The organism is Devosia sp. (assembly GCF_035944845.1).
GTDB lineage: Bacteria > Pseudomonadota > Alphaproteobacteria > Rhizobiales > Devosiaceae > Devosia_A.
Genome location: NZ_DASZAW010000100.1, coordinates 55,665 through 111,684 on the forward strand (window position 1 = coordinate 55,665; position 56,020 = coordinate 111,684).

Annotated in this window: 55 protein-coding genes and 1 pseudogene (2 of these 56 only partly in view); 29 read left to right on the forward strand and 27 right to left on the reverse strand. The window is 65.3% G+C overall.

All coding sequences use genetic code 11. The features are described 5' to 3' along the window. Positions 1-352: the 5' portion of a GNAT family N-acetyltransferase gene (locus tag VGV07_RS19570; RefSeq protein WP_326870408.1), read on the reverse strand. The gene continues 149 nt to the left of window position 1, outside the view; 352 of the gene's 501 nt are visible here — the first part of the coding sequence; it begins with the start codon at positions 350-352; its stop codon lies beyond the left edge, outside the window. 12 nt (positions 353-364) lie between these two features. Beyond that, positions 365-1,252, reverse strand: coding sequence for a LysR substrate-binding domain-containing protein (locus tag VGV07_RS19575; RefSeq protein ID WP_326870409.1), 888 nt, complete (start codon positions 1,250-1,252; stop codon positions 365-367). 97 nt (positions 1,253-1,349) lie between these two features. Here VGV07_RS19575 and VGV07_RS19580 point away from each other — a divergent pair, with 97 nt between their 5' ends. Then, positions 1,350-2,357 (forward strand): YeiH family protein, encoded by a 1,008-nt coding sequence (locus VGV07_RS19580; protein WP_326870472.1) that lies wholly within the window; start codon positions 1,350-1,352, stop codon positions 2,355-2,357. Here VGV07_RS19580 and VGV07_RS19585 read toward each other — a convergent pair. Next, entirely contained in the window at positions 2,329-3,141 is an 813-nt protein-coding gene (locus tag VGV07_RS19585) for a hypothetical protein (protein WP_326870410.1), read from the reverse strand. The genes VGV07_RS19580 and VGV07_RS19585 overlap by 29 nt on opposite strands. A 99-nt stretch (positions 3,142-3,240) precedes the next feature. On the opposite strand from VGV07_RS19585, the gene VGV07_RS19590 reads away from it, so the two are divergent. Together VGV07_RS19590 and VGV07_RS19595 are read left to right on the forward strand one after the other, a co-directional pair. Then, positions 3,241-3,969 carry a hypothetical protein gene (locus VGV07_RS19590; protein WP_326870411.1) on the forward strand — a complete coding sequence of 243 codons (729 nt, stop codon included), beginning with the start codon at positions 3,241-3,243 and terminating at the stop codon, positions 3,967-3,969. A 226-nt stretch (positions 3,970-4,195) separates the two neighbouring features. Further along, a complete protein-coding gene (locus VGV07_RS19595; protein ID WP_326870412.1) occupies positions 4,196-4,579 on the forward strand; it encodes a DUF2147 domain-containing protein in 384 nt (127 codons plus the stop codon). A gap of 82 nt (positions 4,580-4,661) precedes the next feature. On the opposite strand, the gene VGV07_RS19600 is transcribed toward VGV07_RS19595, so the two are convergent. After that, positions 4,662-5,042 (reverse strand): RidA family protein, encoded by a 381-nt coding sequence (locus VGV07_RS19600; RefSeq protein WP_326870413.1) that lies wholly within the window; start codon positions 5,040-5,042, stop codon positions 4,662-4,664. A 121-nt stretch (positions 5,043-5,163) separates the two neighbouring features. On the opposite strand from VGV07_RS19600, the gene VGV07_RS19605 reads away from it, so the two are divergent. After that, the gene (locus tag VGV07_RS19605; protein WP_326870414.1) at positions 5,164-5,979 is read left to right on the forward strand and encodes an SOS response-associated peptidase family protein; all 816 of its coding nucleotides are present in this window, start codon (positions 5,164-5,166) and stop codon (positions 5,977-5,979) included. 124 nt (positions 5,980-6,103) lie between these two features. Here the strand turns inward: VGV07_RS19605 and VGV07_RS19610 are convergent, their stop codons facing one another. From VGV07_RS19610 to VGV07_RS19630, 5 genes are all read right to left on the reverse strand, one after another. Further along, the gene (locus VGV07_RS19610; RefSeq protein ID WP_326870415.1) at positions 6,104-6,964 is read right to left on the reverse strand and encodes an SDR family oxidoreductase; all 861 of its coding nucleotides are present in this window, start codon (positions 6,962-6,964) and stop codon (positions 6,104-6,106) included. Between the two features lie 536 nt (positions 6,965-7,500). Next, positions 7,501-7,794 (reverse strand): hypothetical protein, encoded by a 294-nt coding sequence (locus VGV07_RS19615; protein WP_326870416.1) that lies wholly within the window; start codon positions 7,792-7,794, stop codon positions 7,501-7,503. An 11-nt stretch (positions 7,795-7,805) separates the two neighbouring features. Next, entirely contained in the window at positions 7,806-7,991 is a 186-nt protein-coding gene (locus VGV07_RS19620) for a hypothetical protein (RefSeq protein WP_326870417.1), read from the reverse strand. Positions 7,992-8,053: 62 nt separating this feature from the next. Next, the gene (locus VGV07_RS19625) at positions 8,054-8,527 is read right to left on the reverse strand and encodes an Hsp20 family protein (RefSeq protein WP_326870418.1); all 474 of its coding nucleotides are present in this window, start codon (positions 8,525-8,527) and stop codon (positions 8,054-8,056) included. Between the two features lie 359 nt (positions 8,528-8,886). Then, the gene (locus VGV07_RS19630) at positions 8,887-11,787 is read right to left on the reverse strand and encodes an autotransporter outer membrane beta-barrel domain-containing protein (protein WP_326870419.1); all 2,901 of its coding nucleotides are present in this window, start codon (positions 11,785-11,787) and stop codon (positions 8,887-8,889) included. Between the two features lie 197 nt (positions 11,788-11,984). Between VGV07_RS19630 and VGV07_RS27445 the strand changes: the two are divergent. Further along, positions 11,985-12,281, forward strand: a pseudogene (locus tag VGV07_RS27445) (GNAT family N-acetyltransferase); the annotation flags it as partial. A gap of 294 nt (positions 12,282-12,575) precedes the next feature. On the opposite strand, the gene VGV07_RS19640 reads toward VGV07_RS27445, so the two are convergent. The 4 genes from VGV07_RS19640 to VGV07_RS19655 form a co-directional block, all read right to left on the reverse strand. Beyond that, positions 12,576-12,872 (reverse strand): PRC-barrel domain-containing protein, encoded by a 297-nt coding sequence (locus tag VGV07_RS19640; protein WP_055997231.1) that lies wholly within the window; start codon positions 12,870-12,872, stop codon positions 12,576-12,578. A 59-nt stretch (positions 12,873-12,931) separates the two neighbouring features. Further along, the gene (locus VGV07_RS19645; protein WP_326870421.1) at positions 12,932-13,507 is read right to left on the reverse strand and encodes a TetR/AcrR family transcriptional regulator; all 576 of its coding nucleotides are present in this window, start codon (positions 13,505-13,507) and stop codon (positions 12,932-12,934) included. A gap of 68 nt (positions 13,508-13,575) precedes the next feature. Further along, positions 13,576-13,962, reverse strand: coding sequence for a hypothetical protein (locus tag VGV07_RS19650; RefSeq protein ID WP_326870422.1), 387 nt, complete (start codon positions 13,960-13,962; stop codon positions 13,576-13,578). A gap of 128 nt (positions 13,963-14,090) precedes the next feature. Then, positions 14,091-15,497 carry an MFS transporter gene (locus tag VGV07_RS19655; RefSeq protein WP_326870423.1) on the reverse strand — a complete coding sequence of 469 codons (1,407 nt, stop codon included), beginning with the start codon at positions 15,495-15,497 and terminating at the stop codon, positions 14,091-14,093. A gap of 126 nt (positions 15,498-15,623) precedes the next feature. Between VGV07_RS19655 and VGV07_RS19660 the strand changes: the two genes are divergently transcribed. The 3 genes from VGV07_RS19660 (at position 15,624) to VGV07_RS19670 (ending at position 17,591) form a co-directional block, all read left to right on the forward strand. Then, positions 15,624-16,583 carry a LysR family transcriptional regulator gene (locus tag VGV07_RS19660; RefSeq protein WP_326870424.1) on the forward strand — a complete coding sequence of 320 codons (960 nt, stop codon included), beginning with the start codon at positions 15,624-15,626 and terminating at the stop codon, positions 16,581-16,583. A gap of 201 nt (positions 16,584-16,784) precedes the next feature. After that, positions 16,785-17,177 carry a VOC family protein gene (locus VGV07_RS19665; protein ID WP_326870425.1) on the forward strand — a complete coding sequence of 131 codons (393 nt, stop codon included), beginning with the start codon at positions 16,785-16,787 and terminating at the stop codon, positions 17,175-17,177. A gap of 3 nt (positions 17,178-17,180) precedes the next feature. Then, positions 17,181-17,591 (forward strand): GNAT family N-acetyltransferase, encoded by a 411-nt coding sequence (locus VGV07_RS19670; protein WP_326870426.1) that lies wholly within the window; start codon positions 17,181-17,183, stop codon positions 17,589-17,591. A gap of 49 nt (positions 17,592-17,640) precedes the next feature. Here VGV07_RS19670 and VGV07_RS19675 read toward each other — a convergent pair whose 3' ends face one another. Continuing rightward, on the reverse strand, positions 17,641-17,883 hold the full coding sequence (locus tag VGV07_RS19675; protein WP_326870427.1) for a KTSC domain-containing protein: 243 nt from the start codon (positions 17,881-17,883) through the stop codon (positions 17,641-17,643). A 61-nt stretch (positions 17,884-17,944) separates the two neighbouring features. Beyond that, entirely contained in the window at positions 17,945-18,175 is a 231-nt protein-coding gene (locus VGV07_RS19680) for a DUF2442 domain-containing protein (protein ID WP_326870428.1), read from the reverse strand. Positions 18,176-18,403: 228 nt separating this feature from the next. Between VGV07_RS19680 and VGV07_RS19685 the strand changes: the two genes are divergently transcribed. The 5 genes from VGV07_RS19685 to VGV07_RS19705 all read left to right on the forward strand — a co-directional run bounded on the left by VGV07_RS19685 (position 18,404) and on the right by VGV07_RS19705 (position 22,937). After that, positions 18,404-18,694 (forward strand): hypothetical protein, encoded by a 291-nt coding sequence (locus VGV07_RS19685; RefSeq protein WP_055997243.1) that lies wholly within the window; start codon positions 18,404-18,406, stop codon positions 18,692-18,694. 95 nt (positions 18,695-18,789) lie between these two features. Continuing rightward, positions 18,790-19,449 carry a response regulator transcription factor gene (locus VGV07_RS19690; RefSeq protein WP_055885382.1) on the forward strand — a complete coding sequence of 220 codons (660 nt, stop codon included), beginning with the start codon at positions 18,790-18,792 and terminating at the stop codon, positions 19,447-19,449. 216 nt (positions 19,450-19,665) lie between these two features. Beyond that, positions 19,666-21,093: a HAMP domain-containing sensor histidine kinase gene (locus tag VGV07_RS19695; RefSeq protein ID WP_326870429.1), complete on the forward strand. Its 1,428-nt coding sequence runs from the start codon at positions 19,666-19,668 to the stop codon at positions 21,091-21,093. Between the two features lie 26 nt (positions 21,094-21,119). Further along, positions 21,120-21,608 (forward strand): hypothetical protein, encoded by a 489-nt coding sequence (locus VGV07_RS19700; RefSeq protein WP_326870430.1) that lies wholly within the window; start codon positions 21,120-21,122, stop codon positions 21,606-21,608. A gap of 222 nt (positions 21,609-21,830) precedes the next feature. Further along, complete coding sequence (locus VGV07_RS19705; protein WP_326870431.1) at positions 21,831-22,937, forward strand: hypothetical protein; 1,107 nt, start codon at positions 21,831-21,833, stop codon at positions 22,935-22,937. 151 nt (positions 22,938-23,088) lie between these two features. Here VGV07_RS19705 and VGV07_RS19710 read toward each other — a convergent pair whose 3' ends face one another. Next, positions 23,089-25,098 carry an FAD-dependent oxidoreductase gene (locus VGV07_RS19710; RefSeq protein WP_326870432.1) on the reverse strand — a complete coding sequence of 670 codons (2,010 nt, stop codon included), beginning with the start codon at positions 25,096-25,098 and terminating at the stop codon, positions 23,089-23,091. Continuing rightward, positions 25,095-26,159, reverse strand: coding sequence for a hypothetical protein (locus VGV07_RS19715; RefSeq protein ID WP_326870433.1), 1,065 nt, complete (start codon positions 26,157-26,159; stop codon positions 25,095-25,097). Before VGV07_RS19715 ends, VGV07_RS19710 begins: the two co-directional genes overlap by 4 nt. 134 nt (positions 26,160-26,293) lie before the next feature. On the opposite strand from VGV07_RS19715, the gene ccmI reads away from it, so the two are divergent. The 4 genes from ccmI to VGV07_RS19735 all read left to right on the forward strand — a co-directional run bounded on the left by ccmI (position 26,294) and on the right by VGV07_RS19735 (position 30,407). After that, complete coding sequence (gene ccmI / locus VGV07_RS19720; RefSeq protein ID WP_326870434.1) at positions 26,294-27,361, forward strand: c-type cytochrome biogenesis protein CcmI; 1,068 nt, start codon at positions 26,294-26,296, stop codon at positions 27,359-27,361. Further along, positions 27,358-27,822, forward strand: a complete 465-nt coding sequence (ccmE, locus tag VGV07_RS19725) for a cytochrome c maturation protein CcmE (protein WP_326870435.1) — start codon at positions 27,358-27,360, stop codon at positions 27,820-27,822. Before ccmI ends, ccmE begins: the two co-directional genes overlap by 4 nt. A 174-nt stretch (positions 27,823-27,996) precedes the next feature. Further along, positions 27,997-29,964, forward strand: coding sequence for a heme lyase CcmF/NrfE family subunit (locus tag VGV07_RS19730; RefSeq protein WP_326870436.1), 1,968 nt, complete (start codon positions 27,997-27,999; stop codon positions 29,962-29,964). Continuing rightward, the gene (locus VGV07_RS19735; RefSeq protein ID WP_326870437.1) at positions 29,961-30,407 is read left to right on the forward strand and encodes a cytochrome c-type biogenesis protein; all 447 of its coding nucleotides are present in this window, start codon (positions 29,961-29,963) and stop codon (positions 30,405-30,407) included. Before VGV07_RS19730 ends, VGV07_RS19735 begins: the two co-directional genes overlap by 4 nt. Positions 30,408-30,410: 3 nt before the next feature. Here the strand turns inward: VGV07_RS19735 and VGV07_RS19740 are convergent, their stop codons facing one another. After that, complete coding sequence (locus tag VGV07_RS19740; RefSeq protein WP_326870438.1) at positions 30,411-31,016, reverse strand: LysE family translocator; 606 nt, start codon at positions 31,014-31,016, stop codon at positions 30,411-30,413. Between the two features lie 74 nt (positions 31,017-31,090). Between VGV07_RS19740 and VGV07_RS19745 the strand changes: the two genes are divergently transcribed. From VGV07_RS19745 to VGV07_RS19770, 6 genes are all read left to right on the forward strand, one after another. Beyond that, complete coding sequence (locus VGV07_RS19745) at positions 31,091-31,543, forward strand: Lrp/AsnC family transcriptional regulator (RefSeq protein WP_326870439.1); 453 nt, start codon at positions 31,091-31,093, stop codon at positions 31,541-31,543. Positions 31,544-31,783: 240 nt separating this feature from the next. Further along, a complete protein-coding gene (locus VGV07_RS19750) occupies positions 31,784-32,569 on the forward strand; it encodes a sulfite exporter TauE/SafE family protein (protein WP_326870440.1) in 786 nt (261 codons plus the stop codon). Between the two features lie 115 nt (positions 32,570-32,684). After that, a complete protein-coding gene (locus VGV07_RS19755) occupies positions 32,685-34,250 on the forward strand; it encodes a Do family serine endopeptidase (RefSeq protein ID WP_326870441.1) in 1,566 nt (521 codons plus the stop codon). A 149-nt stretch (positions 34,251-34,399) separates the two neighbouring features. After that, the gene (locus tag VGV07_RS19760; RefSeq protein ID WP_326870442.1) at positions 34,400-35,071 is read left to right on the forward strand and encodes a response regulator transcription factor; all 672 of its coding nucleotides are present in this window, start codon (positions 34,400-34,402) and stop codon (positions 35,069-35,071) included. A 2-nt stretch (positions 35,072-35,073) separates the two neighbouring features. Continuing rightward, positions 35,074-36,486, forward strand: a complete 1,413-nt coding sequence (locus VGV07_RS19765) for a HAMP domain-containing sensor histidine kinase (RefSeq protein WP_326870443.1) — start codon at positions 35,074-35,076, stop codon at positions 36,484-36,486. A gap of 73 nt (positions 36,487-36,559) precedes the next feature. Then, a complete protein-coding gene (locus VGV07_RS19770; protein ID WP_326870444.1) occupies positions 36,560-36,769 on the forward strand; it encodes a hypothetical protein in 210 nt (69 codons plus the stop codon). Between the two features lie 166 nt (positions 36,770-36,935). Here the strand turns inward: VGV07_RS19770 and VGV07_RS19775 are convergent, their stop codons facing one another. After that, positions 36,936-37,556, reverse strand: coding sequence for a hypothetical protein (locus VGV07_RS19775; RefSeq protein ID WP_326870445.1), 621 nt, complete (start codon positions 37,554-37,556; stop codon positions 36,936-36,938). 92 nt (positions 37,557-37,648) lie between these two features. Between VGV07_RS19775 and VGV07_RS19780 the strand changes: the two genes are divergently transcribed. Beyond that, on the forward strand, positions 37,649-40,420 hold the full coding sequence (locus VGV07_RS19780; RefSeq protein WP_326870446.1) for a bifunctional [glutamine synthetase] adenylyltransferase/[glutamine synthetase]-adenylyl-L-tyrosine phosphorylase: 2,772 nt from the start codon (positions 37,649-37,651) through the stop codon (positions 40,418-40,420). A gap of 339 nt (positions 40,421-40,759) precedes the next feature. Here VGV07_RS19780 and VGV07_RS19785 read toward each other — a convergent pair whose 3' ends face one another. Both VGV07_RS19785 and VGV07_RS19790 read right to left on the reverse strand, forming a co-directional pair. Further along, positions 40,760-40,924: a hypothetical protein gene (locus tag VGV07_RS19785; protein ID WP_326870447.1), complete on the reverse strand. Its 165-nt coding sequence runs from the start codon at positions 40,922-40,924 to the stop codon at positions 40,760-40,762. A 103-nt stretch (positions 40,925-41,027) separates the two neighbouring features. After that, complete coding sequence (locus VGV07_RS19790) at positions 41,028-41,453, reverse strand: VOC family protein (RefSeq protein WP_326870448.1); 426 nt, start codon at positions 41,451-41,453, stop codon at positions 41,028-41,030. A 75-nt stretch (positions 41,454-41,528) separates the two neighbouring features. Between VGV07_RS19790 and VGV07_RS19795 the strand changes: the two genes are divergently transcribed. Next, positions 41,529-42,272, forward strand: coding sequence for a YafY family protein (locus VGV07_RS19795; protein ID WP_326870449.1), 744 nt, complete (start codon positions 41,529-41,531; stop codon positions 42,270-42,272). A gap of 104 nt (positions 42,273-42,376) precedes the next feature. Then, positions 42,377-43,000: an outer membrane protein gene (locus VGV07_RS19800; RefSeq protein ID WP_326870450.1), complete on the forward strand. Its 624-nt coding sequence runs from the start codon at positions 42,377-42,379 to the stop codon at positions 42,998-43,000. Positions 43,001-43,056: 56 nt separating this feature from the next. Here VGV07_RS19800 and VGV07_RS19805 read toward each other — a convergent pair whose 3' ends face one another. Both VGV07_RS19805 and pepN read right to left on the reverse strand, forming a co-directional pair. Beyond that, complete coding sequence (locus tag VGV07_RS19805; RefSeq protein ID WP_326870451.1) at positions 43,057-44,313, reverse strand: sensor histidine kinase; 1,257 nt, start codon at positions 44,311-44,313, stop codon at positions 43,057-43,059. Positions 44,314-44,493: 180 nt separating this feature from the next. After that, complete coding sequence (gene pepN / locus VGV07_RS19810; protein WP_326870452.1) at positions 44,494-47,133, reverse strand: aminopeptidase N; 2,640 nt, start codon at positions 47,131-47,133, stop codon at positions 44,494-44,496. A 318-nt stretch (positions 47,134-47,451) separates the two neighbouring features. Here pepN and VGV07_RS19815 point away from each other — a divergent pair, with 318 nt between their 5' ends. The 3 genes from VGV07_RS19815 (at position 47,452) to VGV07_RS19825 (ending at position 53,628) form a co-directional block, all read left to right on the forward strand. Beyond that, entirely contained in the window at positions 47,452-49,302 is a 1,851-nt protein-coding gene (locus VGV07_RS19815) for an ABC transporter ATP-binding protein (RefSeq protein ID WP_326870473.1), read from the forward strand. A 342-nt stretch (positions 49,303-49,644) separates the two neighbouring features. Beyond that, positions 49,645-51,507: an ABC transporter ATP-binding protein gene (locus VGV07_RS19820; RefSeq protein WP_326870453.1), complete on the forward strand. Its 1,863-nt coding sequence runs from the start codon at positions 49,645-49,647 to the stop codon at positions 51,505-51,507. Between the two features lie 252 nt (positions 51,508-51,759). Then, entirely contained in the window at positions 51,760-53,628 is a 1,869-nt protein-coding gene (locus VGV07_RS19825) for an ABC transporter ATP-binding protein (RefSeq protein ID WP_326870454.1), read from the forward strand. Between the two features lie 184 nt (positions 53,629-53,812). Here the strand turns inward: VGV07_RS19825 and VGV07_RS19830 are convergent, their stop codons facing one another. The 4 genes from VGV07_RS19830 to VGV07_RS19845 all read right to left on the reverse strand — a co-directional run. Then, positions 53,813-54,418: a dihydrofolate reductase family protein gene (locus tag VGV07_RS19830; RefSeq protein WP_326870455.1), complete on the reverse strand. Its 606-nt coding sequence runs from the start codon at positions 54,416-54,418 to the stop codon at positions 53,813-53,815. Positions 54,419-54,495: 77 nt separating this feature from the next. Next, positions 54,496-55,053 (reverse strand): TetR/AcrR family transcriptional regulator, encoded by a 558-nt coding sequence (locus tag VGV07_RS19835; protein ID WP_326870456.1) that lies wholly within the window; start codon positions 55,051-55,053, stop codon positions 54,496-54,498. Beyond that, the gene (locus tag VGV07_RS19840) at positions 55,037-55,453 is read right to left on the reverse strand and encodes a DUF4260 domain-containing protein (protein ID WP_326870457.1); all 417 of its coding nucleotides are present in this window, start codon (positions 55,451-55,453) and stop codon (positions 55,037-55,039) included. Before VGV07_RS19840 ends, VGV07_RS19835 begins: the two co-directional genes overlap by 17 nt. Before the next feature lie 313 nt (positions 55,454-55,766). Then, positions 55,767-56,020: the 3' portion of a YciI family protein gene (locus VGV07_RS19845; protein ID WP_326870458.1), read on the reverse strand. Its footprint extends 55 nt past the window's final position; 254 of the gene's 309 nt are visible here — the last part of the coding sequence; the start codon falls outside the window, past its right edge — the gene reads right to left on this strand; it ends in the stop codon at positions 55,767-55,769.

The following is a 56,020-nucleotide window of genomic DNA, read 5'->3' on the forward strand; positions in this document are numbered from 1 at the left end:
GGTAGAGGCCGACGCCGAGCCCGATAGTGGCGTACCCGCGCCGGCGCGCCAGTGCTTCGAGCTCTGCGATCAGACTTGTCGCAATCCCTTCGCCACGGCGGCGCACGTCGGTTGCGAGGTCATGCACCTCGGGGATGCCGGCCGCAGCGAAACCGCGATAACCTGAGCGCCACAGCAGGTTGCCGTAGCCGACGACGTGCCCATCGTGCACGGCAACCAAGCTCGCCCGCTGGCCCGCTTCGACCTGCTGAAGCACGTCCGACCAGTGCGTCTCGCGGCGGTTCCAGCCGTTCCCGCCATCCCTGGCAACGATCGACGCCACGTGCGCCGGGGTGATCGGGGCGATGTGCATGATGCGCTGAAGCTAGTCCGTAACCGTCGCGGGCGGAAGCGCCTCATACCCTTCACGGCACAACGCCTCGAACCGCGTCGCCGCGGCCGACAGGCGACGTTCGCGGTGGCGGAGGATGGAGAACTGGCGGGGTGGCAGTTCGATATCGACCACCTGCAGTTCGCCGCTTTTGACGAACGGTGTGACCACCATTTCGGAAAGTGCGGCGGCAGCAGTGCCGGAGCGGACGGCGCTGAGCACCGCTTCGTTGGTGGGCAGCACCAGGGCCACCCGCAGCGCGCCCAGGTCGTAGCCCGCTGCGGCCATCGCCGCTTCGAATACGGCACGGGTGCCCGAGCCACGCTCGCGCATCACCCACTTGAGGTCGCTGAACTCGGTGCGGAGACCGGCAGCGGTGACCACGACCAGACGGTCGCGGACGACGGCGGTGGTGGCGAGAACCGGTTCCTCGACACTTCCCTCGACGAAGCCGAGTTCGGCCCGGCCATCGATCACGGCGCGGGCCACCTGATCGGTGTTGCCGACCTCGAAGTTGATGGTGACGCCGGGGAACTGCCCCTGAAAGCGCAGCAGGCGCGGCGGCAGCCAGTAGTTGGCTACGGTCTGGCTGGCCTCGACATCGAGAATACCGGTCCTGAGGCTGCCCAGTTCGCTGAGCACGGATTCGGTGCGGCGAACCTGCGCCACGGTGAGCCGTGCCTCAGCCAGCAGCACGCGACCCTCGCGCGTCAGTTCAATCTGCCGCCCGACCCGATCGAACAGGCGCACGTCATAATACGCCTCCAGCGCCTTGATGGCGGCGCTTGCCGCCGAAGGTGAAACCCCGATGGCGCTCGCGCCGCGCGTGAGGTGCTCGCGTTCGGCCACGGCGATGAAGACGGACAGCTGTTCGAGCGTCATTGTTCGATTGAGCAGAATGAAACGTACCGATCTATGTCATTTTTCGGAATGATCGCAAGACCTATGCTCCCGGCGACTTCCTTTGGAGCATGCCGTGCTGTCGTCGAGCCGTATCGTAGCAGTCGCGCCCGGACTGGGGCTGGCTATCGGGGTGACAGTGCTCGCTGTGGTGGTCGAGTGGCTCGAAGGGGAGCTGATCGGGGCGCGCTACGTCGATGGCCTGGTCATTGCCATCCTTGCCGGCACGCTGATCCACACCCTGTTCGGCCTCGATGCGCGTTTCGCTGCCGGCGTACAGTTCGCCGCCAAGACCCTCCTGGAAGTCGCCGTCGTATTGCTCGGCGGTACCATCAGTGCGGCTGCACTGGCGCAGTCGGGCCTCGCCTTGCTTGTCGCGGTGGCGGCGGTGGTGCTCCTGGCGCTGACCGCGAGCTATCTGGTTGCCCGGTGGCTGGGGCTGGACGAGCGCCTCGCGACATTGGTCGCCTGTGGCAACTCGATCTGCGGCAACTCGGCGATCATGGCGACGGCGCCGGTCATCGACGCGCCGGCCGAGGATGTCGCGGCCTCGATCGCTTTCACGGCGGCGCTGGGGATCGTCGTGGTGGTGCTGCTGCCGCTGGCGTTCGGCGTCCTCGGGCTGACCCAGTGGCAGTATGGCGTGGTGGCCGGTCTCAGTGTCTATGCCGTGCCGCAGGTTCTTGCGGCGACCGGGCCGGTGGGGGTGATGAGCACTCAGGTCGGCACCCTGGTGAAGCTCACGCGGGTGCTGATGCTGGGGCCCGTGGTGCTGTTCGTCGGGCTGCGCCACGGGCGCAAGCGGCTGGCGCGAATGTCCTTCTCGCTGCTGCTGCCCTGGTTCATCGTCGGGTTCGTCATGATGATGGCAGCGCGCTCGCTTGGGGCCCTGCCAGACGTGACGCTGCCGCCGCTGCAGCTGGCTTCCTCGCACCTGACGCTGTTGTCGATGGCGGCGCTGGGGCTGTCGGTCGACCTGCGAACCGTGCTGGCTTCGGGTGGTCGGGTGCTGGCCGCCGGCCTCATCTCGATCCTGATGCTGGTCGGGCTGGCGGTGCTCACCGCCCTGGCGCTGCCGGCCAGCTAGCGGTCGGAGGCACGACCGGCGCTGCGGCTGGTGTCCGGCTTCTGCCCAGCAATTGGTGGAGTTCGGCCAGTTGAGCACTCTGCCGGCTGTCATCGGCGACGGTACGGACCCACAGGCTGTCGGGCTGCGCTTCGTGGATCGGCATGAGGCTGTGCCTGCGGCGGCTGATGGCGATACGGGGAATGCCCTGGCGTTGTGCCTCGATCGCCAGCATCAGGTCATCCATGTCGCCATAGGGCCAGCGTCGGGGGTCGACGTCGATCAGCGTCGACGCAAAGGCCAGGGTGCCGCACCCGAGTTCGTCGACGAGCCGGTCGAAGCTGAGGCGACGGCGGAAGTGAAACCCCCTGCGGTCGCGGGTGTAGCGCGTGCCGGGACCTGGGTAGTCGGTGCCGTGGATGCCGACGAGCGCCTTGCCCCCATAGCGCAGAATCCCCGCGGTCATCCGCTGCACGTAATCGTCGGGATAGAGAATGTCGTCGTCGAAGCAGAAGTAGAGGCACGGCATGGTCTGCTGCTTGAGGCCGTAGAACTTGCCCGAAGCGCGGTATGGGGTGTCCGGCGGCGCAAGGATCGGAACGACGCGCGGGTGCCGCGCCGCGGCGGGCACCTCGGTGTAGCCGTGGAGAAATAGATAGAGCCGCTCGACCTGCGGCACGATCCTGCTCAGCACCACTGCGATGTCGTCGGCGCGGCTGGGAATACTGGCCAGCCCGCCGATGCGCGGCAGGGTTGAAAGCCGCAGTTGGGCGCGTCGGTCCGAGCCGAACGCCGCAAGTCGCATCTTCGTTGCTGCAATTATGGGGTTCATATATCGGCGGGGTGGTTGAGTGCTTCTGGTGTTGGCCCGACACCTGAAACCGATCTCCGGAAGGACGTCTCTATGCTACAGGCTGCCCGGGCCGACCACCAGATTTACCTGTCCCCGCATTACGATGACATTGCGTTCTCGCTTGGGGCGTGGGTTGCCACGACGCCCGGTGGGCTCCTCGTCAACCTCTTCACCCGCAGCGGCTATGTCGCCGGCACCCCGACCGACCACTGGCCGGATGTGGCGACGATCGATCGGGTGATGGTGCTGCGGCGCGCAGAGGATACCTCATTCTCCGAGCGCTACCAGCTGGAGCGCCTCGACCTCGGGCTTGAGGAGCCTCCGGTGCGGAAGCGGACGCCGTGGGACCTCGCTGGCCTGGTCGAAGATATCGAGCAGGTGCGTGCCCCGTTGACCGGGTTGCTCGGCTCGTTGACCCCGGGCGCCCGGATCTTCTGCCCGGCCGGAATCGGCGGACACGTCAACCACTTGGCGGTGCGGGCGGTAGTGGTCGATCTGCTGCCCGCGCTTGTTGGGCATACAGAAGTACTGTTCTACGAGGATCTGCCTTACGCCGCCTCGCGCCGGGTGCGCCGCCGGGGCCTGGCCGATCTGCATCTGGCGCTGCACGGCAGGCAGTTGCGCCGGCAGACCTGGGCCTCGAATTTCCAAAAGCTCGCAGCCGTGAACTGTTACCCATCGCAGCTGCCCAAGCCAGCCTCGCTGCGGCGGTTCTCGCCGAGGACCCTGTGGCCGATCGGGCCGCATGAAGCCGTTTGGCGTGTTGTCACGACGTCGTGATCGGAACTTTATCCCTGCGGGGCCCGTTCCGCGGGAGCGAGATTGTGGCAGTACGACTGCTCGCAGACTCCTGAAGGATAAAGCAAGTCAGCATCACTGCCATTTCGGAGCCGTACTTCGCCGCAATGATGAACGGCAGATGAACGATGCCTTTATTCAAGATTCAGCCAAAGTTCCTATTTATCCGGCCAACCAACCGAACCGACCCGAAATTTTCCGGAGACGCATGACCATGCACCTCGCGACCAAACTCGCCGCCGCCGTGTTCGCCACCCTCTGCGCCGCGGCCCCCGTCTACGCCATCGCCGCCGATCCAACCGGCACCTGGCAGGCCGATGACGGCAAGAGCCGCTACAAGATCACCGAGTGCGGCAGCGGCGCGCTCTGCGCGCGCCTGATCTGGCTGCGCGACAAGGATGATGTGAACCGGCAGTACCTGAACCAGGTCATCGTCCAGGGCACTCAGTCGTCCGACAATAAATGGACCGGCACGGTCAAGAACGCCGGCGACGTCTATTCCGGTACAATGATCATGACCGGCCAGGACAGCCTCAAGGTCAATGGCTGCCAGGGCGTCTTCTGCCAGACCGTCAGACTTAGCCGCGTTTGAGGCGCTGCTTGGAATAGGCAGCCCCCAAGAACTGCCGCACTGGAAACCCGCGCCTCCGCCGGCGCGGGTTTTTTGTTGGGCGTCAGGCGGCGGCCACCATGGCAATCGAGATCCGCAGCCCCGGTACCCGGACCGGCAGTTTCGCACCCTGCCGAGCTGGCGGATCGACCGGAAACCACTTGAGCCACTCTTCGTTCATCCCGGCAAAGTCGTCTTCCTCGGCGAGGATCACCGTGGCGCTCACCGCCTTGTCCAGACTGCTGCCGGCAGCGGCGAGGATGGCGTTGATATTGCGCAGCGCCTGGGCGGTCTGCTCGCCGATGGTTGCCCCAACGAGCTTGCCGGTATCGGGATCGTAGGGAGCGGTGCCGGAAACGAACACCAGGCCGGCGCTCTTCACCGCATGACTGAAATAGGGCGACGCCTTGGGCAAGTGCTCGGAAGCAACGATGGTCCGCGACATGGGTTCAGCTCCAACCGTGTCGTTGCGGCATAGAGAGCTTGCGGTGAACCGCGGCTGAATGGCTCGGCCACATGGCGCTTCGCCCTACCCATAGTCGTGCGATCCGGCTAGCGTCTCGCCCATGTGCCACGCCTATTCCATCACCACCAATGTCGAAGCCATCCGCCAGCTGGTGCAGTCGATCTTCGGCTTTCAGGTTGGGGGCAATATCGGCAACCTGCCGCCGCAGACCGGGGTCTATCCCGATATGCTGGCGCCGATCATCCGCAACCAGCCGGGCTTTCGCGAACTGATCAAGCTACGCTGGGGCATGCCGAGCTCGTCGCAGGCGTTGTACAGGGCCGCGCAGGCCCGCGCCGACAAGATCGCCAGGAAGCAGGGACGCGACCTTGGCGCAGAGGTGTTCGCCGAACTGGTTCGCCTGGAGCCCGACCGCGGCACCCACAATGTGCGCAACACCAAAAGCCAGCACTGGAAGCGCTGGCTGGCGCCCGAGTTCCGCTGCATCGTGCCGTTCACCAGCTTTGCCGAGATCAGCAACGAGATCGGCCCCGACGGCAGAAAGCTGGGCAACGCCTGGTTCGCCTTCGATGAAGTCCGGCCGCTGGCGTTCTTCGCCGGCATTTTCGCCCCGCAATGGACCAGCGTGCGGAAGACCTCGGAAGGCATGGTCACCACCGACCTGTTCGCCTTCCTCACCACCGAGCCCAACGACATCATCGCCAGGACCAACCCGGACTCCATGCCCGTGATCCTCAGGACGCCCGAGGAGATCGAAATCTGGATGACCGCACCATGGGAGGAGGCACAGAAGCTTCAGCGCCCGCTGCCGGACGGTGTGTTGCAGATGGTCTCGATCGGCAACAAGGAATATCCGCCGCCAGAGGAGGAGAACGGATCGCCCGAGATGCCGCCCGCCCAGCCCTCGCTATTCTGAAGCTTGCTTCAGCCGAAGTCGTGGGGTTCCCCGCCCGCCGTCTTTCCTTGGCCGTCCTCGCGTTCTCTAATCGCCGACGGCCGTAACGAAGGCTCGATGTACTGCAGCTGAAGGATCGCTGCACCTAGATCACCGGCTTGCCGCCGGTCACGGCAATGGTTGCCCCCGAAATGTAGCTGGCTTCATCGCTGGCGAGCATGACATAGGGCGGGGCCAGTTCGCTTGGCTGTGCCGGCCGCTTGAACGGCACCTGCTCGCCAAACGTCCGGACATTGTAGGCCGGAAGGGTAGCCGGCCCCAGCGGCGTCCAGACCGGGCCAGGGGCCACGGTATTGACGCGAATGCCGTCCTTGGCCAGCAACTGGCAGAGGCCGGCGCTGAAGTTCTGGATCGCCCCCTTGGTGACCGCATAGGCTAGGAGTTCCGGGCTCGGCTCGTCCGCCTGCTTGGAGGCCGTATTGATGATCGAAGAACCCGGTCGCATGTGCGGCACTGCCGCCTTGGTGAGATAGAACATCGCCGAGATATTCACCGCCATCGTCTTTTCCCATTCCTCGTCGGGGATTTCGAGGATGCTTTCGAAGTAACCTTGACGTGCCGCGTTGTTCACCAGCACGTCGAGCCGGCCGAATGCCGCGACGGTATCGGCGATGAGCCCCCTGCAGTGTGCGGGATCGGCTAGGTCGCCCGGCAGCAGCAGGCACTGCCGACCGCTTGCTTCGATCAGCTGTTTTACCTCGGCGGCGTCTTCATGCTCGTTGAGATAGGAGATGGCGACATCGGCGCCCTCTCGCGCAAACGCAATCGCCACCGCGCGGCCGATGCCGGAATCGCCGCCGGTCACCAATGCCTTCTTGCCCTCGAGGCGGCCCGAGCCCTCATAGCTCGTCTCGCCATGATCGGGCACCGGATCCATCCTGCTGCTGAGGCCGGGATAGGGCTGTTGCTGTTCGGGAAAAGGCGGCTTGGGAAAATCGGAATTCATGGCTGACACTCGCGTTGGGGGTGTCGAACCAACGTCGTCAGCGGACGGGAGTTGCGCCCGTTCGGCTATGGGCACAGTGAGGAGAGGGGCAACTCGGTTGCGGTTTGATATCGCGCCACCATTGGTGGCCGCGTTGCTGGGCTTCGATCGAACAAAGTGATACCGTTAGATTGGACTGGCTGCTCCAAACAGCCGGGTCGGGCCTAAGTCGGTTCTTGACGGCGGCCCGCAAGGGGTCCGCTTCCCGTGACGTGCGCGAGGCTCCGCCTTGGTGGCCTTTGGTGTCGAGCCTCGCGGCCTCATGTGTTCGGTGACATGGGTGGTGACAGCCCTTGGAGCCGCCCTTTTCGCTCTTTTCCCCGGGCAGATACGACAAGCCTCCATCGGACTCCTGCCGATCCTCGATCGGTTGTGCCGACCTGCTTGGTCAGGCGAATGAGTTCGTCGATCCGGGAAGGCCGTAGTCCTGCATCTCGGGGCTGTGTCGGATTCCTGAAAGGCAAAAAGCCCCGGGCCCTTTCGGAACCGGGGCATGCTCAATCTGTGCTGCCGAGCGAGCGCAACGTGCGGATAACGCGTTCCACCCGTGCTTTCCAGCTTCTGAGTTCCGTGACGCTGTCTGTCACCTCACGAGGATCTCGCCCCTTAAGCGCAGCCAGTTCGGCCTCGATCAGGTCCAGCGAACACTCAGCTTCGACCATGGTCCACGGATCACCGCAGCCGGCTGCCGCCGCCGCTCTAGCCTCTCGCTCGAGCCGTTGGACGTCGAGTTGCCAATCGAACAGTCGGTCGGATGGGTGGCGCGCAACCGGCAGGCTTTCCGTTTGCATGATGCCCACCCCTATGCCGCCTGAGCCGCGCCGATCGGCGGCGTTTTCGGTAATCGCGCCGCCACCGGCGCTGAAGGCGGGTCGTCGTCGTCATCGTCCCGCCGCAACTTCCTCAGCCACGCCCGACGTCGCTTGGCTCTCTCCAGTTCGAGATCGAGACTGTCGTACTCGTCAGATGGGTAAAATGTCCTGCTCATTCCTCTCAACTCCGCAAGTGCCTCCCGGGCTGGGCCGGGAGGCGTCCGTCAGAGCATGGTTGCTATGCAGCCGACCGGAGGTCTTGGCCGATCTGCTTCTGCTCCGAGGCGGACTTCGCCGGCCCCGTGGTACCGATTGCGATCCTGCGGGGCTTGAGTTGATCGGGAACCTCCCGGACGAGGTCGATCGAAAGCAGCCCATTTTCCAGGGCGGCGCCGGCAACCGTGACGTGATCGGCAAGGCTGAACGTCTGCTTGAAGCTGCGGTTGGCAATGCCGCAATGCAGGTAGGCTTGCTGCGGGTTGTCTGCCTGCTTCTTGGAGCCCGACACCACAAGGGTGTTGCCTTCCTGGGTCAGCTCGATTTCCTCAGTCGAGAAGCCCGCGACGGCCATGCTGATGCGATACTCGTCCTCGCCGACCTTCTCGATGTCATACGGAGGCCAGTCGGGCCGGATTGAGCTGTCGAGCATATCGAACAGCCGGTCGAAGCCGACGGTGGAACGATAGAGCGGTGCAAAGTCGAAGGTTCTCATAACCACATTCTCCTTAGAGCAACATAGGTACGAGGGACGGCCCGCCGCAGCGGGCTACCCCACTGTCGTCAACCCCGGTTCCGGCGGCTGACGGCTTCGATCTAGGAGATGGAAAATCGCATTCAAGGGAGGATTTGAACTTTTTTGAGGGGCTTGCTCCAGGCACTCCGGTCTGCCGCATAGCGCTTCCTGACCGTACCCCCGCGGCCTCCGCGCTGGCGCGCGCGTCGACTGCTCCCCCGTGCGCGGAGGAGCTCGCAATGATGGTTATGTTGTCTCTCGCTATTGTCGAGTGCCGCGCCGGCAGTCGCATGGTCGGTCGGCCCGCTGCGGTCTGCGGCGGGCCGTGCAAGACGAAGTCAGAGCTTGCCCCTGAGGCCTGCCGTCACCCCGAGGCTATAGCTGTCGCCCAGGTGGTTGAGACTGGTGCCGAGGTTAGCCTCGCCATAGAGCGACAGCTGATCGCCCGCCCAGTTGACCGAGCCGCCCAGCCCGACGCTGCCCCACAGCGGCTCGACCTCGTTGACGAGCGTGTCGGCGCCGACGCTGGTCGCCGTCCCGTCGAGGAACTCGTAGGTGAGGTTGGCGATGCCGTAGAGATGGGTGCGCCCGGTCTCGCTGGCCGTATCCTGCCACTCCGTCTCATAGTCGACCGAAATGCCGAGGCGGCCGAGCAGGCTGTCGCCGCTCTTCAGCGCGACAGTTGAGCCGTACGAATCGAAGGTCTCGAAATCGACCGACGAATAGGCCAGTTGCGCCTGAGGCGTGACCGACCAGCCGCCGCCGAGCGCCAGCTGCTGGCCGGCTTCGAGGCTGAGGGCGTAGCCGAAGCCGGCATTGCCCGAGACCAGCGGCCGGTCGAGCAGATTGGCGCTCAAGGTGCTGTCGAACCAGTTCAGTTTGCCCTGCGCATCGAGATAGAAGCCCTGGTTGCCGTACCAGGTGAGCGTCCCGCCAAACCCAAAGGCGGTGCCTTCGATGCCGCCATCGCCGGCAGCCGAGCTGATATCGGCCGAGATGGTACCGACCTGGAGATTCACCCCGCCGACGATCGTGCCGGCCTCGGACTGGTTGAGCACACCGTCGCCGCCGGCCTGCAGCCGCCAGGTGTCGACCTCGTAGCTTGCGCCGGTGGTCGAGCTGTCGGGGGTGAGCGAGGTATGCCTGGCCTCAATCCGGCCCCAGATGCCGTCGCCTTCGGTGCTGCCTGACGACCACGAGCGGTTGCCGATGCGCTGCTGCAGGCTCTCGGAGGTGTTGAAGGCCTGAAGGGCGGCCGCAGCGTAGGTTTCGATCACCGGCGCGGCCGGCTGGAACACCGGCGTGTTATCCGGGTTGAGGAAACTATACAGGTACCAGTCGCCGTCAGCAGTACCCTGCTGCAGGCCATAGAGGTAGGCGCCGCCGATCACCGCCTGCTGGCCCTCGTACACCGTGTCGCCGAGCAGACTGAAAATGCCATCGGAAGTGCCACCGACATCGACGATCTTGATGCCGTCAGAGGTTTGGCCGCCACCGCCGCCTAGGTTGGTCACCCTGACGTTCGTCGTGCCGGTGCTGCTGTCGGTGATGACGAGACGATCGGTAGCGGAGGTGTCGTCGCCTAGCACGGTCTCGATCTGCAGCAGCCCGCCGCCGGTATAGTCGCCATTGATGGTGAGTTCCCCGATGCCATTGCTGCCGGGGGCAATTGTGCCGCCGGCGGCGAGGCTGGTGTCGCCAACCTTGCCGGTGCCGGCCAGGGTGCCGCCCGTTACGTTGACGGTGCCGCCGAGCTCGCCGTTGACCTCGAGCATGCCGCCGCTGATCGTGGTGAGACCGGTGAAGCCGAGCTGGTCGACACCGAAGATGGTGTGGCCGGCCACTTGGTTGATGGCGCCGCTGCCGTTGATCGGAATGTCGAAAGCGTAGCCGGTTTCGGTGTGGTTGAAGTTGATCTCGGCGCTGGCCGCCAGGGTGACGGCTGAGGCCTCGAGCGTGCCTGCTCCCGTAGCGGCTTCGCCGACGGCGCCGCCGATGTTCAGCGCGGCGTTGCTGGTGCCGAATGCGCCGCCGACGTCGATGGCGGAGTTGCCCCCATTCACCACCACCTTGCCGCCATTGGCGATGGTCAGGGTCCCGGTTTGCCGCGTCGCCACTTTGATGGTGTTTGCCCGCAACTCCGACCCGATGCCCGACACGATGACGTCGAAGTTGGTGGCAACGGAATTGGTGTTGGTGGCGATGTTCGCCGTCGTCGCGGTGACTACGCCCCCATCGAGGATGGAGAGCGAGCCGAAGAACATGGTGAGCGTCCCGTCGGTGTCCCACCTCGACCCAGCACCGGACACCACAGCAGTTACGTCTGCGCTCGCGGTTGGGACGTTCGCCGCAAGACCACCGAGGATGGTGTTGCCGCTGATGCCGATCGCACCGCCATCGGTGATATTGAAATAGCTGATACCGCCGCCGGAAAACAAGCCTGAAGCTTCCAGCCTCGAGTCGTCGCCCATCACGTTAACGATTGCGGTACCCAGCGAGGCTGTCCTGTGCACGGTTACGAACGACGTTGAACTGAGCACCGCCCCCTTTTCGATTGTCAGGGTTGATTGGCTGTTCGTTCCACTGCTGAGGGCGATGGAGTCAGTGCCTGTGGCGGTCAGTTTCGTGCCTTGGCCAGAAATCGTAAGGCTTGCCACCTGATCTGGGTCGGTCGCGAGGCTCAGTTGGGACAAGGAGCCTCCGCTGGAGGTGCCGAAGCTGACCGTGCTGCCGCCGTGGATGAGGGTGTGTCCGCCATCGAGGCCAATTCTGCTGATGCCCGACGCGGTGACGCCGTTGATCACCAGGTCACCGGTTCCGATCTTCTTGAGGATCGCCTGATCCGGTACGCCATTGCCTAGCACATTGCCGGAAAGAGTCAGGGATGCGCCGCCATCCACGTCGAATGCGACGCCGGAGGCGAGGGTCAGGGTGTTGGGGCCGGTCGATACCGCGATGGCTTTGCCGGAAATCGCCGGCGGCCCGCTGGTGAGAGAAAAGCTGCCGGTGAGCGTGATGGTCGACGCCGCGTCGGGACTGTCTTGCGCTTCCGCGATGGCCTCATACAGCTCGGTCTGATTTGCTGCGGTGAACTCCTTGGCCTCGGCCGGTGTCACCAGCGCCGCGCTGAGGAGCGCCAGCAACGAGACGCCCGAGAGGAGGAAAGGCGCCTTCCGAAAAAACCGCCCAGCACGACGCGCGGTGTCCGCGCCACCGGCATTCAAACTCAGGTTTGTCATTTTAGCTCTCGTTAGTTGGCGAGTGGCCTCGCCGGTGGTCCGCCCTAGGCATCGGCAAGATCAGACGGGTCTTAATCGCTCAATCCAGACAATGGCTTATTCGCAACGGCACCGACGTTAGCTCAGCCAATCCCTCTTGAGAATGACATCATTGATCACAATTTGGTCGACTTTCGACTAATCTTAAGGGCTCCAACATGACAGCGATCAGAATCGTCCCATTCACCGATCTCAGCTCCGCGCAGCGGGAAACCGCCGCCATAATCCTGGTCACGGCACTGGCGCATGTGCCGGCCGCCTGGAAGACGCTGGACGAGGCGCGCGAGGAAATTGCCAAGCTCACCGCCGACCCGGAATGGAGCGGGTTGGCCGCCGTGGAGGATGATATGGTATGCGGCTGGGTGGGCGCGATCGCCAGCTATTCCCACGCCTGGGAGCTTCATCCGCTGGTCGTCGCGCCTGATCGGCAGGGGCAGGGGATGGGCAGGCAATTGGTTGGAGCGATCGAAGATCAGGTCCGCGCCGCGGGTGCGCTGACGTTGTTTCTCGGCAGCGACGACGATTTCGGCGGAACCACGGCGTTCGGCGCCGATCTCTACGCCAATACGCCGGCCATGCTGCACGAGCTGGCTGCCAAACCGGGCGGCAAGCACCCGCTCGAGTCTACCGCAAGTGCGGATTTCGCGTCATCGGCTTCATCCCCGACGCCAACGGGGCGGGGAAGCCGGACATCTGGCTGGGCAAGCGCCTGTAAGGAAGGCGGCCGGGGGCGCCGGCCGCCCTGCGGGTTAGTGGTGATGCTCGGGCATGGCCTCGAGGGCGTCCTTGGTCCACGTCGTCACCGCGTGCACATCGCCACTCTCGTCGCGCATGAACTCGAGCTGGCTGGCGGATACCGCCACGGGCTTGGCGCCAATGCCGAGGAACCCGCCGACATCGATAATGATCTCGCTGCCGAGGCCGGCGCCATGCACATGCGAGACGGTGCCGACCTTCTCGTCGTCGGCGCCGTAAACGGTAGCGCCTTCGAGCACGGCCGGGGTGAGTTCGGTATTGCCGAGGCGGGTGTGGGTGGAATGGTCCATCTGAGGTCTCCTCTGCTTGGATGTGCCGGAGTAACCCTCGCGGCGGCAGACCGTTCCCCTCACCCCTGCTGCAGTGATCCCAGATAGAACTCCAGCATCACCGCGAGCGGAGCGGGGTTACGCTTCAATCGACTGCGCAGAGCGGCGCCTTCCCAGCAGTTGACCAGCAGTTCGGCGAGCTCGCGCGTATCGCTGTCGGGGGCGATGGTGCCATCGGCCCTGGCAGCGTCGAGGCAGCGCTGCAGGCGGTCGGCGATCGAGGAGAAGCACCACTCGATCTTCTGCCGGAAGGTGTCGCTTACGCCGGAGAGCTCCTGTCCGAGGCCGCCCATCAGGCAGCCGAGATAGCCCTCACGCTCGTAGGAACTCTCGACATTGCGGAAGAACCTCCGAATGCGGTCGAGCGGCGCCAGCGCCGGGTCGTTGACGCAGTCGTCGAGCACGGCATGCACGTCGACGACATAGGCATCGACGACCTGCAGGGCGAAATCCTGCTTGTCGGCGAAGTGGTGATAGAATGACCCCTTGGGAACAGCGGCGGCATCGAGTACCGCCTGGATGCCGAGGCTGTTGTACCCCTGCTGCAGCAATTGCTGCAGGCCCACATCGATCATCCGTCGCTTGGTGGAATGCATGGTTTGCGATGACCGCGTCCGATTCACGCGGTCACCCTGCGCGTTCGCCCGCCAATATCCAAGGGCCGTCAGCCGGAGGTCCGGGCGATCATGTGGTCGATGACGTGGCTGTGCTCGTGTTCGGGGCTGAACATGATGATGCTGGCATCGCAATCGACCCGCACGTTGTGGCCGGGCGGCCAGTAGAACAAGTCGTTCTCCTCGACGGTTTCCTCGTTGCCGGCCGCATCGGTGGTGGTGAGCCGGCCGCGCAACACATAACCCCAGTGCGGGCACTGGCAGAGGTCGCCCTCGAGGCCCTCGAACAGCGGCGCCGTGTCGACGCCAGCGCTCAGCGTGAAGTGTTCGCCGCTGATCCGGCCATAGCCGCTGACATCACCGAAACCACGCCGCTGCCGGATAACCGCGCCAGGAAGCTCCAGCCGGATTTCGACTTCGTTCTTGGAAACGTGCATTTCACTCCTCCATTAGACCAAGTGGTCTAGACTGATTGGTCTAATTGTGAGGTATCGTCGAGTCAACTGGCCGGACAGGCGAGCCAGCAAATGTGATCGGGGAGGCGTTGGTGCCTCCCCGCTGGGTTTCATTCCGCCGCCTGCGGCACCGCGCGCGGAACGCGGCTGGTCGTCGACCTCGGCCCCACTGCTGCGATCAGTGTCGTGACCAGGGCCAGCGCCGCAACGAACGCTCCACCGGCGATGTAGGGCTCCCAGTTGAAACCCGGCGCTGCCGTGAAGATGGCGGAGACCGCCGCGAGGACAATTCCCCCGCCGATCTGGAACGAGGCGAACAGCAGCCCCGAGGCGAGGCCCGACTTGTCGTCTTCGACGTCGGCGAGGGCTGCGACCTGCACCGAGGGGTAGGTGGCGGCGTAGCCGAGGCCGAGCAGCAACTGCGAGATGATCACCAGCGCGATCGGGTCGAACCGGCCGATGGCCAGCACCCAGAACACGTAGCCGACGGCCTGCAGTGCCACGCCGATGGCCATCACCTTGGTCGTACCGTTGCGCTGCGCTACCCCGGCGAGGCGTGGCGCGAGGAACATCACGCAGGCGCCACCGAGCGCGAAGCTGAAGCCGGTGGCGAAGGCCGACCAGCCATAGACATGCTGGTAGTAGAGTGTCGCAAGGAACTGGAAGCCGACATAGACCCCCTGGAACAGCGCAGCGACGACGTTGGCGTGGCTGAGCTTACGCCGCTTGAAGATCGACAGCGGCACCATCGGGTCGTGATGGCGGGCCTCGACGACGAGGAAGATGACGATCAGCGCCAGAGCGGCGGCGAGCGGACCCCAGGTCAGCGGCGCGGCAAAGCCGGCTGCCGAAGCATTGGTAACGCCGAACACGAACAGCAGGAGCCCAGGCGTGATGGTGATGGCGCCGGCCCAGTCGAACGAGGCGCGCGCCTTGCCGCTATCGGCATCGGGCGGCAAGACGAACGGCGCTACCAGCAGCACGAGAATGGCGACAGGCGCCGCCATCACCAGCGTAGCGCGCCAGGTGAAGACGGTGACGGCGCCGCCCAGCACCATGCCGAGCACGAACCCGGCGGCGCCGGTGGAGGCAAACAGCCCCAGCGCCTTGGCGCGGGCCTGGCCCTCGCCGAACACGTTGAGCAACAGCGCCAGGGCGGCCGGCGCGGTAAAGGCGGCGGCGATGCCTTTGATCAGCCGGGCGGCGATCAGCGTCGGGCCGGAATCGACAAAGGCGCCGGCGATCGAGGCGGCGGCAAAAATGCCGAGCGCCCAGAGGAAGACGCGGCGGTGGCCGAAGATATCGGCAACGCGGCCACCCAGCAGCAGGAAGCCGCCATAGCCGAGCACATAGGCGCTCACCGCCCATTGCAGCACGTTGGGCTCGAGCCCGAGTTCGGCCTGGATGGCGGGTAGCGCCACACCGATGGTCGAGACGTCCATGGCGTCGAGGAAGTTGGCGGCGCAGAGCAGGAACAGGGCCAGCCCGGCGACGCCTCCGATCTTGGTAGAGGTCATCGAAATATCCCTTTCGCAATGCCGCCGTCGCGTGAGGGAGGAGCGCCGGCCGGCAGAGGGAGCGGAAACTGACGACCTCTAATCCATATTGCAAATCGATAGTTGGCATGCGAGGTATCACTAGCAATGATGAATGATACCGCCCTCCGCAAGATCGATCTGAACCTGCTGCTCGCCTTCTCGGTGCTGATGCAGGAGCGCAATGTGAGCCGCGCCGCCGAGCGGCTGCTGCTGGGCCAACCGGGCCTGTCGGCGGCGTTGAAGCGGCTGCGCGAGGCGCTCGACGACGAGCTGTTCGTGCGGGTCGGGCGGGGCTTGCAGCCGACCCCGCGCGCCCTCGATATCGCCCCGGCCATCGAGGATGCGCTGGGCAATATCGAACGGGCCATCCGCATGCCGGATGCGTTCGATCCGCAAAGCTATGAAGGCACCTTCCGCATCGGCATGTGCGACAACCTGGAGACGGCGTTTTTCGGCCCGCTGGCGGCGCGGATCCGGCGCGAGTCGCCCAGGGCGAAGCTGATTTCGGTGGCCTCGCACACCCACCATCCGGGCCAGCAGCTCGATGATGGCGATTTCGACCTGTCCGTCTCGGTGCATCCCGAGCCCGCCTCCTGGCACGTGCGCCAGCCGTTGTTTCACCAGAGCTCGGTTTCGATCTACGACCCCGGTCAGTTGAAGCTGACGGCGCCACTCACACTGGCCGATTTCACCCGCGAGGCGCATATCGCGGTGTCGTTCGAGGGCGACATGGCGGGTGATGTCGATGCGGCGCTGAAAAAGGTTGGCCGCAGCCGCTCGGTCGTGGCGACGGTGCCCCGCTTTTCGGCGCTGCCGACGGCGCTGGGCGCCATGCCGGTTATCGCCACCATCCCCGAGTCGATCGCCCGCTGCATGGCATCGCTGCACGGTCTTGCCATCTCGAAGCCGCCGGTAGAACTCGAGGCCGCGCCGGTATCGCTGCTCTATCGCCGCGTCGACCGGGCGGACGGGCGGGCTCAATGGTTCCGCCGGGTGTTCGTCGAAGTGGCGCGCGAAGCGCTGAAGACCAGTGGCTGCAGCTGCGATATCGCGGTGGCGGCTTGAGCATGAACTTGAAAGCCGGAGCGTGGGCACCCCCACCCTTGATCCCTCCCCACAAGGGGGAGGGAGACGCTTGAACCGATACCTTGCAGCTATCGCCTCCCTCCCCCTCGTGGGGAGGGCAGCAAAGCTTGTGAGCGAAGCGAACTAGCGTCGCTGGGTGGGGGTGCCCCCCGCTCAGGACACACCCGGAGGGAAACGAACATGACCAACACCGTGCGCGAGTTGCGCCTCGTCATCACCGTCGAAGATTTCGACCGGGCGGTGGCGTTCTGGCGCGACACCATGGGGCTCAAGGAGCAGATCTCGGTCGGCGATGATGATGGCCATGTGGCGATCCTCGGCGCCGGGATCGCGACACTCGAGATCAGCGACAAGAAGCACGCCGAGTTCATCGACAAGATCGAGGTAGGCCGCCCGATGGGCGGGCAGTTCCGCGTGGCGCTGCGTTTCGACGATGTGCCGGCGGCCACCGACCTGCTCGAGGCCGCTGGGGCGAAAGTGCTGGGCACGCCCCGGCCGACCCCGTTCCGCTCCACCAACTCGCGGCTCGAGGCGCCCGACGGGGTGCAACTGACATTGTTCGATGCGGAGTGAAGCGTGAGCGACTACCAACTGATTGAACGGATCCCGACGGTCACCGAATTCTGCGACCTGCGCCGGTCAAGCGGCCTGACGCCGAAATCGCCGGAGGCGGCGGCGCTTGGCCTGCCCAACACCATCCACGCCGTGGTGATCGAGCACCAGGGCGAGACCATCGGCATGGGCCGGGTGATCGGCGATGGCGGCACGGTGTATCAGCTCACCGATATCGCCGTGCTCTCGGCGCATCGTGGCAAGGGGCTGGGCAAGCGCATCGTCGCGGCGCTCGTCGACTGGCTGCAGGCCAACGCCCCGAAGGGCGCCTATGTGAGCCTTATCGCCGATGGCCCCGCCAAGGATCTCTACGCCCAATACGGCTTCGAGGAGACCGCGCCGGCCTCGGTCGGCATGTCCATGTGGGTGCGGTAGGCCATGTGAATGGTTCGGTGCTCTTTCGCACCGGCCGGCCAGTGTCTTGTCAAACCCGATTGCCATGCAAAAGTGGCGCACGCGGCTCGTCTCGGTCCGACTGGATGAACCGATAGCTGTCGCGGATGTGGGCGTTGAAGTAGCGCCCCTTGGATGGCGAGTGCCGCAGCGCGTCATAGGCGATGGCCGGCACTTCGAGATACTCGTAGCGACGGCCGGATGGGCGGAACCAGACCGACAGCGTCTGGGTCTCTTCGTCATACGCCAGGTCGGCAATCACCGTCGACGGCATGTCGGATACCTCCGACCCGTCAACGTTTTCGGATCAGGCCCGGTTGCGCGAAGGCTGGAAGTTACTCGAGCTCGGCCACCGACACGTCGACGTCGAGGTCGGGCCAGCGCAGTCCGGTGCCGCCACCTGTGAAGCGCCAGTTGAGGCGGGCGGCGGGGGAGCCGTCGCGCAGGCGAGGGTAGCGGGTGAGCGGCGCTATCAGCTCGCGTCCATCTTCGAGTTTGACTTCAAGCGTCGCAGTGCCGAACCGGACGTCGATGGCCCTCGAGCCAGTATTGGTCGTCGTGCTCATTGGTCCTCCTCCTCAGAGCATCCAGCACGCTTCCCGGCAGGGTTGCAGACTTCCCGCCTCGAAAGCGCGACAGATCAAGGCGAGCCTAGCCGTGTTCCGGCGCAGCGAGAAGGTGGGAAACAGTCGAGCGCACCACGAGTTACCCGCCTCCAGGATCAGCCGGGCGCGGCCGCGCCGTCCCCACACCTGTTCATCCCGCATTCAGCCATTGGCCTGCATAACCCCCTGATGAAACAGAAACTGACATTGGTGGCGGCCGGCGTGTTGACGCTGGGGCTGGCGTTCGGTGTTGCGGCACCGGCCGTGGCGCAGGAATGCCTGTCGAAGCGCGAAATCCAGCAGATGATCGACAATGGCGAGCTGGTGCAGCTGTCGCAGGCGATCGCGCAGTCGGGCGTCGATGGCAAGATCATCAGTTCGCAGGCCCGGGTCTGCATGGTTGGCGGCCAGTGGGAGTGGCAGGTCAACGTCATGGACGAATATGGCGAAAGCAAACCTGTGAGCTTGCCGGCTCAGTGAAGCCTCACGTAAAATCAACGTCGGACATTCCCAGCGCGTAGGGCCGGCTCATGCCGGGCGCGGGAGTTGTCGTGGCGGCAATAGGGGACGTTTCGATGCGCATTCTCGTCGTGGAAGACGACACCAATCTCAACCGGCAGCTGAAGGATGCGCTGACCGAAGGCGGCTACGTCGTCGACGTGGCGTTCGACGGCGAGGAAGGCCATTTCCTCGGCGACACCGAACCCTATGACGCCGTGGTGCTCGATATCGGCCTGCCGCAGATGGATGGGCTTTCGGTGCTGGAGGAATGGCGTCGCGCCGGCAAGAAGATGCCGGTGCTGCTGCTGACCGCCCGCGACCGCTGGAGCGACAAGGTGCAGGGCATCGATGCCGGCGCCGACGACTATGTCGCCAAGCCCTTCCACATGGAAGAAGTGCTGGCCCGCGTCCGCGCCCTGGTGCGCCGCGCGGCGGGGCAGGCCTCGAACGAGATAAGCGCCGGCTCGGTGCGGCTCGACGTCAAGGCTGGCAAGGTCACGGTGGACGGGCACTCGGTAAAGCTCACCAGCCATGAGCTGCGCCTGCTGAGCTACCTGATGCACCACAAGGGCAAGGTGATCTCGCGCACCGAGCTGACCGAGCACCTCTACGATCAGGATTTCGATCGCGATTCCAACACCATCGAAGTGTTCGTCGGCCGGCTGCGCAAGAAGCTGCCGGACGATTGCATCCAGACGGTGCGCGGGCTCGGCTACCAGATCGCCGAGGACTGAGGGCGTATTCGGTCGGGGGCTAGCTGATGGATCGAGCGTACCGCTCACCCCTCCCCAACCCTCCCCGTCACGGGGAGGGTGCCGGCCGGTGGTTTTGGCTTCATCGTGGTTCATACTCGATCGGCACCCTCCCCCTCGCGGGGAGGGTTGGGGAGGGGGGCGAGGAGCCAGTGAATTCGGCGATCGGCCTATGCTCTCTTCCGAGGGGAGCGGGTCGTGGCTGATACATTGGCCACACCCGCCCAGCCCCCCTCGCAGCGCAAGGGCTCGATTGCCGCCTCGCTGTTCCTCCTGTCGGCCGGCTGGCTCATCGTGGCGCTGGTGGCGACGGCGTTCCTGCTGACCGAGCTCTATTCGCGCGCCCTCGACAACAGCCTCGTCGAAACGCTGGAGTTCCACGTCGAAACGCTGACCGACCTCAGCCTCCTTTCCGACACGCCCAAATCGGACCAGATCAAGGTCGCCGATCCGCGCTTCGATCGTACTGGTTCGGGCTGGTACTGGGCGATCCGCGACGACAAGGGCGAATTGCTCAATTTCTCCAACTCCTATGTCGGCATGGTGCTGGGGCCCCTGCCGGGCGAGTTTGACGCCACCAACTCCAAGTCCGCGGTGCTGACCGACCCGTTCAATATCAAGATCCGGGTGATCGAGCGGGCCGTGACGGTGAACGGCATGCCGCTCCACATCATGGTCACCGGCTCGCTCGACGAAATCCTGTCGCTGGTCGACGAGTTCCGCGGCCAGACGCTGATCGTTCTGGGCGCGGTGGCCATCATGCTGGCGGTGATGTCGACCATCGTCGCCCGGTTGGCGCTACGGCCGATCAATCGGTTGCGGCGCGAGGTGGAACAGGTGCGCGAGGGCGACGCAGCTTCGCTCACCGGTGCTTACCCGGCCGAACTGGCGCCGCTGTCCGAGGAGATCAACGAGTTGCTGCGCTCCAATGCGCAGATCGTCGAGCGCGCCCGCAACCAGGTGGGCAACCTCGCGCATGGGTTGAAGACGCCGATCGCGGTACTGCGCAATGAGGCTAGCGCCGACAAGAAGAACAGCCTCGCCAAGGTCGTCTCCACCGAAACCGAGAAGATGAGTCAGCTGGTGACCACTTATCTCGATCGCGCCCGGCTGGCGACGCGCTCGAGCGTGGTCGGCAAGAAGTCCGACGCCACCCACGTCATGCTGCGCCTGACCCGGGTGATGCAGAAGCTCAACCCGCAGGTGACCATCGCCATGGTGCGCCCCGACGCATCGCTGCCCTGGTTCCGTGGCGACGAGGGCGACCTCGAGGAAATGGCCGGCAACCTGCTCGACAATGCCTGTAAATGGGCGAAATCCTCGATCGGGGTGACAGTGGTGGCCGAGCGCAGCGGCGGCGCCGCCAACCTCCTGATCAAGATCGACGACGATGGGCCCGGCTTGACTGAGGAAGAGGCGACCAAAGTGTTGCGCCGCGGCGTCAGGCTGGATGAGAAGACCCCTGGCTCCGGGCTGGGCCTGGATATCGTCAAGGAACTGGTTGACGTCTATGGCGGCTCCCTGCAATTGAGACGCTCAGTGCTGGGGGGCCTCCTGGCAGAATTGCGGCTTCCGGCCGCAAAGGTTGCGGGTTTCCGCACTTTTGCCTCAATACGTAAGGAATAAGGGCCTCGCCACCCCTCGAGACCGCCATGCAGCAGATCGTCCGTTCAGTTCCCCTCTTTGCCATGCTCCTGCTTGCCGGTTGCAGCATGGGACCCTCGACCTCTGACGTCGCCCTCGGGCCGACGCTGCCGCAGCCGAATTCGGCACTGGCCACCCAGCCGACCATCACCCCGGCTTCGCTGCCGGCGCCCGGCGCGATTCAGTCCGCCGGTGCGACGATGAACGATGTGACGGCTTTCCTTGATGGCTCGGTGCTCGGTCAACTCTCGGCCAAGGACAAGTCGGAGGCGGCAAGCGCCCAGTTCAATGCCCTGACATTTGGGCGTCCCGGTGCGCCACGCACCTGGGTCGGCGACAAGGGGGTCAGCGGTTCGGTTACGGTCGGCCCCTACGTTACCGTCAACAACACCAATTGCCGCGATTTCACCCATACCGTGACCATCGCCGGTACTCCGCATGCCCGCAAGGGCACTGCCTGCCGCGAAGCCGACAACACCTGGAGCGTCGCCGGCTGACGCTTTGGGCGGACGTCGAGAACCGCATCGCCTGACAGCGATGTGATCAGGCATCGCTCGTCCGGATAGTCTTTTGTTTACCGTCACGCGCTAGGTTCGAGGACTGCACTCGGACCCTGACGCCCGCCGGTTTTCATGCCCAATACTACCACTCGTCTTCAAACGTCTGGAACGGCTCGGTCGCAGCGCGCCGTCCGGCCGTTTTTCGGGCTGATCGATGCTGTGGTCGTCCCGGGATCGGCCGGTTTCGATTTCGATGGCGGCATTGCCGAATCGCATGCGCAAGGTGTGTGGACCTGGATGGTCCGCGATGTGGCGCCCGACCTCATCGATCCCAATACCAGCGACGAAGAGGCCGCCGCGCGTCAGGCGCTCGATCTCCTCGTGCCCGAACTGTTGCAGCGTGCCCGCGCTGCCATTGCTGCGGTTGGCACACCCGATGCAGAGCGCCGCATTCAGTTGCAGATGGGTGGCGAGGAGAGCTACCGCCGCGTCGGCGTTGTGCTCAACGCGCTGAAATGCCGAAGCCTGCTCGGCAAGGCACAGGCCTTTGGTCGGGCCGCCAACGGCATGACCGACGAGACGGCGCTGGGCGTGGCGCTGCAGTCGATGCCGCTCAACGACCATGCTGTATCGGCGCTGCTGTTCCAGGCCGCCATGGGGCAGGTGAGCCATCCCGGCCGCTTGATGGCGGCGGCGATCCGTCTCGCCGGTTCGGCCACCGAAGCTTCGCTGCAGCGCGCCGGCTTCGCTCCGCTGATCGAGGCGATCCTGTCGCACGCGCAAGGGCAGATCCCGGCGCTCGACCAACACGGCGCCTTCGCCGATATCGACCTCACCTGCCGCGCCATCGACCGCTTCCACCGGCTGATGCGGGCCGTGACCGGCTATGTCGAGCTCGGCCGGCTGACCCGCTGGTCGACGGCCGTGGCGGCGCTGACCAAAACCGTGTCGGAACTGGTGGAGCCAAAGCTCCGCGACGTTTCGCCGAACGTCAACCTGGCGCTCCGCCGTCATGCCGGCACCGACCGGCTCGATAGCGACCAGGTGCTGGCGGCGCTCAACGGTTGCTACGTGCTGGCGACGATCCGCGACTGCCGTGATTCGCTGGCGCTCAACGCCATGTTCGATCAGACCTGGACCCAGGTCGGGCAGGCGCTGGAAATGCACGTGCAGCGCAACCTCGAGCTGTTTCGGCAGAACCCGGGCGACCGCGTGACCGGCGCGCGGCTCGACGCTGCCATCAAGATGGCCGAACTGCGCTTCAACCCGGATTATGCCGACGTACTGCGCCGAGCTCGTGAGTCGGCGGAGAAGCGGGCGAGTTAGCGCCCCCACCGAGAACGGCCATCCGACGGCCTCTCAACATCCTCGATGTCATCCCTGCGAAAGCAGGGACCCATCTATCCGTCGGCGCGGGCTGCGAGTTGGGTCCCAGCTTTCGCTGGGACGACACCGGTGGTGTGGAGCGCTCAGTGGCCTATCCTACCTTCACCTTCAACCGCTCCACCAGTCGAGCCGCCACTGCCGTCCCGGCATCTCGGACGTAAAGCTCCGTCCCGGTGGCTTCCGGTACTTTGCCCAGCATCGCGATCCCGCCATTGGCGCCGGGGCGGTGCGGCGCGTAGGTGACGCCAATGGCCTCGAGCGGGTCGCCTTGCCCGGAATTCTCGAAGATCAGGCAGCCCGGCTCGAAAGAGCGGGCGTCGGCAGCAGTCAGCGCCCAGATCTGCGGTTTGTCGCCGAAGCGGCCGGCGAGGTAAGTCGGGGGTGTCGGCACGTCTTCCTCCTGCGCCGGTCGAATGGGCACGCGCCAGCCGGTGTCGCTGATCTCACCCGAAAGCGCGCAACGTTCCGCCGCGACCGAGCCGGCATCGCGGGCTGCCATGGCGCCGATATCGACCGCAGCAGCGATGTCGCCGAGTCCAAGCTGCACCGCGCGCGTGGCGAGGCCGGAGACACCGTGCTTGCTGGCCGCAGCGGCGTGCCGGGTGATCAACGATTGGCCGCGATCGAGATAGGTGGCGCCGCGTGCTGCCGGACGGAACGGCGTCACCGGGTTGCGGGCGTCGGGGGTTTCGAAGGCTTCCTCGATGATATTGTCGACCACCGGCGGGGCAGCTTTGCCGAGGAAACCGAGCACCGCCGCCCTGCCGCTGCTGATCGCTGCGGCGGTGGTATGGAGGCCCGCGGCGGTGCCGACCAGTGCAACCGAGGGCAGCACGCCGCGGGGACCAAGCCAGCCGTTTGCCGCGTCCCAAGCGGCAGCGCCACCGGCGCGCAGCCACAGCAGAATCTCGGGTTGCCAGGCGCCTGCGGCGACCAGTTGATCGGTTTCGATAGCGGTCGAGTCCTGCGCGATCTCGTCGATGGCGACGGCGAAGCCGACCCGCAGCCCCGGCTTGTTGCGTTCGAGCGGCTCGGCGTGGCTGGGGGCCAGCGCCGAAGCCAGCGTAATGCCGGTGGCTTTGGCGAAATCGACGAAGCGCGAGGTGGTGCTGAGCCGGCTGTCGACGATGCGTTGCACCTCGACGCCGGCATCGGCGGCATGGAGCGCCAGCCGGTAGGCGAAGCTGTTGGGCGTGGTGAACAGAGCGCGGCGGCCCGGCCAGACGCCAAACCGCTCGGCGCGCTGGAAGGCGGTCAGCGCCCCCACGATACCGGGCGTCCGGTTACCCGGGAACAGCGGCAGCCGTTCGAGCGCTCCAGTGGCGAGGACAATGTGCCTCGCGGCCACGGCGATAACGCGCGACACCGGCCGTCCCGCCTCGACCGCCACCTGGTGTACCTTCAGCACCGTGCCGGTAATGGCGAAGGCTTCGGCTCGCGTCAGCGGGGTGACCTGGCCTTTGCCGTCGAGGCTGGCGATCAGCCGTTCGATCATGGTGTCGGGCGAAGCTTCGGCATCGACGGCGCCGAAATAGCGGACGGTGCCGCCGAGGTTTTGGGTGCGTTCGATCAGGACAGCGCGCTTGCCGGCTGCCGAGGCGGCGGCCGCCGCGCTCAGCCCCGCCACGCCGCCCCCGACGATGGCGAAGTCCGTCTCGATCGTCTCGTCGACCGTCGCGTTGTGCCACGGTGGACTGCCGAGCGAGGTATCGCCAAAGCGGTGGTTGAGTGTCCGCGCCGGACCCAGCAGCTTGTGGCGCAGCGCGCCGAACAACCCGCCCGAGGCGATCGGGTCGCGTCGTGTGCCGATGGTGACGAAGTTGAGCCCGTCGAGGGCAGGGGTCCGTTCCATCGGCAGGGCGCCGCCCTTGCCGGAGCTGACCAGCGGCGCAAACTCTTCGTCTAGCGCCAGCGCTTCGTCGCCATGCCGGCCGGCGATCTGGAGACCGTCGGCCAGGGCTGCCGAGAGCACGGTGTCGCCGGCAAAGCCGTGGATGGTCCGGCCATTGAGCCGGAATTGCAACGGTGTGCTGCGATCGAGCTCGGCGCCACCGAGGCCGTGCGGCGCATCGGCGGGAAGGCGGTTGGAGTGCTCGTTCACGCTGGCACCGCCTGGTAATCGGCTGCGAGGAGACGCTGGTTGCCACGGGTCGGGCCGCGCGCCCCGAACCACGCGGCCTCGTCTGCCGTAGCCGCACCGGCGATGTAGCGGGCGATCGCCGCCGCGAGGAATGCCGCCGTTGGGCCGAGGGCGGCGATTACCAATGCCTTGTGGCCACGTGCCGGACCGATAAAGGGCGCGCCATCGCTGGTGCGGAAACTGTTGACCACGGTTTCTCCGGCGAGCCGCAACGCCTCGCCGCGCGACACCGCGCTACCGAGCCGGGCGCGGGCGGTCGACGGATCGCCGGTGAGCAGTGCCGAGACGCTGACCTTGCCATCCTGCGCCAGTACCACGCCCCGATCGATGAACGAGGCATAAGGGGTGGGGAGGGGTTTGGCCGAGTCCAGCAACATGGCAGCGCCCGGGAGCATTTCGAGGCTGCGGTCGCGCGCGTCTTCGGGCAGGTACTCGAGCACGGCATCGTCGCCTGCGAGAATGACCTGCGCGGCTTCGACGCTGTGGCTGGCATGGACGATGCGTGCCGTGCCGTCCTTGCGCAACGTCAACTCGGTATCGGCGCGATCGAGGTGGCGCACTTCGTGCTTGGCCAGCCAGCCTTCGAGTGCCGGCTCGAGCCGACCATGGCCGAGCAACTGCATGTCGCGCACGCGGAGCAGCAAACCATCGGCAATGGCGCGGTCGGCGGCGGGCTCGACCGCATAGCCCAGAGCAATGGCGAGGTGGCGAAAATGGCCAAGGGCAGCGATGCTCTGAGGCGTTTCGGCGACGAACAGCGGGTCGGCTCGGCCGACCAGCCCCTTGCCCCAGCTGTTGACCAGCTTGGTGGTCTCGAGGGCACCGTGTTTCAGCAGCTTCAGCGTTTCAGGCCGGGTGGTCGGCGCGATCGATATATCGATACTGCGCTGCAGCCGGAATGGCGAGAACCGCTCGCCGACAAGGCAGACCCGGCGCCGGTGTTCGACCGCGAGCAGGCCCGCCAGCAGCCCCGCAAGCGGGGTGGAGCCGAGCACCAGGTAGTCGTAGCTGTCGTCGGTCATGGGATCAGCGAACCATCGTCCGGGCTGCGGCAATGCGCCTCCCACACATCGCTGTGTGCGGGTGCATAATTTGCCCGAATGCCTTTATAGATCGGGCGCGTTTTTGCACCTTCGCATGAGGCAGAGCCCTGCACATGATCTTTTGGTCACTCGCTTTCGTGGTCACAGCCGTCGCCTGCGCCGCGCTCTATTATGCGGGGGCCGGACGAAGGGTCAACGCGGCTGCCGCTGTTGTAGACAGCCCCGAGATCGCGCACCTCAGGCTGCAGCTCAAGGAGATCGAGTCGGATCTCGCGCTGGGGCGGCTTGGCGCAGCCGAGGCGACCGCGGCGAAAGGCGAACTGGCGCGTGAATTGATGCGACTGAAGACGACGACAAAGGCGACGAACGATCCGGCGGCTCGCCGCGGCCTCGTCGCCGTTGCGGCTGCATTGACCGCGGTGCTTGCCTTCGGTGTCTACGGCGCGCTTGGCCGTCCCGACCTGCCGGCGCAGCCGCTGGCCGAACGGCAGGACGTGCCGCCGCCGGAGATGACGCTCGATGATGCGATCGCCCGGATCGAGGCGCAGCTCAAGGCCAAGCCCGATGATCTGCGCGGTTGGACGGTGATCGCGCCGGCCTACATGCAGATGGGCCGCTTCGCCGATGCAGCCAACGCCCTGCGCAAGGTGATCGAGCTCGATGGTCCGACCGCCGACCGCGAGACCGACCTCGGCGAGGCGCTGATGATGGCCAATGATGGCGACGCCAAGGGCGAACCGCTGACACTGTTCCGCAGCGCCTCCAACCGCGACGTCACCCATGTGCGCTCACGTTATTACCTGGCCAGCGAGGCGATGCGCGAAGGCGATTTCGACGCGGCCAAGACCGCATGGCAGGGGTTGTTGAAGCTCAGCAAGGGCGGCGAGCCCTGGCTCGCCAATGCCGAGGCAGGGTTGGCCGCGGCGGAAGCCGGGCTGGGCGGGGACATGCCGGCCAACACCGACATCGCCGCCATGGTCGAGGGGCTGTCGAGCCGGCTCAACGAGAACGGCGGCAGTATCGCAGAATGGACCCGGTTGGTGCGCTCGCGGCTTGTGCTGGGTCAAACCGAACTGGCCCAACAGGCGTATGATGCCGCCCGCAAGGCCTACCCGGTGGCGGGCGATCGCGCGGAACTCGATGTTCTCGCAGCGGATAATGGATTGGTAGCAAGTAATTGACTCTACAAAAGAAACGACTGGGCCGAAAACAGAGGCGTCTGGCCGTGATCGCGGGTCTCGGCGCAGTTCTTGTTATCGCGGGAGGGTTTTTCGCCTGGGCGCTACGCGGTCAGATCACGTTCTTCTACTCGCCCAGCGAAATCCACGAGAAGGCTGTCGCCGTGGGTACGCCGATCAGACTCGGTGGACTGGTCAAAGAAGGCACCTGGAAGCGCGACGGCGAAACCTCCGATTTCGTGGTGACCGACGGCCAGACCGAGATGGCGACGCATTATGTCGGGCTCCTGCCCGACCTGTTCCGCGAGGGGCAGGGGGTGGTGATCGAGGGCAGCGTCACGCCGGCAGGCACTTTCGCCGCCACCAACGTGCTGGCCAAGCACGACGAGAACTACATGCCCAGGGAACTGGTGGACGAGCTGAAGAAGCGCGGGGAATGGCAGCGCGATGGAGCGCCACTGTGATGGTGCTGACTGAGAGAGACGGCCCCCTCCCGGCCTCCCCCACAAGGGGGGAGGTGCAGAGTCGAGGCTGCGGCTCGATCGTGCCTGATGCGCCGGCCGGCACCTCCCCCCTTGTGGGGGGGATGGGAGAGGGCCGTCTCTATCGGCTCTGGCACGTTCAGCTGGAGCCGCCGCATGAGCATTGAACTCGGCCACTACGCCCTCGTTCTCGCCTTTGCCATTTCCGCCATCTCGGCCATCGTCGGGCTGCTGTTCTGGAAGCGTGAGGCGCTGGCCGGCTACCTGCAACAGGGCGCAGTGCTGCAGTTCGTGCTGGTGGCGGCAGCGTTCGCCGCGCTGATCCAGGCCTTTGTCGTCTCCGATTTTTCGCTGAAGCTCGCCTATGAGCACGCCAACTCGGCGCAGCCGTTGCTCTTCAAGATCACCGCCGTCTGGGGCAACCACGAGGGCTCGATGCTGCTCTGGGTCATGATCCTCGTGATCATGGGGGCTGCCGTCGCTGCCTTCGGGCGGAGCCTGCCCAAGGACCTGCTGACCCTGGTGCTGGCGGTGCAGAGCCTGATCGCCGCCGCCTTTACCGGCTTCACGCTGTTCACCTCCAACCCGTTCCTTCGGCTGTCGCCGGCGCCGTTCGAAGGCAAGGATCTCAACCCGATCCTGCAGGATATCGGCCTCGCCATCCATCCGCCGCTCCTGTACCTCGGCTATGTCGGCTTTTCGGTCTGCTTCAGCTTTGCCATGGCGGCGTTGATCTCGGGCCGCATCGACGCCGCCTGGGCTCGCTGGGTCCGGCCGTGGACGCTGCTCAGTTGGTGCTTCCTGACGCTGGGTATCGCCATGGGGTCCTATTGGGCCTACTACGAGCTCGGCTGGGGCGGCTGGTGGTTCTGGGATCCGGTAGAGAATGCCAGTTTCATGCCGTGGCTTGCCGGCACCGCGCTGCTGCATTCGGCGCTGGTGATGGAAAAGCGCAACGCGCTGAAGATCTGGACCATCTTCCTCGCCATCATCACCTTCTCGCTGAGCCTGCTCGGCACCTTCATGGTGCGCTCCGGCATCCTCACATCGGTGCACACTTTCGCCTCCGATCCGACCCGCGGCATGGTGATCCTCGCGCTCTTGGCTGCCTTCATCGGCGGCGCTTTCTCGCTCTTTGCCTTCCGCGCTTCGACGCTGCGAGTGGGCGGATTGTTTGCGCCGATCAGCCGCGAGGGCGCGCTGATCCTCAACAACCTGTTCCTCGCCACCGCCACCGTGGCCGTACTGGTGGGAACGCTCTACCCGTTGCTGCTCGATGCCCTGGTCGGAGAGACCATCTCGGTGGGCGAGCCGTTCTTCAACCTGACTTTCGGGGTGATCATGGCGCCGCTGCTGATCATCCTGCCGTTCGGGCCGTTCCTCGCCTGGAAGCGCGGCGATGTGATCGCGGTGACGCAGCGGCTGGCCGGCGCCGCCGGGCTGGCGCTGTTCGCCGCGGTACTGTGCCTGGCGCTGACCGGAGGCGAGGTATCGCTGGCGCCGCTCGGCCTCTTGCTCGGCTTCTGGGTAGCGTTCGGTGCGCTCGCCGAACTGGTCGATCGCGCCAAATTCTTCCGCACCGATGTCGTCACGTCGGTCAAGCGCCTGTTCGGCCTGCCGCGCACCGCCTGGTCGACAGCCATCGCCCATTTCGGCATCGGCGTCACGGTGATCGGCATCGTCGCCGCGAGCGCCTGGCAGCAGGAGCTGGTGACCACCATGGTGCCGGGGCAGGGCGTGGTGATCGCCGAGCATCAGGTGACGTTCGAAGGCATGGAACACGTCGAGGGGCCGAACTTCGTCTCCGACACCGGTCGCTTCGCCATCCGCGCTCCAGGCGGTGGGGTGCGTGTCGCGTTGGCCGAGCGCCGCGTCTACAATGCCAGCGGCCAGCCGACCACCGAGGCGGCGATCGAAACCTACGGTTTCAGCCAGCTCTACGTACAGCTGGGCGAACCGCAGCCCGACGGCAAGTCGGTGGTGCGGCTCTGGTACAAGCCCTACGTCACGCTGATCTGGCTGGGCTGCCTGTTGATGGCCGGCGCCGGCTTCCTGTCGCTGAGCTATCGCCGGTTGCGCATCGGGGCGCCGCGGCCGGCCTCCGCCCGGGCGGCTGCCGAATGAGGGCGCTCCTTGCTTTCGTGCTGGTGATGCTGCTCAGCGCACCGGCGCTGGCGGTGCGGCCGGACGAAATGCTGGCCGACCCGGTGCTCGAAACCCGGGCCCGCGCCATCTCGGAAGGGCTGCGCTGCCTTGTTTGCCAGAACCAGTCGATCGACGATTCCGACGCCGACCTGGCGCGCGACCTGCGGATTCTCGTACGTGAACGGCTGTCGGCGGGGGACAGCGACCAACAGGTGCGGGACTACCTCGTCGCCCGCTACGGCGAGTATGTGCTGCTCAACCCGGTCATGGCGCCGCATACGCTGCTGCTGTGGATCGCCGCCCCGGCGGTGCTGGTGATCGGCGGCATCGTGGTGTTCATCGGGGCACGACGCAAGCGCGCCGCCGGCCAGACCGCGCTGACCGAGGACGAAGCGAAGGCGCTCGAGGAACTGGAGCGCTGAGCGTCAGTGCGCCCCGAACACTATCGGCACCGTCGCTGCGACCAGCAGTATGGCTGCGCCGATGTTGAACGCCGTTGCATAGGCTGGCTGGACGAGAAAGCGGCGCAGCGCGGCGCCGCCGGCTGACCACACAGCGACGCAGGGGATCGAGATCAGCGCCATCGCTGCGGCGGCAAGCGCCAGGTTCAGCGCATAGCCATCGGCCGGCAGGTAGGTAGCAGCGGCGCCGGTGGTGATGGCCCAGGCCTTGGGGTTGATCCACTGGAAGGCGACCGCCCCGGCAAAGCCGAGCGGTGGCCGCTCATCGGCCTCCATGCTGATCGGCCCGCTCCGCGCGATCTTGATGGCCAGCCAGACGAGGTAAGCGGCACCGGCCCAGCGCATCGCATCATGTAGCGCCGGAAACGTCTGCAGCAGCGCGCCGATCCCAAGTCCGACCGCGACCAGTTGCAGCGCCACGCCCACGGCGATGCCGGCGACGAGCGGCATCGAACGACGGACGCCGACCCGCACGCCCGAAGCGAGCGCCATCATGTTGTTGGGCCCCGGCGTGCCGGTGAGCACGACGCAGAAGATCAGGAACGGCAGGAGGATGGCTGGATCGGTCATATCAGCAAGATTAGCGTGACACCGACCGTGAAAGGTTGCAATGTGCAGCGCAAGATGGCGCAATAGTGCAACAAATGGCTGATATAGACCGCATCGACCAACAGATATTGCACGAGTTGAGTCGCGACGCGCGCCTCTCCAACATCCGGCTGGCCGAGCGGGTGGGGCTGTCGCCCTCGGCCTGCCTGCGTCGGGTGCAGGACCTGGAACGGCGCGGCATCATCAAGGGCTACCGGGCGGTGGTCGATCGCTCGCGGCTGGGGGCAGGGTTCCGCGCCTATGTCTCGGTCGGGCTTTCGAGTCACAACAAGGCGAGCCAGGAAGCCTTCGAGAGGGCCGTGGCGCTCGCCCCGGAAGTGGTGGAATGCCACAACGTCACCGGCGCCATCGAATACCTGCTGCGCATCGAAGTCGCCGACATCGAGGCCTACAAGCGCTTCCACACTGACGTACTGGGCACGCTCCCCACGGTGACGGCGATCACCACCTACGTGCTGCTGGGCTCGCCCAAGGACGAGCGGGCTTAGGGGAGGCTCGATCTCGCGGTCACCTCCACCCTTGCAGGAGAAAAGCTCTTAGGCTGGTGGGCACCATCCCTTCTCCTCACCGGTGTCATCCCAGCGAAAGCTGGGACCCATCCATCCGCCGGCGCAGGCGGCGAGTTGGGTCCCAGCTTTCGCTGGGATGACACCTGAGGTGGGTGCGCGCACCGTGCCCTCTAACGTCCCTCATTCTCCCGTGCCGAACGTGAGATGAGACCCCGGCGCTTGTGGCGACTCGGTGCGCAGCGCTACGCCTTCCCCGTGTCCCTCACCGACCTCCTTCTCACCGATCTCGACCTGACCCTGGCGCTGGCGCTCATCGGGCTCAGCTTCGTCACCTCGCTGATCACCGCCACGTTTTCGCTGGGCGGCGGCACGCTGATGGTGGCGGTGCTGGCGTTGGTGTTTCCGCCGACCATCGTGGTGCCGCTGCACGGCGCCATCCAGCTTGGCTCCAACAGCGGGCGGGCCCTGGTGCAGCGCGCACATATCCAATGGCCGCTGGTGCTTTGGCTGTCGCTCGGTGGAGCGATCGGCACCGTTGTCGGTGGCCAGTTCGCCAGTCTCCTCCCCGCTACGGCGCTGCAGATCGCCATCGGCGGCTTCGTCCTGCTGACCACCTGGCTGCCGCAGCCGAAATTCGCAGGGCGCTCGCGGCTGGCCCAGGTGCTCGGCGGCGGCGTGATTGCGGCGGTCTCGATGGTGGTCGGCGCCACCGGGCCCCTGGTCGCGGTATTCATCAAGGGGCTGGCCGATCGGCGCCAGCTGGTTGCCACACACGCCATGCTGATGACGCTGCAGAACAGCTTCAAGATCGCGATGTTCGTGCTGCTCGGCTTTGCCTTTGCCGCCTACCTTCCGCTGATCGTCGCCATGATCGCCTCGGGCTTTGTCGGCACGGCGATTGGCAGCCGCCTGCTGGTGAAAGTCCCCGAGGCGGCGTTCCGCTGGGGGTTCAAGATCGTGCTGACCCTGGTGGCGCTCGACCTGCTGCGGACGGCGCTGTTCTAGCTTCGCCGACGACGTTTGGAACATTACCGATAATTAACGCCCGGGTCACCGTGCAGAAAGGCGATGGGCTCCATATGTCTCGGCCATCAAGAGTGCCTGACTGAAGGAGATCATCATGCCCTCGACTAAGTTCAACGCTCGCCGCTGGCTCGGGGCTTCGGCCCTGGCGATCCTCGCCGGCATCGGTGGTGGTACCGCCTTCGTTGCGGCAACCGCCCCCTCGACCGCCCAGACCGCAAGCCTGGTTCCTGCCGCGCAGATCACTGCGCCGGCCGTGACCAATGCCCCCAACTTCGCAGACCTCGTCGAGGCGGTGAAACCGGCGGTGGTCTCCATCATCGTCGAAGGTGGCGAGAAGGAAGATACCCGCCAGCTGCAGCGCGGTGGGCCGCAGTTCCGTTTCGATTTCCCTGATCTGCCCGATGATCATCCGTTCAAGGATTTCATGGATCAGTTCGGCCAGCAGTTCGGCCAGGGCGGCCGTGGTGGCCCGGGCGATGGTCCGGCCCGTCCGCAGGCGCCGCGCAAGTTCATGGCGGCCGGTTCGGGCTTTGCCATCTCGGCTGATGGCTACATCGTCACCAACAACCATGTCGTCGACAATGCCGACAAGGTGACCGTGGTGTTCGACGACGGCAAGGAAATGACGGCCAAGGTGATTGGCACCGACGCCAAGACCGATCTCGCCGTGGTCAAGGTCGACGGCGTCACCGACCTGCCGTTCGTCAAGCTGTCCGAAACCGAAGTGCGCGTCGGCGAGTGGGTGGTGGCCGTAGGCAACCCGTTCGGCCTCGGCGGCACCGTGACCGCCGGTATCGTGTCGGCCCGCGGCCGCGACATCGCCGGTTCGGCCTATGGTGATTTCCTGCAGATCGACGCCGCGGTGAACACCGGCAATTCCGGTGGCCCGGACTTCAACCTCCAGGGTGAAGTGGTCGGCGTGAACACCGCCATCTTCTCCCCAAATGGCGGCAATGTCGGCATCGCCTTCGCCATTCCGGCCAGCGTCGTCAAGCAGGTCACCGGCCAGCTGATCGAGAACGGCACCGTTACCCGCGGCTTCCTCGGCGTCGGCATCCAGGATGTCACCAACGACATCGCCGACAGCGTCGGGCTGAAGGATGCGGCCGGCGCACTGGTCACCGAACCAACCAAGGACAGCCCGGCCGACAAGGCCGGCGTGAAGTCCGGCGACGTGATCACCGCCGTTGACGGCAAGACCGTCACCAACGCTCTCGACCTGAGCCGCACCATTGCCGGCAAGAACCCGTCGACCGCGGTCGAACTGACGATCTGGCGCGACGGCAAGGAGCAGAAGATCTCGGTGACCCTGGGCAAGCTCGAAGAGGCGGCCAAGCCCTCCGAAGAGCAGCAGCAGGCGCCCGCCGAGGAACCCGCCGCTCCGGCTCCGACCAGCGTCGGCCTGACGCTGGTGCCGAACTCGGGTGGTGCAGGCCTGCTGATCCAGGATGTCGATCCGAACTCGGCTGCGGCTGAAAAGGGCTTCGCCGTGGGCGATACCATCCTCGAGGTCAACAACCAGGCCGTGTCGTCGGTCGCGGACTTCGAGAAGGCCGTAGAGGGCGTCAAGGATGCCGGCCGCAGCACTGCCCTGGTCAAGGCGCAGCGCGATGGCAACACCCGCTTCATCGGCCTGCCGATCACCGAAGCCAAGTCGTAATCACTGCCGGGCTCCGGGGCACTTGCTCCGGAGCCCGTTTCTGCAAGTGAATGGCCAATGGTGAATGGTGAATGGAAGAGAGTTCTGCACCATTCACTATTCACCACTCACCATTCAGCCTGCATGATGATCGCCGCGGGGCTGGTGCAATGAAGATTCTGCTGATCGAAGATGACCGCGAGGCGGCGAGCTACCTGATCCAGGCGCTCGACGAGGCCGGCCATATCACCCACCACGCCAACGACGGCGAGACTGGCTACGCTATGGCCTCGTCGATGGATTACGACGTGCTGGTGATCGATCGCATGCTGCCGCGCCGCGATGGGCTTTCCATCATCGAGAGCCTCCGGGCCGAGGACGACAAGACCCCGGTGCTGATCCTCTCGGCGCTGGGCGAGGTCGATGACCGGGTCACCGGCCTCCGCGCCGGCGGCGACGACTACCTGGTCAAGCCCTATGCCTTCACCGAACTGCTGGCCCGCATCGAAGTGCTGGCGCGCCGATCGTCGCCGGCGGAAGCCGCCACCAGCTTCGAGGTCGGCGGCCTGGCGCTCGATCGCCTCAGCCGCAAGGTGGAGCGCGACGGCGAGCAAATCCTGCTGCAGCCGCGGGAGTTCCGACTGCTCGAGTACCTGATGAAGAACGCCGGCAAGGTGGTGACCCGCACCATGCTGCTGGAGAATGTCTGGGATTACCATTTCGACCCCCAGACCAATGTCATCGACGTGCACATGTCACGGCTTCGCGCCAAGATTGACAAGGGCCACGCCAACCCGCTGCTGCACACCATCCGCGGCGCCGGTTACATGATCCGCGACTGAACATGTTCAGGCTGGCCCAGCTCTGGCGCACCACCACTGTGCGCCTGACCGCGCTGTTCATGCTGATCTTCGTGATCTTCGCGGTGGTGCTGCTCGGGCTGATCTCCTGGCAGACCTCGGTGCAGTTGCAGCGCCAGCAGACCGATGCCATCGACCGCGAGGCGGTGCAGTTCAAGCGCCTCGACGGCGACGGCGGCTTCCGCGCCACCATCATCGCGGTGCAGCGGCTGGCGAGCCAGCCGGGACCCGGCATCTACTATCTCGCCGATCCCGCGGGGCAGCTGATCGTCGGCAATGTCACTGACCTGCCGCCCGAAGTGCTGGCCGAGCCCGGCACCTACAGCTTCAACTACTCCAAACCGCGGCTGTTCGACGATCCCGACAGCGAAGCCGACGATCCGTCACCGCAGCGGCAGGGCTATGCCATGGTGCGCTCGGAGAAACTGCCGAGTGGCTTGATCCTCGTGGTTGGCCGCGACGTGGTGGAGCGACGCGGTTTCACCGCCATCGTGCTGCAGTGGTTCGCGGTCGGCGCCGGCGGCATCCTGCTGTTCTCACTGGTGGCAGGGGTGTTGACCGCGGTACGCGTGCTGCGCCGCATCGACACCATCTCCTCGACCTCCAACAAGATCGTGTCGGGCAACCTCAGCGAACGCGTGCCGGTGACCAAGCGCAACGACGAGTTCGACGCGCTCGCCACCAACCTCAACCTCATGCTCGATCGCATCGAAAAGCTGATGCAGGGGATGAAGGAAGTGACCGACAATGTCGCCCACGACCTCAAGACCCCGCTGACCCGGCTGCGCAACCAGGCCGAGTCGGCACTGCGCGACGGCCAGGGCGAGGACACCCGCAAACAGGCGCTGGAGACGACGATCGAAGAGAGCGATAAGCTCATCAAGACCTTCAACGCCTTGCTGATGATCGCCCGCGCCGAGGCGGGAACGCCCTCGGGTGCATTGAGCGAGATTGACCTGAGCGCCGTGGTAACCGACGTCGCCGATCTCTACGGCCCTTTGGCAGAAGACGAAGGGCTGACGATCGAGGCCGATATCGCCGAGGGCGTCAGGATCAACGGCAACCGCGAACTGCTGGGGCAGGCGCTGGTGAACCTGATCGAGAACGCGCTGAAGTACTATGAACCGGCCGAGGGCAAGGCCGGGCTGATCAAGGTCGGCCTCAAGCGAGACGGCAACCGCGTAAGGATCGAGGTAGCCGACAATGGCCCCGGCATCCCTGCCACAGACCGTGGCCGCGTGGTCGAGCGCTTCGTGCGGCTGGAAACGAGCCGGACGGAGCCGGGCTCGGGGCTTGGCCTGTCGCTGGTCGCGGCGGTGGCGCAACTGCACAAGGGCGAACTGCGGCTCGAGGACAATGCGCCGGGGGTGCGGGCAGTCATCGACCTGCCGGCCTGAGAGCGCCAAACTCCATGCAAATTTCACTGGTCTGGTAAACCTGTGGAGATGGAAGGCGTGGCATGAGGCAAACATGACCACCTTCGTTGTCCACATACCGGCCGCGGAAGTCCACCGGTTCTACATGTTCGATCAGGGCGCCGTGCAACGGGTACCCTCACCCCAGGTGGTGAGCCTCAGGCCGGATCGCTCCATCATGGTGATGCGCACCACTTTTCGCACCGTCAACAAGATGGCCAAGATGTTCCCGGAATGGCACTTCCAGGCGCTGCTTGGGGCTTAATAGGGGCGGTCTAGTAGGCTCGGCCTTCGACCCACCCACCGGCTGTCATCCCAGCGAAAGCTGTGACCCAACTGTCCGCTGGTGCAGGCTGTGAAATGGGTCCCTGCTTTCGCAGGGATGACGTTTGTGGTTTAGGCACAATCGCGCCCAGAAGGTATTGGCAGCCTCAATGCGCGGTCTGCACCGACGTCTCGCCAATGCCGATGCCGGCGACTTTGCCGCCCTTGATGACGTAGCCGATATACTGCGCGATGTCCGAATAGCCGCCGGGCCGATCGGAGCGATAGGCGATCTTGCTGCCCGAAGCGGCGCCGAAAGTCGCCTTGAGCTCGGCGGTGGACGCGCCGAGCCCCGGGATGCCGAAATTGGGAGCAGTCAAACCGGCGGGCGCCGCATCGCAGTTCTTCGAGGGCTTGCTGGCAGTCTCTGCCGCCACCATCATCACGAACTCGTAGCCGCCAAGGGCGTTCGAGATGAACCAGACATTGGCGCCTTCCGCGCCGTAGCACAGCCAGTCGGCGCGACCGGCGCCGTCGCCATCGCGCCGGATGGTGCCGCCGAAGGCCTTCTGCACATCCTTGAGCTTGGTGCGCTGCAGCTGCACCGTCAGTTTGCCGACGCCGATCGCCTTGACCGGCGCCTTGTCGAGATTGGCTTTGCTGAAGTTGAAGCTGTTGCCGAAGATCGCCTGGCCCATGCCGTCGAGACCGGCAGCAGAGGCGGGAACGGCACTGAGAACGAGGGTGGCCAGGAGGGGGGTAATGAGGGCGGCAATACGGGTGCGCATGCGGGGCTCTTCGGGATTGGCTGGCGCGGGAACATAGCGAGACGCATGCCGAAATCCAGTGACTTTTAGGCGAAGTGCGCTATCCCTCCCAAATGAAAGTTGCGCTCGAAACCCTTCTCGCTTCAGCCCCTTACCTACAAGGTCTCGCCGACCGGCACGCCGATTGGTTCGCTGCGGCGCTCAAACTGTCGCCTGATACTGCCCTCGCTGCGGTGCTCGATCAGGTGGCGAAGGCGGGTCAGGACGCGGCCACCGAGGAGGACATCGGGCGCGAACTGCGTATCGCCAAGGGACGGGTGGCGCTGCTGGCAGCCGTGTCCGAAGTTGCGGGGCGCTGGACCACGGCGCAATCGACCGCAGCGCTTTCCGATCTTGCCGATGCGGCGCTCGATGCCGGGCTCGAGGTGCTGCTGCGGCTTGCCGCCGCGCGCGGGCTGACCGAAGCGAGGGCAGCCAATTCGGGGTTGGCGCTGTTCGCGCTCGGCAAGCATGGCGGGCGCGAGCTCAACTATTCGAGCGACATCGACATCGTCGCCTTCTTCGATCCCGAGCAGGCGACGGTGAAGGAGCGGGGCGAGGAGACGAAGTTCTTCACCCGCATCGTGCAGCGGCTGGCAGGCCTGATGCAGGATCGCAACGAGCACGGCTATGTGTTCCGCACGGATTTACGGCTCCGCCCCGACCCGGGGGCGACGCCGGTGGCACTGCCGACCGAGGCGGCGCTCGCCTACTACGAGAGCCGCGGCCAGAACTGGGAGCGCGCCGCCTGGATCAAGGCGCGACCCTGCGCCGGCGACAAACAGGTGGGTGAGCGGTTCCTCAAGGAGCTCGCCCCCTATGTGTGGCGCAAGCATCTCGACTTCGCCACCATCGCCGACATCCAGGCGATGAAGCGCCAGATCAACATCACCAAGAATGTCGGCGATGCGCGGGTCGCCGGGCACAATGTGAAGCTCGGGTTGGGTGGCATCCGCGAGATCGAGTTCTTCACCCAGACCCAGCAGCTGATCGCCGGCGGGCGCGACCAGACGCTGCGCGTCCGCCCGACGGCGGTGGCGCTCAAGGCGCTCGCAGCGGCCAACTGGATTTCGAAACGGGCGGCTGACGACCTCACCCGCATCTACTGGTTCCTGCGCGCCGTCGAGAATCGGCTGCAGATGCTGCGCGACGAGCAGACCCATGTCATGCCGGAAGCCGAGGCCGATATCGCGGTGATCGGCACTCTGCTGGGCGAGGAGAATCTGCAAGCGTTTGAAACAACTTACCGGGCGGCCTTGAATCAGGTTGTCGGCTACTATTCCGACCTGTTCGCCGAGGGCGAGAGCCTGGCGGCGGGCGGCGGCAACCTGGTGTTCACCGGCGCGGACGACGACCCGGAGACCATCGAGACACTGAGCGGCATGGGCTTCAAACAGCCCTCCAAAGCCATCGAGACGGTGAAGAAGTGGCATTATGGCGGCTACGCCGCGACCCGCGCCGCAGCGGCCCGGGCCCATCTCACCGAGCTGCTGCCGGCGCTGCTCTCGACCATCTCGGGCGCCGGCAACCCTGATGAGGCGCTGGCGCGCTTCGACAACTTTCTGTCGCGCCTGCCCTCGGGGGTGCAGCTGTTCGCGCTCCTCCGCAACCACGAGAACCTCAGGAGCCTCCTGGTGGCGCTGATGGCCTCGGCGCCGCGCATGGCCGACGCGGTGATCCACCGCGCCCATGTCATGGACGGGCTGATCGACCCGGCCTTTGCCGACGACGTGCGGCGGCGCGAAACGCTGCTCGGCAAGATCGAGGCGTTCTTTGCCGACGCGCGCGACTACCAGGACGTGATCGACCGCGCCCGCATCATCGGCCAGGAGCAGATGTTCCTCATCGCCGCGGGTCTGCTGGCTGGCTCGATCGATGCAACGCGCGCCGGCGAGCAGTTCACGACGCTGGCCGAGGCGCTGCTGACCCGCTTGTTCGATGCGGTGCGGCGCGAGTTCGAGAAGCGGCATGGCGTAGTGCCGGGCGCCCGGGTCGCCTTGCTCGCGTTCGGCAAGATGGCGAGCCGCGAGATGACGGCGCGCTCCGACCTCGATTTCATCATGCTCTACGACACCGACGGCGCCGACGAGTCCGACGGCGAAAAGCCACTGGCAGCGAGCCAATACTACGCCCGGCTGACGCAGCGCTTGCTTGCAGCACTGAGCGCCCCGACCTCGGAGGGCGTGCTCTACGAAGCCGACATGCGGCTCAGGCCGTCAGGTAATGCCGGCCCGCTCGCCACCAGCCTTTCGGGCTTCATCCAGTATCACCACGAGAGCGCCTGGACCTGGGAGCACCTGGCGCTGAGCCGGGCGCGCGTCGTTTATGCCGATGGCGCGCTCGGAGACAAGGTCGACGCGACGGTGGCCGAAATCCTGGCCCGGCCACGCGACGCGGCAAAGACCATCGACGACGTATTGGCCATGCGGGCGCTGATGGCCAAGGAGCGGCCACCGCGCCACGCCTTCGACCTGAAGCTGGCAGCGGGTGGCCTGGTCGATCTCGAGTTCATCGCTCAGTCGGCGCAACTGGTCGCCGGCGAGACGATCGCTGCACCGCAGGCAACCACCGCCGTGGTGCTGCGCCGGCTGGCCGAAACCGGCCTGGTGCCCGAGGGGCTACGGCTCGCCGAGATTCTCGAGCTCTATTCCACCGTACTGCAGGTAATGAGCGCGGCGCTCGCCGATCCGTTCAAGGATGGAGGCTGGACCGAAGCGTTTCGCGAGTTGCTGGCCCAGCGCACCAACACCCCGAACTTCGAGCGCCTGGCAGCCGATGTCCGCGAGATGGAAGACGAGGTCAGCGCGGCTGCGGCGGCGTGGTACACCAAGGCGAGGCAGGTGTAGCCGCCAGGTCGATGCGTGTGTGGCTGCCCGCAAAACTCCCGAAAAACAGCGTCCAGTGGTTCATGCCAGCAGGCCGAAGCCCGGCAACTGGCCGAGGTGCTTAATGGCCAGCGCACCGAGCGGGATGGCCGACGAAGGAAGCCGTTCAGCGGCAGCGCCACCAGCCGAAGCCGATCGCTACCGCCAGCATGACGGTCAGCCAGACGCGCCCCGAAATCTCGACCGGCCGGCCGTTGAAGGAACGGCAGAACCCGAGCCTTTATCATAATGCCCCCCGGCGACCGCCCACCTGCGCTAGGCACATGATGCGGGCGCGCCTTCGAGGGGCTTAGCGGGTGGTCAGCGCATCGACTGGTGCGGCTCCGCCACGAACCGGCGCGCCGCAAAGATGGCACGCAACTCGGCGCGTGTCGGCACCGGTTCGAGCAGGCGGCGCCGGACCTCCCCCTCGTGCCGCGCTAGCATGGCCAGGCGCAGCATGATGGCTTCAACGAACAGCGGCATTCGGTTCTCCTGTGGCAGATCCTCGCAACCAGCGCAGTGTCACGCCATCGACCTGAACCACTGATGAATAGTCATCATATGACTTTCTGCCGCCGTTTGGTGGTCATGCCGGCGCGTAGGCCACTTCAATGTCGAACACCCAGGTAATGCCGAAACGGTCCTTCAGCATGCCATAGAGCGGTGACCAGTCGGCCGGGGCGAGCGGCTGGAGGACAGTGGCGTCGACGCCGAGTTTCTGCCAGCAGCTGGTGATTTCGGCAGCGTCGGTACCGCGGACCGACACAAACACGGGGATCTCACCCGGGTTCCAGCCGAGCCGCGCGGGCACGTCATAGGCCATGATGCGGAAGCCGTTCGTCGCTTCCACCTGGCCCCACATCACCTGATCGGCTTCATCAGGGTTCTGCACGGCTCCGGCATCCTTGTAGGTGACCACGGCCAGCTGGCCGCCGAACACCTGGTTGTAGAAGGCGAGGGCGGCACGGGCGTCGCCGCGAAAGTTGAGGTGGGTGGTGGTCTTGATGGTCATCATGGGCTCCTTGTTTGCTGGCCTGATGCGACCTGCTATAGCGAAGGCCAACTGCCACTTTCTGTCAGTTGGATGATGGCCCGACCCGACCGTCTTTTCCGCCTCCTGCAGGCCATGCGCGTGCTTCCTGCGCCGATCACCGCAGCGCGCCTCGCCGAGGAAACCGAGGTCTCGCTGCGCTCGCTCTACCGCGACATCGACAGCCTGCGCGCCGCCGGAGCCCGGATCGAGGGCGAGCGGGGCTACGGCTATCGGCTGATCGAGGATTATGCGCTGCCGCCGCAGACCTTCGATCGCGACGAGATCGAAGCACTGGCGCTGGGGCTCGCCGAAGTGAAGCGGATGGGCGATCCGGTGCTGGCGAAAGCCGCCACCTCCGTGCTGGCCAAGGTTGCCGCGACGCTGCCGGGTGATCGTGAACAGCACCTGTTCCACGCCGTCTCGCAGGTCTATCGCCCGGACGAACGCTTCGCTGCTGGGGTCGACATGGGCGTTATCCGCCAGGCCTGCTGGAGCGAGGAGGCGCTGGCCATCTGTTACACCGACAAGGCCGGCACGGCTTCGGAGCGCACCATCCTGCCGCTGGCGATCGTCTACACCGAAGGCGCACTCACCGTGCTCGCCTGGTGTTGCCTGCGCGAAGCGTTCCGCATGTTCCGCACGGACGGGATCAGCGAACTGCGGCTCGCCGGAACGAGCTTCCGGCCACGGCGGGTGGCGCTGCTGCGGGACTATCTGGCTGCGCTACGGGCGCGGGCAGGTGCCGATCGACCGAATAGTGGCAGTTCTCCCACACTCGCTCCCTTATCGAAGTCATAGTCATAATATGATTTGGAGAAAAGTGCCGAACCATATTGCGAAGCAGGTGTAAGCCTCGATCGGGCCGAGCGGCGGCGGCGAGGTGGAGAACCCGTGGAGAGCCAATGCGCAAACTACTTCTGACCACTGGCCTGTTGCTGTCGACTGGATATGCGGCGCAGGCAGCGGATTTGATCATCATGCCTGAAGAGGAACCGGTGGCCATCTCGGCGAGCCCGAGCATCTACGTGCAGCTGCTTGGTGGCGCTGCCCTGGGCCTTGACGTCGATTTCTTCGAAGATGGCATCAACGACGAGTCCTACACCATGGACACCGGTCTCGCCGCAGCGGCGACCCTGGGCGTGGTGGTGATGGACAACATCGCCGTTGAAGGCGACCTGTACTGGACCGACCGGGTGTTCACCACCGAGCCCGACTATGACCTCTCGACGCTGAGCGCCATGATCAACGTCAAGGCATTCCTGCCGGTCAGCGAGATGTTCACCATCTATGGCGCCGTCGGCGTGGGGTATATCACCTATGGCGTGAACCCCGACGAAGGCAACTACAACGGCTGGGGTTACCAACTGATCGCTGGCGCGACGGCCGACCTGACAGAGAACATCGCCGTAGTAGGTGAACTGCGCTATCAGAGCGGCTTCGGTGAGATCCCGTTTGAGAACGACGATCGCTACGGCATCGAGGCGCCGACCGCCTCCGCGCTGGTCGGTTTGAAGTTCAGCTTCTGATCGAGGACTGCAATCTGGTTTGCGGCCCGCTTCGGCGGGCCGCTTCTGTTTGGACTTCAGGCGGCCTTCGCAGCTTGTTCCGCCAACACCGGCAGGCTCACCGCTACGGTGGTTCCAAGCCCCTGCCGGCTGTCGATGGCCAGATGCCCGCCGCTCAGTTCGGCTATGGCCCGCGCGATGGCGATGCCCAGTCCGGCGCCTTCACGGTCGCGGGTCAGCGCCGCATCGCCGAAGACGAAGGGTTGCGACAGGGTGGCGAGGCGTTCGGCGGTCATGCCGATGCCGGTATCGGTGATTTCGAGCACCACGCCGTCATGGCCGGCATAGGCGGCAAGGGTCACCTTGCCGCCGCGCGGGGTGAAGCGCACGGCGTTCTCGACGAGGTTTGAGACCATGCGCTCGAGCGCGAAGCGATCGGCGGTGAGTGCGGCGTTGCACGGGCCGCCCAGCCCGAAAATCACCCCGGCATGCTGGGCTTGGCCGGCAAAGCGGCGGAACACTCCGACCAGCAGCTCGTCGGCGGTAAAGCGGTCGCTCCGCATTTCGCGCCGTCCGCCTTCGAGCTCGGCCAGTTCGAGGATCGAGCCGAAGAAGCCGAGCAGGCGCTCGCCCGAGCTCTTCACCGCCTCGACGTAGCTGAGATAGCGTGGGTCGCCGAGCGCCCCGTAGGGCTGCTGCCGCAGCATGTCGGCAAAGCCGATAATGTGGTTCAGCGGAGTGCGGATATCGTGGCTGAGATGGGCGAGGAAACTGGTCTTCGAGCGGCTGGCGGCTTCGGCGCGGAGCTTTTCTTCATGGTAGCGGCGGGCGAGGAGGCGCTGCTCCTCGCGCACCGTGGTCAGCAACTGGTTGGTCCGCCGGCTTTCGGTGACGTCCATTAACAGGGTGACGAAGCCGGAACCGGCGATCGGGCGCTCTTCGATCAACAGGGTCGAGCCGTCTTCGCGATGCAACTCGAGCAGGCGGTTTTCGAAGTCCTCGCGCACCGATTGCATATAGCCGCCCTGGGCCAGGCTCTTCACCACTTCGTGGTAGGCGGCGCCCGAGGAGAGCGCGTCCGGGCTGACCCCGAGCCGCTCGGCGAAGCGATCATTGCTGGCCAGCAGCCGCGCATCGGCGCCCCAGCAGGCGACCCCGAACGGCAAGGTGTCGATCAGTGCGGCATAGCCATGCGCGGCATCCCGGCCCGTCAACCGGGTGAGCAGCCACTCCAGCGCGCCGATGGCGGTGCGACGCAGCCAGCTGCCTCGTACCATGCCCTCAGGCGCACGGAATCGCTTCGCCTCGTCGCCGGATTGCTCCGTCGGCCGCATCAAGTTCTCCGCCTATGTGATTGGGACGACCCAGTGATTTGCCCCTGTGGAGAGACTTTGAATCCGCTTCGCCGTCACTGTCCAGAGGGGTCTCTGGACGGGGTGACGGCGAAGCGCAAAATCATGAGTCGATTGAATCACTTAGCGCCGAAGAAAAATTCTTCCAGCGCTAAGGATCTGTTAACCAGCGAGGGTCCGCTCGAGGATATCGGCCGTATTGCGGCTGAGCGCGCCCGATTCCTGCAGCGATTTCAGCGCCTTCTCCGCCTCGCCGCGACGTACGGATTCGAAGCTCTGCCATACGCGGAAGGCCGTAAGCACCCGCGCCGCCACCTGCGGGTTGCGCTTGTCGACATCGCCGACGAACTCGGCAAGGAAGCGGAAGCCGGCACCGTCCCTGCGCGCGAACTGCGTCGGATTGTTCATGCCGAAAGTCGCCATCAGGGCCCGCAGCCGGTTGGGGTTGTTCTGCGGGAAATCCGGCGAGGCGAGGATTGCCTTGATCCGCTCGAGCGCCCCCGCGTCGGCGGCGAGCGCGTTGAGCGACAGCCACTTGTCGAGCACCAGCGGATCGGCGGTGAACTGACGGTAGAAGTCCGCCAGCAGCGCATCGGCATCGGTGGTCCACGATTGCACCACCGTCGACAGTGCCGACAGCCGGTCGGTCATGTTGAGCGCCCGCTCATATTGCTCGCGCGCCAGCTTGGCCGCGCCCTCCGCTCCGCCGATCACCAGCAGTCCAAGCGCGGTGTTCTTCATCGAACGCCGCCCGGTCTGCTGGAAATCCGGCGAATAGGCGAGGCGGCTGTCATTGGTCAGGTAGACCTTCTCCAGCGTCGGCGCGAGCCGCGCCACCAATGCCGTCACCAAGCCGGTGCGCACCTCACGGATACGATCGGGGTCGACATTGCTGCCGATGGCGCGGGCGATGGTCTGCTCGTTGGGCAGACCCAGCGCCAGAGCCTTGTAGGCGGGGTCGAGCTCCTTGGAGGCCAGCGTCTCTTCCAGCGCTTCGGCAATGGCGCTGACCTGGGCGTCGCTCCACGCCTTGCCGGCGATCGCCTCGAGCATCAGGCGCATCGACACGTCCTGCAGCGCCTGCCAGCGGTTGAACGGGTCGGCATCGTGCCGGGCGAGGAACAGCTGGTCGGCTTCGCTGGCATTGCTGCTGAGCGTCACCGGAGCCGAGAAGCCGCGGAACAGCGATGGCACGGGCCGGTTCGGGATGCCGGTGAAGCTGAGGCTCAGCTTGTTGGTGTCCATGACGATCAGGTCGTCGCGCACCTCGCCGCCCGCCACCGAGGCCCACCTCATCGGGCTGCCATTGGGCCCGATGAGGCCGAACTTGATTGGCAGCACCATGGGCTGCTTCTCATCCTGGCCCGGCGTCGGCTTGTTCTCCTGGACGATATCGAGGGTATAGGTCTGCGTTGCCGCGTCGAACCGGTCGGTGACGCTGACCTCGGGCGTCCCTGCCTGCAGGTACCATTGCTGGAAGTGCTGCAGGTTCTGCCCTGACGTATCCTCGAACACCTTGATGAAGGCTTCGATAGTCGTCGCCTCGCCGTCATGGCGTTCGAAGTAGAGGTCCATCCCCTTGCGGAAGCCTGCCTCGCCCAGCAGCGTTGCCAGCATGCGGACGATCTCGGCGCCCTTTTCGTAGACCGTCGCCGTATAGAAGTTGTTGATCTCCTTATAGCGATCGGGCCGCGCCGGGTGGGCGAGGGGGCCGCCATCCTCGGGGAACTGCGTCTGGCGCAACTGGCGCACGTCATCGATGCGGTTCACCGGGCGCGAACGCTCATCCATCGAGAATTCCTGATCGCGGTAAACCGTCAGGCCTTCCTTGAGGCAGAGCTGGAACCAGTCGCGGCAAGTGATTCTGTCGCCGGTCCAATTGTGGAAATACTCGTGCGCGATGACGCTCTCGATGTTGATGTAGTCGGCATCGGTAGCGCTCTCGGGCTTGGCGAACACCAGCTTGTCGTTGAAGATGTTGAGGCCCTTGTTCTCCATGGCGCCGAAGTTGAAATCGGACACCGCGACGATGTTGAACACGTCGAGATCGTACTCGCGGCCGAAGCGGCGCTCGTCCCAGGCCATGGAGCGCTTGAGCGAATCCATGGCGTAGAGGCACTCGCTCTCCTTGCCATGCGCGCAATAGATACCGAGCGCCACCTTGCGCCCCGAGGCGGTGGTGAACTCGTCGTGGATCGAGCCCAGATCGCCCGCCACCATGGCGAAGAGATAGGCCGGCTTCGGAAACGGATCTTCCCACACCGCGAAATGCTTGCCATCGGGCAAGGCGCCGGTCTCGATCAGGTTGCCGTTGGCGAGCAGGATCGGAGCCAGAACCCGGTCGGCGGTCATCCGCACCTTGAACGGCGCCAGCACGTCGGGGCGGTCGAGGTAATAGGTGATGCGGCGGAAGCCTTCGGGCTCGCACTGCGTGCACCAGGTGCCGCTGGAGCGGTAAAAGCCCATCAGCCGGATGTTCTTTTCCGGCTCGACTGCCACCTCGGTCTCGAGCACGAAGCGCTTGTTCGGCGGCTGGTGGATGATGAGGCCGGTCGGCGTCGCCTCGTAGGCGGTGAGCGCCTGTGGCAGCCCATCAATGGCGACGGTGCGCAGCGTCAACTCTTCGCCATCGAGCACCAGCGGCGTGCCGGGGGCAGTGTTCGCGCGCGGCACCAGCGTCAGCATGGCGCGGATCACCGAGGTATCGGGCGCGATCCGCACATCCAGTTCGACCTTTTCGATCGCGTAGGGGGTCTCGGCATAATCCTTGAGGAAGACCGTCTCTTCGTTCTCGCCGCGCATCAAATGCTCCGCTGCATCAACTCGTTAACCAACTGTGGCGCAGGCGCAACAGCCGAATCCAAGGGTTAGTGTATTCTATGCGGCTGACAACCAGCCATGTGGAACGATCCTTGCCGATTTCGGCAGCATTGGGATCGTCGCGTGGCTGGCCCGCCAGCACGCACCTCCGTCACGCTATTGGCGTGACGTGTGCGTAATCCAAATCAGACGAGAGGGTAAGCCCTCGGATGGCCAGAGCCGCTTGACCTCAACCTAGGTTGAGGCCGTAGCCGTGCCGCCATTCCAGGGTGGACGGAGGAGACAGTCGTGATCGACAGAGTGTTCAAGTGGTTCGAAGATCGGCTGAACCCCTATCCGCTGGGGGAGCCGACGCAGCCGCCCAAGGGGCTGGTGGCGTTCTGCCTGCACTATTGCAAGGGCGCCAAGCGCTGGCTGATCGCCATGGCAATCCTCGGCGCGGCGATCGCTGCCGGTGAGATCGCGTTGTTCGGTTTCATGGGCTCGCTCGTCGATTGGTTGAGCACGGCCGACAAGGCGACGTTCCTCCAGACCGAGGGCTGGAAACTCGGGATGATGGCGCTGGTGCTGCTGGTCGGCCTGCCGCTCCTGCAGATCGTCGACACCCACATCATCCACCAGACGCTGATCGGCAACCTGCCGCAGCGCATCCGCTGGATGGCGCATCGTTACCTGCTGCGTCAGTCGATGAGCTACTTCCAGGATGAGTTCGCTGGCCGCATCGGCGCCAAGCTGATGCAGACGGCGCTCGCCGTGCGCGAAGTGGTGATGAAGCTGCTCGACGTCACCGTGTTCGTGGTCGTCTATTTCGCCGGCGCTGTGGTGCTGGCGGCGATGAGCGACCTGTGGCTCGCCGTGCCGTTTCTCGTCTGGCTCGTCGCCTACGTGTTGCTGCTGGTGAAATACGTGCCGCAACTGGGCAAGATTTCCGAAGCGCAGGCCGATGCCCGCTCGCTGATGACCGGCCGCATCGTCGACAGCTACACCAACATCGCGACGGTGAAGCTGTTCTCGCATTCGCGCCGCGAGGAAGCCTACGCACACGAGGCCATGGACCAGTTCATGGGCACCGTGCACAGCCAGATGCGGATGATCGCCTTCCTGCAGATCATCATCCCGCTGATGAACAACCTGCTGCTGTTCGCGGTGGTGTGCGTGGGCATCAACCAGTGGATCTTTGCCGGCATGACGCCGGGCGCCATCGCGGTGGCGGCGGCGCTGGTGCTGCGCTTCCAGGGCATGAGCCAGTGGGTGATGTGGGAGATGTCGGCACTGTTCGAGAACATCGGCATCGTGCGCGACGGCATCAACTCGATCTCGCTGCCGCGCGTCGTCGCCGATCAACCCGACGCCAGGCCGCTCGGCCTGGTGAAGGGCGACGTGCGCTTCGACGATGTCGGCTTTCACTACGGCAAGCAGTCGGGCGTCATCGATCACCTGAACCTCGAGATCAAGCCGGGCGAGAAGATCGGTCTCGTCGGCCGCTCGGGCGCCGGCAAATCGACCATCGTCAACCTGCTGCTGCGCTTCTACGATCGCGAGAGCGGCAAGATCACCATCGACGGCACCGATATCGCCACCGTGCAGCAGGATACGCTGCGCGAGCAGATCGGCGTGGTGACGCAGGATACATCGCTGCTCCATCGCTCCGTCCGCGAGAACATTCTCTATGGCCGCCCCGACGCGACCGAGGAGGAGATGCTCGCGGCAGCGCGGCTGGCCGAGGCCGACACGTTCATCGACGGACTGGTCGATTTCAAGGGTCGCAAAGGCTACGACGCCCATGTCGGCGAGCGCGGCGTCAAGCTCTCGGGCGGGCAGCGGCAGCGCATCGCCATCGCCCGGGTGCTCTTGAAGAACGCGCCCATCCTGGTGCTCGACGAAGCGACCTCGGCGCTCGACTCCGAGGTCGAGGCGGCGATCCAGAGCCAGTTGCAACTCCTGATGCGCAACAAGACGGTGATCGCCATCGCGCACCGGTTGTCGACCATCGCGATGATGGATCGGCTGGTGGTGCTGGAGCAGGGCAAGATCGTCGAGCAGGGCACGCACGCCGAGCTGATCGCGCTCGGCGGCGTCTATGCCAAGCTCTGGGCCCGCCAGTCCGGCGGGTTCCTCGAGATGGACGTGCAGGAGGAGGCGGCAGAGTGATGACCGATAATTTCGAGGACCGGGCCTCCCCCCTCCCAACCTCCCCCGCAAGGGGGGAGGTGCCGCATCGAGTTTTTGGCTGGATCGTGCACAGCACGCCGGCCGGCACCCTCCCCCTCGCGGGGAGGGTTGGGGAGGGGGGCGCCCCGCGCTCCGCCTTCTGACCAAAGCAAAGCTTCAACCATCCCAAGGAGGGACAAATGGAAACTCGTAACCAACCCGGATTTATCGACCTCAGCGCGGGCCCTAACGCCAGCCGGTCCAAAGTGAAGCGAAAACAATCCGTTAGAGCCCTGACCTGACTCGGATAGTCGGTTACCGGGCTCGGAAAATGAGTTCAAAATGCTCAACCGAGTCATTGCCTGGTTCGATGCCCGCTACTCCCCGGTAGCGCTGGCCAAGGACACTCAACCCCCGATGGGGGTTACTAAGTTCACCATGTATTTCGTCAACCAGTTCCGCGGCGCCTTCCTGCTGCGCATGGTGCTGGTGGCCATCGGCTCGATTGCCGATGCGATGATGCCGGTCTTTGTCGGCGTCGTGGTCGGCCTGCTCGCCACCACCCCACCAGGGCAGATGTTCGAACTGCACTGGCAGACCTTCCTGTGGATGATCCTGGTGATCGCCGTGATCCGGCCGATCACCTTCCTGCTCGATACGCTGGTGCGCAACCACTCGATCGTGCCCAACCTCGTGGACATCGTCCGCTGGCAGAGCCATTGGCACGTCATTCGGCAGACCTGGAGCTACTTCCAGAACGATTTCGCCGGGCGCATCGCCAACAAGATCATGCAGGCGGGGGAGTCGATCGAGTCCTCGGTCAACATGACCATCGATGCGGTCTGGTACGCGGGCATCTTCGTGATCGTCGCGGTGGTCGTGCTGGCCCGGCTCGACTGGGTGCTGCTGGTGCCGATCGGCATCTGGCTGGTGCTCTACGGCATCCTCTTCACTATCGTCATGCCGCTCATCGCCCGGCATTCAGAGGAACTCTCGGAAGCCAAGTCGGTGATGACCGGCCGCGTCGTCGACAGCTACACCAATATCCACACGCTGAAGACGTTCTCGACCGACGGGCATGAGGACGCCTATGTGGCGGACTCGGTGAACGAGCATGCGGTGGAGTTCCGAAAGCTCATGCGGGTGTTCACCTACATGTGGTCGACCCTGTTCCTGCTCAACGCGGGCCTCGTGATCTCGATCGCCTGGATCGCTCTGGCCAGCTGGAACGCCGGAACGCTGAACGCCGCTGCGGTGGCGACAGCCATCCCGTTCGCGCTGCAGATCATGAACATGAGTGGCTGGATCCTCGATGTCGGCTCCAACATCTTCCGCCAGATCGGCACCACCCGGGATTCGATGGTCACCATCGCCCAGCCGATCACCATGCTCGACAAGCCGGAAGCCAAGCCCCTGGTGGTGAAGGAGGGCGGTATCGTCTTCGACAACGTCACCTTCAACTATTGGCGGGGCAAGGAAGGCACTGTGATGGAGGGGTTCAACCTCAACATCAAGCCGGGCGAGAAGGTGGGTCTGGTCGGTCGTTCGGGCGCCGGCAAGTCGACGCTGGTCAACCTGATGCTGCGTCTGTTCGACGTGGAATCCGGTGCGATCCGCATCGACGGGCAGGACGTCCGTGACGTGACGCAGGAAAGCGTGCGCGCCGCGATCGGCCTCGTCAGCCAGGATACTTCGCTGCTGCACCGTTCGGTGCGCGAGAACATCAAGTACGGCCGCCAGACGGCGCCGGACGAAGACATGATCCGCGCTGCCGAACAGGCCAAGGTGGCCGAGGTGATCGCCGGGCTGGTCGATCCGAAGGAACGGCGGGGCTACGACGCCCATGTCGGCGAACGGGGCGTCAAGCTCTCGGGTGGGCAGCGCCAACGCGTCGCCATTGCCCGGGTGCTGTTGAAGAACGCCCCGATCCTGGTGCTCGACGAAGCCACCTCGGCGCTCGACAGCGAAGTCGAGGCGGCGATCCAGGATCAGCTGGTGTCGCTGATGCAGGGCAAGACGGTGATCGCCATCGCCCACCGCCTCTCGACCATCGCCGCGATGGACCGGCTGGTGGTGCTGGAGAAGGGCCGCATCGTCGAGGAAGGCACGCATGCCGAGCTGCTCGCCAGCGGCGGCCACTACGCCCAGCTCTGGCAACGCCAGTCCGGCGGCTTCCTCGACATGAAGGCCGAAGCGGCGGAGTAAAAACAGGGGGCGGGCGGTGTTGGGCCCGTCCTCGGTTCCTCCCTCCCCCTTGTGGGGAGGGTAGCGAAGCAGAACTTGGCTCTGGCCAAGTTCGCAGCGGAGCTAGGGTGGGGGAGGGCCACACACGCCGAGCGTGTTGCCACCCCCACCCTTGATCCCTCCCCACAAGGGGGAGGGAGACGACTGATTGAGCGTCGACCTTACCCCGATTTCACGTTCACTTCGTTAGGACTCAAGCTATTGAGGGTCCCGATGAAACTGCTCGAGCCCATTCACCGCTTCTTCGAGCACTGGACCGATCCATTCGGCCGGTCCGGCGACCTGCAACCACCCGCGGTGACGTGGCAGTTCTTCTGGTTCTACATCTCGCAGGCCAAGCTCGCTTTCCTTGCCTTGCTGGTGCTGGGCGGCTTGGTGGCGCTGGTCGAGGCGGCCCTGTTCTACTATGTCGGCCGCATCGTCGACATTCTCGATCGCTCGCAGCAGGCCGAGGGCTGGGCCGGGCTGATCGCCGGGTTCGGGCCGGAGCTGGTCTGGATGCTGGTGGTGACGCTCGGCATCCGCTTCATCATCACCTGGCTGTCGGCCACAGTGGAAGAACAGACGGTCAATCTCGGCTTCTACAACCTGGTGCGCTGGCAGGCCTATGCCCACGTGATCCGGCAGAACCTCACCTTCTTCCAGAACGATTTTGCCGGCTCGATCGCCAGCAAAGTCTGGCAGTCGGGCGGCGCGGTGGGCGACTTCATGGTCAGCCTGCTGCAGGTGGTGTGGTTCATCGGCATCTACACCGTGACCACCGTGGTGCTGGTCGGCCAGCTCGACTGGCGGCTCGCCGCGGCAGTGCTGCTCTGGGTCGCGGCCTTCGCCGCTCTCGCTCGTTACTATGTGCCGCGCATGCGCAAATACTCGGCCGGCGCGGCAGAACAGGCCTCGGTGCTGACCGGGCGCATCGTCGACAGTTTCTCCAACATCCAGACGCTGAAACTGTTCGGCACCGCCGAGGCCGACGACAAGTTCGTCAAATCCGGCTTCGAGAGTTTCATCGCCGCGATGACCAGGCTGGCGCGGACGCTGGTCGGCGTGCGCACGGCAATGGGCATGCTGTCCGGCCTCGCCATCGCCGGCATCGCGGCGCTGTCGGTGCACCTGTGGACCGAGGGTCTGGTGAGCGTCGGCGGCGTCGCTTTCACCACCGGGCTGGTGCTGCGGCTCTACAACCTCCTCGGACGGCTGATGAACCAGCTCAACGGCCTGATGCGCAACTATGGTACGGCGCAGAACTCGGCCGAACTGATCGCCAGGCCGCTCGGACTGGTCGATGCGTCCGACGCTAAGCCGCTGCGGGTGACCGAGGCGGCGATCAGCTTCGACCATGTCAGCTTCAAGTATGACAATGCCCTGCCGGTGATCGACAACCTCGAGCTTCACATCAAGGCGGGCGAGCGGGTCGGACTGATCGGCCGCTCCGGGGCGGGCAAGTCGACCATCGTCAACCTGCTGCTGCGCTTTTACGACGTGCAGGGCGGCAGCATCTCGATCGACGGGCAGGATATTTCGAAGGTTACCCAGGAGTCGCTGCGCGCCAATATCGGCGTCGTGACGCAGGATACCTCGCTGCTGCACCGCTCGATCCGCGCCAACCTCACCTATGGCCGGCCCGATGCCACCGATGACGAGATGTTCGCCGCGGCGGCGTCGGCCGAGGCGGACGATTTCATCGAGCACCTGATCGACCAGAAAGGCCGTACCGCTTACGACGCCTTTGTCGGCGAGCGCGGGGTGAAGCTTTCGGGCGGGCAGCGCCAGCGCGTGGCGATTGCTCGCGTGCTGCTGAAGAACGCCCCGATCCTGGTGCTCGACGAAGCAACCTCGGCGCTCGATAGCGAAGTCGAGGCGGCGATCCAGAGCCAGCTGAAGATGCTGATGCAGGGCAAGACCGTGCTGGCCATTGCCCATCGGCTCTCGACCATCGCCGAGATGGACCGGCTGATCGTGCTCGAGCAGGGCCGCATCGTCGAGCAGGGCACCCATGCCGAGTTGCTGGCGGCCGGCGGCCACTACGCAACGCTCTGGGCCCGCCAGTCAGGCGGCTTCCTGGATTTGAAGGCGGCGGAGTAGGGGCAGTCGGCGCGTGGGGCTACCCCCACCCAGCTGTGCGACGGCCTTGTGCTACGCGCAAGACCTGCTCCGCTACCCTCCCCACAAGGGGGAGGGAGGGGTGCGTACCGCGAGCCTTCAGTCGTCTCCCTCCCCCTTGTGGGGAGATCAAGGGTGGGGGTGCTCCACGCGCGCCGGCGTGTCCTTATTTCCGCACCCGATAGTGCAGGTGCGTGACGCCTTCGCCGTCGAGCACCCGCAGCCGTTCCAGCTGGCAGAGCCCGAAGCCCAGCCCGTCGAACAGCCGCGTGCCTTCGCCGAGCAGGAACGGCACCTGGTGGAGCATTAGCTCGTCGAGCAAGCCGGCCTTCAGCGCCATCGGCACCAGCGTGCCGCCGCCATGCATCATCACATTCCGCTCGCCTGCTGCCGCCTTGGCTTCGCGCATCGCGACACCGAGATCGTCGACATAGTGGACGTTTCGCCATTTTCGCACCCACTCGGGTGCCTCGTGCCGGCTCACGATGAAAATCTCGACGCCGTCGTGATGGTCGCCATTCCAGCCGCCGGCGGGCTCGAACGTGTGGCGCCCGGCGACCACCGCGCCGGTCGCCATCATCTCGTCCCAGATCTGCCGGTTGACGCCCTTGAGCTGGGCGAGTGCCGCATCGAAATCGCCGCCCTCGGCATCGCCGAACACCCAGTCGTGCAGGTGCTGGCCCTCGTCACCAAGCCCATTGTCCGGCCGGACGTTCGGCCCGGTGATGAAGCCATCCACCGACATCGACATGTACAGAACGCTCGAACCCATCGTCTTTCTCCTCGGTTGGGCGGCGTTGGCCGCTCTCACCATCCCGACGAGTGAACGCAGCCGGGATCGACAGGCTGCTAGGCTATTTCTCGCAGGATCGTCTCGAGGCTCGAGTCGAACGCTTCTTCGATGCTGCCACCGAGATTGAAGGCATTGCCGATTTCCATCAGCACGAAGCCGTGCAGGAACGCTACGAGCGTGCGCGACAGCGGCAGGATGCGCGCTTCGGCAATGCCCGCGGCGTTCAGTTCCTCGAACAGCGGCTGCGCCGAGAACAGGCAGGCGGCGCGGATCTCGGGGTCGTTGAAGGCGTTGCCGCTGTAGATCGCCTTGTAGCGGTTGGGTGCAGTAAGGCCGAAGCGGCGATAGGCGCTGGCCATGGCGATGAGGCGCACTTTGGGCGTCGGCCCTTGGGTTTCGCGGCGGAGACAGGCTTCGAGCTCATGAAGGATCTCGATCTCCACCACCTTGAGGATCGCTGCGCGGTCGGCGAAATGCTTGTAAAGCGAGGGCGCCTTGATGCCGGCATTATGCGCCACGGCGCCCATGGTGAGCGCGTCGGGGCCGGCGGCTTCCACCAGCGTCCGGGCAATGCTCACGAGCTGGGCGGACGAAGTCTTAGCGGGCGTCGGCACGGCGCGCTGCCTTCCTCGCAGGGCCGATGAGGCCGAGATGGGTATGGTGGGCAAAGCCGGGGTATTTGAGGCCATAGCCGACGGCCCGGTCCATGCCGATATGCGCCCCCCAGATCAGCGCGACCTCGGTCAACCAGAACACCCCGCCGAACCAGCCGATGGCGCCGAGCAGAGCGGGGACGGCATAGGTGTGGGCGAGGTTGTAGATCTTTGCGCCGGCGGTCTCGCCCGCATAAAGCCCGAAGAAGCTAAGATCGGGCGCCAGCAGCAGCACCGCGAACAACCACCAGTTGCCGCCGAGGAACCAGTAGGCGGTTACGGCGGCAATGAGCGACGCCAGCCCTTCGACGCGCAGCGTGGTTACGACCGATCTCGGCGGAAACCCGGGAGTGGAGGACATGACGAACCTCAATGGCTAATTAGCGTAGCTATTATAGCTATATATGTTAGCCATTAGAGTCAAGCGGGCGATGCAGTGGCTTTGCCGGTCCCAACCACCGGCGTCATCTCCGCGAAGGCGGGGAACAGTGGGATTTCTCATCCTCCACCAGCGCTGAAGCATCCCACCAGATCCCCGCCTGAGCGGGAATGAGGCTGGCGGCTAGGCCAGCAAGGCACTGGCTGCAGACAAAGTCTCGACGTGACCCCCTCATTTCCACGCGACCCCTCGCATCTGAGGAAAGGGCGGGGTGGTAAGGCGCCGCCCTTCGCCCTTACATCGGCATCAGCTCGGCGACTTCGACCGAACCACCGGCGGCATAGATCGGGCAGCCGCGCGCCATGGAGATCGCATCGTCGAGGCTCTTGGCCTCGAGGATGGAATAGCCGGTCAGCGCGTTGCCGTTGGTGGCAGTCACTCTGCCGTTCGCGCCGATGGTCTTGCTCGGGCCCGCCGGATTGCCCATGTCGGAGACGGCGGCGCCCATGCCCTTGTACCAGGCGATCCATTGCTCCATCGAGCCTTCGA

Coding starts and splice junctions, on each gene's coding strand:
- VGV07_RS19575 (WP_326870409.1), bottom strand. CDS start 1,252: ATGACGCTCGAACAGCTGTCCGTCTTCATCGCCGTGGCCGAACGCGAG.
- VGV07_RS19585 (WP_326870410.1), bottom strand. CDS start 3,141: ATGCGACTTGCGGCGTTCGGCTCGGACCGACGCGCCCAACTGCGGCTT.
- VGV07_RS19590 (WP_326870411.1), top strand. CDS start 3,241: ATGCTACAGGCTGCCCGGGCCGACCACCAGATTTACCTGTCCCCGCAT.
- VGV07_RS19595 (WP_326870412.1), top strand. CDS start 4,196: ATGACCATGCACCTCGCGACCAAACTCGCCGCCGCCGTGTTCGCCACC.
- VGV07_RS19600 (WP_326870413.1), bottom strand. CDS start 5,042: ATGTCGCGGACCATCGTTGCTTCCGAGCACTTGCCCAAGGCGTCGCCC.
- VGV07_RS19605 (WP_326870414.1), top strand. CDS start 5,164: ATGTGCCACGCCTATTCCATCACCACCAATGTCGAAGCCATCCGCCAG.
- VGV07_RS19610 (WP_326870415.1), bottom strand. CDS start 6,964: ATGAATTCCGATTTTCCCAAGCCGCCTTTTCCCGAACAGCAACAGCCC.
- VGV07_RS19615 (WP_326870416.1), bottom strand. CDS start 7,794: ATGCAAACGGAAAGCCTGCCGGTTGCGCGCCACCCATCCGACCGACTG.
- VGV07_RS19620 (WP_326870417.1), bottom strand. CDS start 7,991: ATGAGCAGGACATTTTACCCATCTGACGAGTACGACAGTCTCGATCTC.
- VGV07_RS19625 (WP_326870418.1), bottom strand. CDS start 8,527: ATGAGAACCTTCGACTTTGCACCGCTCTATCGTTCCACCGTCGGCTTC.
- VGV07_RS19630 (WP_326870419.1), bottom strand. CDS start 11,787: ATGACAAACCTGAGTTTGAATGCCGGTGGCGCGGACACCGCGCGTCGT.
- VGV07_RS19640 (WP_055997231.1), bottom strand. CDS start 12,872: ATGGACCATTCCACCCACACCCGCCTCGGCAATACCGAACTCACCCCG.
- VGV07_RS19645 (WP_326870421.1), bottom strand. CDS start 13,507: ATGCATTCCACCAAGCGACGGATGATCGATGTGGGCCTGCAGCAATTG.
- VGV07_RS19650 (WP_326870422.1), bottom strand. CDS start 13,962: ATGCACGTTTCCAAGAACGAAGTCGAAATCCGGCTGGAGCTTCCTGGC.
- VGV07_RS19655 (WP_326870423.1), bottom strand. CDS start 15,497: ATGACCTCTACCAAGATCGGAGGCGTCGCCGGGCTGGCCCTGTTCCTG.
- VGV07_RS19660 (WP_326870424.1), top strand. CDS start 15,624: ATGATGAATGATACCGCCCTCCGCAAGATCGATCTGAACCTGCTGCTC.
- VGV07_RS19665 (WP_326870425.1), top strand. CDS start 16,785: ATGACCAACACCGTGCGCGAGTTGCGCCTCGTCATCACCGTCGAAGAT.
- VGV07_RS19675 (WP_326870427.1), bottom strand. CDS start 17,883: ATGCCGTCGACGGTGATTGCCGACCTGGCGTATGACGAAGAGACCCAG.
- VGV07_RS19680 (WP_326870428.1), bottom strand. CDS start 18,175: ATGAGCACGACGACCAATACTGGCTCGAGGGCCATCGACGTCCGGTTC.
- VGV07_RS19685 (WP_055997243.1), top strand. CDS start 18,404: ATGAAACAGAAACTGACATTGGTGGCGGCCGGCGTGTTGACGCTGGGG.
- VGV07_RS19690 (WP_055885382.1), top strand. CDS start 18,790: ATGCGCATTCTCGTCGTGGAAGACGACACCAATCTCAACCGGCAGCTG.
- VGV07_RS19700 (WP_326870430.1), top strand. CDS start 21,120: ATGCAGCAGATCGTCCGTTCAGTTCCCCTCTTTGCCATGCTCCTGCTT.
- VGV07_RS19715 (WP_326870433.1), bottom strand. CDS start 26,159: ATGACCGACGACAGCTACGACTACCTGGTGCTCGGCTCCACCCCGCTT.
- ccmI (WP_326870434.1), top strand. CDS start 26,294: ATGATCTTTTGGTCACTCGCTTTCGTGGTCACAGCCGTCGCCTGCGCC.
- VGV07_RS19730 (WP_326870436.1), top strand. CDS start 27,997: ATGAGCATTGAACTCGGCCACTACGCCCTCGTTCTCGCCTTTGCCATT.
- VGV07_RS19735 (WP_326870437.1), top strand. CDS start 29,961: ATGAGGGCGCTCCTTGCTTTCGTGCTGGTGATGCTGCTCAGCGCACCG.
- VGV07_RS19740 (WP_326870438.1), bottom strand. CDS start 31,016: ATGACCGATCCAGCCATCCTCCTGCCGTTCCTGATCTTCTGCGTCGTG.
- VGV07_RS19745 (WP_326870439.1), top strand. CDS start 31,091: ATGGCTGATATAGACCGCATCGACCAACAGATATTGCACGAGTTGAGT.
- VGV07_RS19755 (WP_326870441.1), top strand. CDS start 32,685: ATGCCCTCGACTAAGTTCAACGCTCGCCGCTGGCTCGGGGCTTCGGCC.
- VGV07_RS19760 (WP_326870442.1), top strand. CDS start 34,400: ATGAAGATTCTGCTGATCGAAGATGACCGCGAGGCGGCGAGCTACCTG.
- VGV07_RS19765 (WP_326870443.1), top strand. CDS start 35,074: ATGTTCAGGCTGGCCCAGCTCTGGCGCACCACCACTGTGCGCCTGACC.
- VGV07_RS19770 (WP_326870444.1), top strand. CDS start 36,560: ATGACCACCTTCGTTGTCCACATACCGGCCGCGGAAGTCCACCGGTTC.
- VGV07_RS19775 (WP_326870445.1), bottom strand. CDS start 37,556: ATGCGCACCCGTATTGCCGCCCTCATTACCCCCCTCCTGGCCACCCTC.
- VGV07_RS19780 (WP_326870446.1), top strand. CDS start 37,649: ATGAAAGTTGCGCTCGAAACCCTTCTCGCTTCAGCCCCTTACCTACAA.
- VGV07_RS19785 (WP_326870447.1), bottom strand. CDS start 40,924: ATGCCGCTGTTCGTTGAAGCCATCATGCTGCGCCTGGCCATGCTAGCG.
- VGV07_RS19790 (WP_326870448.1), bottom strand. CDS start 41,453: ATGACCATCAAGACCACCACCCACCTCAACTTTCGCGGCGACGCCCGT.
- VGV07_RS19795 (WP_326870449.1), top strand. CDS start 41,529: ATGGCCCGACCCGACCGTCTTTTCCGCCTCCTGCAGGCCATGCGCGTG.
- VGV07_RS19800 (WP_326870450.1), top strand. CDS start 42,377: ATGCGCAAACTACTTCTGACCACTGGCCTGTTGCTGTCGACTGGATAT.
- VGV07_RS19805 (WP_326870451.1), bottom strand. CDS start 44,313: ATGCGGCCGACGGAGCAATCCGGCGACGAGGCGAAGCGATTCCGTGCG.
- pepN (WP_326870452.1), bottom strand. CDS start 47,133: ATGCGCGGCGAGAACGAAGAGACGGTCTTCCTCAAGGATTATGCCGAG.
- VGV07_RS19820 (WP_326870453.1), top strand. CDS start 49,645: ATGCTCAACCGAGTCATTGCCTGGTTCGATGCCCGCTACTCCCCGGTA.
- VGV07_RS19825 (WP_326870454.1), top strand. CDS start 51,760: ATGAAACTGCTCGAGCCCATTCACCGCTTCTTCGAGCACTGGACCGAT.
- VGV07_RS19830 (WP_326870455.1), bottom strand. CDS start 54,418: ATGGGTTCGAGCGTTCTGTACATGTCGATGTCGGTGGATGGCTTCATC.
- VGV07_RS19840 (WP_326870457.1), bottom strand. CDS start 55,453: ATGTCCTCCACTCCCGGGTTTCCGCCGAGATCGGTCGTAACCACGCTG.